The sequence below is a fragment of the Streptomyces sp. NPDC090442 genome, from assembly GCF_044769405.1.
Classification (GTDB): Bacteria; Actinomycetota; Actinomycetes; order Streptomycetales; family Streptomycetaceae; genus Streptomyces.
On the sequence record NZ_JBIVXW010000060.1, the window covers coordinates 1 to 56,385 of the forward strand.

The 56,385-nt window shown below is 72.3% G+C and carries 47 protein-coding genes and 3 pseudogenes (1 of these 50 only partly in view); 29 read left to right on the top strand and 21 right to left on the bottom strand.

Annotated elements, in window-relative coordinates; genetic code table 11:
* Positions 1-504, bottom strand: a pseudogene (locus tag ACIQU6_RS32530) (two-component sensor histidine kinase); the annotation flags it as partial.
* A gap of 201 nt (positions 505-705) precedes the next feature.
* Between ACIQU6_RS32530 and ACIQU6_RS32535 the strand changes: the two are divergent.
* Complete coding sequence (locus tag ACIQU6_RS32535; RefSeq protein ID WP_403485363.1) at positions 706-1,377, top strand: nucleotidyltransferase domain-containing protein; 672 nt, start codon at positions 706-708, stop codon at positions 1,375-1,377.
* Between the two features lie 221 nt (positions 1,378-1,598).
* Entirely contained in the window at positions 1,599-2,957 is a 1,359-nt protein-coding gene (locus ACIQU6_RS32540) for an alkaline phosphatase (protein ID WP_403485319.1), read from the top strand.
* 90 nt (positions 2,958-3,047) lie between these two features.
* Here the strand turns inward: ACIQU6_RS32540 and ACIQU6_RS32545 are convergent, their stop codons facing one another.
* Both ACIQU6_RS32545 and ACIQU6_RS32550 read right to left on the bottom strand, forming a co-directional pair.
* Positions 3,048-3,908: a DUF2127 domain-containing protein gene (locus ACIQU6_RS32545; RefSeq protein ID WP_403485320.1), complete on the bottom strand. Its 861-nt coding sequence runs from the start codon at positions 3,906-3,908 to the stop codon at positions 3,048-3,050.
* Positions 3,909-4,053: 145 nt separating this feature from the next.
* Positions 4,054-4,767 (bottom strand): hypothetical protein, encoded by a 714-nt coding sequence (locus ACIQU6_RS32550; RefSeq protein ID WP_403485321.1) that lies wholly within the window; start codon positions 4,765-4,767, stop codon positions 4,054-4,056.
* A 116-nt stretch (positions 4,768-4,883) separates the two neighbouring features.
* Between ACIQU6_RS32550 and ACIQU6_RS32555 the strand changes: the two are divergent.
* Positions 4,884-5,422, top strand: a pseudogene (locus ACIQU6_RS32555) (AAA family ATPase).
* Positions 5,423-5,479: 57 nt separating this feature from the next.
* On the opposite strand, the gene ACIQU6_RS32560 reads toward ACIQU6_RS32555, so the two are convergent.
* Positions 5,480-5,890 carry a hypothetical protein gene (locus ACIQU6_RS32560; protein WP_403485322.1) on the bottom strand — a complete coding sequence of 137 codons (411 nt, stop codon included), beginning with the start codon at positions 5,888-5,890 and terminating at the stop codon, positions 5,480-5,482.
* Positions 5,891-6,045: 155 nt separating this feature from the next.
* On the opposite strand from ACIQU6_RS32560, the gene ACIQU6_RS32565 reads away from it, so the two are divergent.
* On the top strand, positions 6,046-7,005 hold the full coding sequence (locus ACIQU6_RS32565) for an LAETG motif-containing sortase-dependent surface protein (protein WP_403485323.1): 960 nt from the start codon (positions 6,046-6,048) through the stop codon (positions 7,003-7,005).
* A gap of 73 nt (positions 7,006-7,078) precedes the next feature.
* Here the strand turns inward: ACIQU6_RS32565 and ACIQU6_RS32570 are convergent, their stop codons facing one another.
* The 3 genes from ACIQU6_RS32570 to ACIQU6_RS32580 all read right to left on the bottom strand — a co-directional run bounded on the left by ACIQU6_RS32570 (position 7,079) and on the right by ACIQU6_RS32580 (position 11,996).
* Complete coding sequence (locus tag ACIQU6_RS32570; protein WP_403485364.1) at positions 7,079-9,295, bottom strand: HelD family protein; 2,217 nt, start codon at positions 9,293-9,295, stop codon at positions 7,079-7,081.
* 157 nt (positions 9,296-9,452) lie between these two features.
* Positions 9,453-11,456: a GTP-binding protein gene (locus ACIQU6_RS32575; protein WP_403485324.1), complete on the bottom strand. Its 2,004-nt coding sequence runs from the start codon at positions 11,454-11,456 to the stop codon at positions 9,453-9,455.
* Positions 11,457-11,726: 270 nt separating this feature from the next.
* On the bottom strand, positions 11,727-11,996 hold the full coding sequence (locus ACIQU6_RS32580; RefSeq protein ID WP_274917703.1) for a GlsB/YeaQ/YmgE family stress response membrane protein: 270 nt from the start codon (positions 11,994-11,996) through the stop codon (positions 11,727-11,729).
* Between the two features lie 154 nt (positions 11,997-12,150).
* Here ACIQU6_RS32580 and ACIQU6_RS32585 point away from each other — a divergent pair, with 154 nt between their 5' ends.
* The 3 genes from ACIQU6_RS32585 (at position 12,151) to ACIQU6_RS32595 (ending at position 14,054) form a co-directional block, all read left to right on the top strand.
* Entirely contained in the window at positions 12,151-12,588 is a 438-nt protein-coding gene (locus ACIQU6_RS32585; RefSeq protein ID WP_403485325.1) for a MarR family winged helix-turn-helix transcriptional regulator, read from the top strand.
* A 199-nt stretch (positions 12,589-12,787) separates the two neighbouring features.
* Positions 12,788-13,534, top strand: a complete 747-nt coding sequence (locus ACIQU6_RS32590; RefSeq protein ID WP_403485326.1) for a VC0807 family protein — start codon at positions 12,788-12,790, stop codon at positions 13,532-13,534.
* Between the two features lie 145 nt (positions 13,535-13,679).
* Positions 13,680-14,054 (top strand): hypothetical protein, encoded by a 375-nt coding sequence (locus tag ACIQU6_RS32595; RefSeq protein ID WP_403485327.1) that lies wholly within the window; start codon positions 13,680-13,682, stop codon positions 14,052-14,054.
* Between the two features lie 129 nt (positions 14,055-14,183).
* Here the strand turns inward: ACIQU6_RS32595 and ACIQU6_RS32600 are convergent, their stop codons facing one another.
* Positions 14,184-15,329, bottom strand: a complete 1,146-nt coding sequence (locus ACIQU6_RS32600) for an FAD-dependent oxidoreductase (RefSeq protein WP_403485328.1) — start codon at positions 15,327-15,329, stop codon at positions 14,184-14,186.
* Positions 15,330-15,378: 49 nt separating this feature from the next.
* Complete coding sequence (locus tag ACIQU6_RS32605) at positions 15,379-16,122, bottom strand: TetR/AcrR family transcriptional regulator (protein ID WP_403485329.1); 744 nt, start codon at positions 16,120-16,122, stop codon at positions 15,379-15,381.
* A gap of 204 nt (positions 16,123-16,326) precedes the next feature.
* On the opposite strand from ACIQU6_RS32605, the gene ACIQU6_RS32610 reads away from it, so the two are divergent.
* Both ACIQU6_RS32610 and ACIQU6_RS32615 read left to right on the top strand, forming a co-directional pair.
* Positions 16,327-17,616, top strand: coding sequence for an aminotransferase class I/II-fold pyridoxal phosphate-dependent enzyme (locus tag ACIQU6_RS32610; protein WP_403485330.1), 1,290 nt, complete (start codon positions 16,327-16,329; stop codon positions 17,614-17,616).
* A 271-nt stretch (positions 17,617-17,887) separates the two neighbouring features.
* The gene (locus tag ACIQU6_RS32615) at positions 17,888-18,334 is read left to right on the top strand and encodes a hypothetical protein (RefSeq protein ID WP_403485331.1); all 447 of its coding nucleotides are present in this window, start codon (positions 17,888-17,890) and stop codon (positions 18,332-18,334) included.
* A gap of 71 nt (positions 18,335-18,405) precedes the next feature.
* Here ACIQU6_RS32615 and ACIQU6_RS32620 read toward each other — a convergent pair whose 3' ends face one another.
* On the bottom strand, positions 18,406-20,103 hold the full coding sequence (locus ACIQU6_RS32620) for an ABC transporter substrate-binding protein (protein ID WP_403485332.1): 1,698 nt from the start codon (positions 20,101-20,103) through the stop codon (positions 18,406-18,408).
* Positions 20,104-20,298: 195 nt separating this feature from the next.
* Here ACIQU6_RS32620 and ACIQU6_RS32625 point away from each other — a divergent pair, with 195 nt between their 5' ends.
* The 7 genes from ACIQU6_RS32625 to ACIQU6_RS32655 all read left to right on the top strand — a co-directional run bounded on the left by ACIQU6_RS32625 (position 20,299) and on the right by ACIQU6_RS32655 (position 27,694).
* Positions 20,299-21,282: an ABC transporter permease gene (locus tag ACIQU6_RS32625; protein ID WP_403485333.1), complete on the top strand. Its 984-nt coding sequence runs from the start codon at positions 20,299-20,301 to the stop codon at positions 21,280-21,282.
* A 10-nt stretch (positions 21,283-21,292) separates the two neighbouring features.
* Positions 21,293-22,222, top strand: a complete 930-nt coding sequence (locus tag ACIQU6_RS32630) for an ABC transporter permease (RefSeq protein ID WP_403485334.1) — start codon at positions 21,293-21,295, stop codon at positions 22,220-22,222.
* A complete protein-coding gene (locus tag ACIQU6_RS32635) occupies positions 22,219-24,411 on the top strand; it encodes a dipeptide ABC transporter ATP-binding protein (RefSeq protein ID WP_403485335.1) in 2,193 nt (730 codons plus the stop codon). The genes ACIQU6_RS32630 and ACIQU6_RS32635 overlap by 4 nt, the downstream gene beginning before the upstream one ends.
* A gap of 88 nt (positions 24,412-24,499) precedes the next feature.
* Complete coding sequence (locus tag ACIQU6_RS32640; RefSeq protein ID WP_403485336.1) at positions 24,500-25,423, top strand: MetQ/NlpA family ABC transporter substrate-binding protein; 924 nt, start codon at positions 24,500-24,502, stop codon at positions 25,421-25,423.
* Positions 25,420-26,283, top strand: coding sequence for a methionine ABC transporter ATP-binding protein (locus ACIQU6_RS32645; RefSeq protein ID WP_403485337.1), 864 nt, complete (start codon positions 25,420-25,422; stop codon positions 26,281-26,283). The genes ACIQU6_RS32640 and ACIQU6_RS32645 overlap by 4 nt, the downstream gene beginning before the upstream one ends.
* Entirely contained in the window at positions 26,280-26,945 is a 666-nt protein-coding gene (locus tag ACIQU6_RS32650) for a methionine ABC transporter permease (protein WP_403485338.1), read from the top strand. Before ACIQU6_RS32645 ends, ACIQU6_RS32650 begins: the two co-directional genes overlap by 4 nt.
* Before the next feature lie 224 nt (positions 26,946-27,169).
* Entirely contained in the window at positions 27,170-27,694 is a 525-nt protein-coding gene (locus tag ACIQU6_RS32655; protein ID WP_403485339.1) for a hypothetical protein, read from the top strand.
* Between the two features lie 103 nt (positions 27,695-27,797).
* Here ACIQU6_RS32655 and ACIQU6_RS32660 read toward each other — a convergent pair whose 3' ends face one another.
* From ACIQU6_RS32660 to ACIQU6_RS32675, 4 genes are all read right to left on the bottom strand, one after another.
* Positions 27,798-28,553, bottom strand: a complete 756-nt coding sequence (locus ACIQU6_RS32660; protein WP_403485340.1) for a dienelactone hydrolase family protein — start codon at positions 28,551-28,553, stop codon at positions 27,798-27,800.
* A gap of 178 nt (positions 28,554-28,731) precedes the next feature.
* Positions 28,732-29,478, bottom strand: a complete 747-nt coding sequence (locus tag ACIQU6_RS32665; protein WP_403485341.1) for an NUDIX hydrolase — start codon at positions 29,476-29,478, stop codon at positions 28,732-28,734.
* A 343-nt stretch (positions 29,479-29,821) separates the two neighbouring features.
* Positions 29,822-30,481, bottom strand: coding sequence for a hypothetical protein (locus ACIQU6_RS32670; RefSeq protein ID WP_403485342.1), 660 nt, complete (start codon positions 30,479-30,481; stop codon positions 29,822-29,824).
* Positions 30,482-30,959: 478 nt separating this feature from the next.
* Positions 30,960-31,859, bottom strand: a complete 900-nt coding sequence (locus ACIQU6_RS32675; RefSeq protein ID WP_403485343.1) for a LysR family transcriptional regulator — start codon at positions 31,857-31,859, stop codon at positions 30,960-30,962.
* Positions 31,860-31,953: 94 nt separating this feature from the next.
* Between ACIQU6_RS32675 and ACIQU6_RS32680 the strand changes: the two genes are divergently transcribed.
* On the top strand, positions 31,954-32,685 hold the full coding sequence (locus ACIQU6_RS32680; protein WP_403485344.1) for a hypothetical protein: 732 nt from the start codon (positions 31,954-31,956) through the stop codon (positions 32,683-32,685).
* A gap of 340 nt (positions 32,686-33,025) precedes the next feature.
* Here the strand turns inward: ACIQU6_RS32680 and ACIQU6_RS32685 are convergent, their stop codons facing one another.
* The 3 genes from ACIQU6_RS32685 to ACIQU6_RS32695 all read right to left on the bottom strand — a co-directional run bounded on the left by ACIQU6_RS32685 (position 33,026) and on the right by ACIQU6_RS32695 (position 37,222).
* On the bottom strand, positions 33,026-34,417 hold the full coding sequence (locus ACIQU6_RS32685; RefSeq protein WP_403485345.1) for a glutathionylspermidine synthase family protein: 1,392 nt from the start codon (positions 34,415-34,417) through the stop codon (positions 33,026-33,028).
* Positions 34,414-35,739 (bottom strand): phenylacetate--CoA ligase family protein, encoded by a 1,326-nt coding sequence (locus ACIQU6_RS32690; protein WP_403485346.1) that lies wholly within the window; start codon positions 35,737-35,739, stop codon positions 34,414-34,416. The genes ACIQU6_RS32685 and ACIQU6_RS32690 overlap by 4 nt, the downstream gene beginning before the upstream one ends.
* Positions 35,740-35,968: 229 nt before the next feature.
* Positions 35,969-37,222, bottom strand: coding sequence for an MFS transporter (locus ACIQU6_RS32695; protein ID WP_403485347.1), 1,254 nt, complete (start codon positions 37,220-37,222; stop codon positions 35,969-35,971).
* A 135-nt stretch (positions 37,223-37,357) separates the two neighbouring features.
* Here ACIQU6_RS32695 and ACIQU6_RS32700 point away from each other — a divergent pair, with 135 nt between their 5' ends.
* A complete protein-coding gene (locus tag ACIQU6_RS32700; protein ID WP_403485348.1) occupies positions 37,358-37,945 on the top strand; it encodes a GNAT family N-acetyltransferase in 588 nt (195 codons plus the stop codon).
* Between the two features lie 44 nt (positions 37,946-37,989).
* On the opposite strand, the gene ACIQU6_RS32705 is transcribed toward ACIQU6_RS32700, so the two are convergent.
* Positions 37,990-39,669 carry a class I adenylate-forming enzyme family protein gene (locus ACIQU6_RS32705; protein ID WP_403485349.1) on the bottom strand — a complete coding sequence of 560 codons (1,680 nt, stop codon included), beginning with the start codon at positions 39,667-39,669 and terminating at the stop codon, positions 37,990-37,992.
* A gap of 201 nt (positions 39,670-39,870) precedes the next feature.
* Between ACIQU6_RS32705 and ACIQU6_RS32710 the strand changes: the two genes are divergently transcribed.
* Genes ACIQU6_RS32710 through ACIQU6_RS32735 form a run of 6 tightly spaced genes read left to right on the top strand, consistent with a single transcriptional unit; the run spans position 39,871 to position 48,522 of the window.
* The gene (locus ACIQU6_RS32710; RefSeq protein ID WP_403485350.1) at positions 39,871-40,185 is read left to right on the top strand and encodes a chorismate mutase family protein; all 315 of its coding nucleotides are present in this window, start codon (positions 39,871-39,873) and stop codon (positions 40,183-40,185) included.
* 39 nt (positions 40,186-40,224) lie between these two features.
* Positions 40,225-42,336: an aminodeoxychorismate synthase component I gene (gene pabB, locus ACIQU6_RS32715; RefSeq protein WP_403485351.1), complete on the top strand. Its 2,112-nt coding sequence runs from the start codon at positions 40,225-40,227 to the stop codon at positions 42,334-42,336.
* The gene (locus ACIQU6_RS32720) at positions 42,333-43,229 is read left to right on the top strand and encodes a prephenate dehydrogenase/arogenate dehydrogenase family protein (protein ID WP_403485352.1); all 897 of its coding nucleotides are present in this window, start codon (positions 42,333-42,335) and stop codon (positions 43,227-43,229) included. The genes pabB and ACIQU6_RS32720 overlap by 4 nt, the downstream gene beginning before the upstream one ends.
* The gene (locus tag ACIQU6_RS32725) at positions 43,226-44,473 is read left to right on the top strand and encodes an aminotransferase class I/II-fold pyridoxal phosphate-dependent enzyme (protein WP_403485353.1); all 1,248 of its coding nucleotides are present in this window, start codon (positions 43,226-43,228) and stop codon (positions 44,471-44,473) included. Before ACIQU6_RS32720 ends, ACIQU6_RS32725 begins: the two co-directional genes overlap by 4 nt.
* Complete coding sequence (locus ACIQU6_RS32730; protein ID WP_403485354.1) at positions 44,470-45,342, top strand: N5-glutamine methyltransferase family protein; 873 nt, start codon at positions 44,470-44,472, stop codon at positions 45,340-45,342. The genes ACIQU6_RS32725 and ACIQU6_RS32730 overlap by 4 nt, the downstream gene beginning before the upstream one ends.
* Before the next feature lie 12 nt (positions 45,343-45,354).
* Positions 45,355-48,522 carry an amidohydrolase family protein gene (locus tag ACIQU6_RS32735; protein WP_403485355.1) on the top strand — a complete coding sequence of 1,056 codons (3,168 nt, stop codon included), beginning with the start codon at positions 45,355-45,357 and terminating at the stop codon, positions 48,520-48,522.
* A gap of 103 nt (positions 48,523-48,625) precedes the next feature.
* On the opposite strand, the pseudogene ACIQU6_RS32740 reads toward ACIQU6_RS32735, so the two are convergent.
* Positions 48,626-49,876: pseudogene (locus ACIQU6_RS32740) on the bottom strand (helix-turn-helix domain-containing protein); the annotation flags it as partial.
* 261 nt (positions 49,877-50,137) lie between these two features.
* Complete coding sequence (locus tag ACIQU6_RS32745) at positions 50,138-50,272, bottom strand: hypothetical protein (RefSeq protein WP_403485356.1); 135 nt, start codon at positions 50,270-50,272, stop codon at positions 50,138-50,140.
* Here ACIQU6_RS32745 and ACIQU6_RS32750 point away from each other — a divergent pair, their 5' ends adjacent.
* Positions 50,273-50,845 carry a hypothetical protein gene (locus tag ACIQU6_RS32750; protein ID WP_403485357.1) on the top strand — a complete coding sequence of 191 codons (573 nt, stop codon included), beginning with the start codon at positions 50,273-50,275 and terminating at the stop codon, positions 50,843-50,845.
* A 201-nt stretch (positions 50,846-51,046) separates the two neighbouring features.
* Here ACIQU6_RS32750 and ACIQU6_RS32755 read toward each other — a convergent pair whose 3' ends face one another.
* Positions 51,047-51,850 carry an AraC family transcriptional regulator gene (locus ACIQU6_RS32755; protein WP_403485358.1) on the bottom strand — a complete coding sequence of 268 codons (804 nt, stop codon included), beginning with the start codon at positions 51,848-51,850 and terminating at the stop codon, positions 51,047-51,049.
* On the opposite strand from ACIQU6_RS32755, the gene ACIQU6_RS32760 reads away from it, so the two are divergent.
* From ACIQU6_RS32760 to kdpA, 4 genes are all read left to right on the top strand, one after another.
* A complete protein-coding gene (locus tag ACIQU6_RS32760) occupies positions 51,849-52,334 on the top strand; it encodes a DUF2000 family protein (protein ID WP_403485359.1) in 486 nt (161 codons plus the stop codon). The two genes, ACIQU6_RS32755 and ACIQU6_RS32760, sit on opposite strands and share 2 nt — an antisense overlap.
* Positions 52,335-52,597: 263 nt before the next feature.
* Positions 52,598-55,117, top strand: a complete 2,520-nt coding sequence (locus tag ACIQU6_RS32765; RefSeq protein ID WP_403485360.1) for a DUF4118 domain-containing protein — start codon at positions 52,598-52,600, stop codon at positions 55,115-55,117.
* A gap of 170 nt (positions 55,118-55,287) precedes the next feature.
* Positions 55,288-55,377: a potassium-transporting ATPase subunit F gene (locus ACIQU6_RS32770; RefSeq protein WP_274918452.1), complete on the top strand. Its 90-nt coding sequence runs from the start codon at positions 55,288-55,290 to the stop codon at positions 55,375-55,377.
* Between the two features lie 11 nt (positions 55,378-55,388).
* Positions 55,389-56,385 carry the 5' portion of a potassium-transporting ATPase subunit KdpA gene (kdpA, locus tag ACIQU6_RS32775; protein WP_403485361.1) on the top strand. The gene runs 668 nt beyond the window's last position, so 997 of the gene's 1,665 nt are visible here — the first part of the coding sequence; the start codon lies at positions 55,389-55,391; the stop codon falls past the right edge of the window.

Sequence of the window (56,385 nt, forward strand, 5' to 3'; positions counted from 1 at the left end):
CAAATCCGACCCCGCCACCCGCTGCGCGGTCCGCGTGATCCGCCCCAACGGCGACAACACCCGCCCCGCCATCGCATAACCAAAAGCGAACGCCATGATCGCCAATCCCAGCAGCGTCAACAGTGAACGGTTGAGGAACTGGCCCAGCGCCAGGGCGTGTTGGTCCCGCACGCAACTGCTGATCGCGGCGTTGATCTCGTTGACCGTGCCGGACGTCGGCAGGGCGGGGCAGTTGACGTCGCTGATCTTGAGGTTGCTGCCGACGACCCGGAAGTCCGGGGTGGCCTGCTTGAGGGTGTCGGCCGCCAGCACGCAGATGATCGCGAGCAGGACCACGCCGGCCATCAGGAACATGCCGCCGTACAGCAGCGTGAGCCGCATCCGGATCGTCGGACGCAGCCGGAGCAGTCGTCCGGCGCGCCGCGACGGATCGGGCAGCGGGCCCCGGGTGGAGTGCGGGGAGACGGGCGCCGGCGTCGCGGGTGGCGGGGGAGCGGTCGCCACGGCGGTCAGCCCTGGTGCCCCGACGCGTCGGGCACGGGAGCTGACGTCGGGATGACGAGAGGGCGCACTGCTGTTCCTTTGTTCCTTCCTCAGATGTCCTGAGGCAGAGAGAAGTTGCCGAGAGAAACCCATACTGCTCGAAGACGGCGTAAATCGGCAGTAAGTATGGAACTGGTGAGGATGGTGAGCGTGCGAGGCGACCTGAGGCGTCTTCAGGCGCCGTTCGGCCGTTGGGAACCCGCCCCGCTGAGCGAGGTCCGCGAACGGTTCGGTGGGCTGGGGGTCCGGTGGTGGGTGGCCGGCGGCCTCGCGGTCGAGTTGGCGGTGGGGCGGGAGCTGCGGCCTCATGGGGACGTTGACGTACTGCTGCTGCGACGCGACCAGTTGACGGTGCAACAGGCGCTCGCCGGCTGGGAGTGGTGGGCCGCCGATCCGCCGGGGAGCCTGCGGCCCTGGGCGCGGGGCGAGGAACTGCCGCCGGGGGTGCACGACGTCCGGTGCCGGCCCGGCCCCGACCGCCCCTGGCGGATCCAGGTCATGCTCGACGAGTCGGCGGGAGCGGAATGGGCGTCACGACGCGATTCCCGGGTTCGCAGGCCGATCGACGCGGTGGGCATGATCTCGCCCGAGGGGGTCCCCTTCCTGACCCCCGAGATCCAGCTCTACTACAAGGCCAACGCGCCGCGCCCCAAGGACGAGACGGACTTCGAGGCGGCACTGCCCGTTCTCACGCCGCGGCAACGGCGCTGGCTGGCCGGGGCGATCACACGCTCGTACGGGAAGCCGGCTACGGCCGGGGCGTCACCTGGAACTGGACCCGGGCATCCCTGGGTTGCACGCTTGCGGACGGGGCCGGAGGCGGATCCGGAGTAGGGGCCGGGCTCTGTGGGGCGCTGGTGCCCGGTACCGGTGCAGCGGACGGTCCGCCGGTCCAGCCCGCTCGCCGTGTGTGGGAGCCCTCTTGACCCGCTCCGTAACGTCGCGGATGGAGTGTTGGTGTCGGTGCGTCATCTCCGGTTCACCGTCGGCTGGTGGGCTTACGTCCCGTTGGGCCAATTGCCCACGTTCTCGGGATCGTTCAAGGAGACTCTTCGATGCACAGACCCTCCCGCCGTCGCCTCGCCGCAGCCACCGCCCTGGTTGCCGCCACCGCAGCCGGGGTCGCCGTGACCACCGTGGCCGGTGCCGCGGACACCAGGCAACGAGCACAGCGCGCCATCCAGGGTGGCAAGGCGAAGAACGTCATCCTGCTCATCGGTGACGGCATGGGGGACTCCGAGATCACCCTCGCCCGCGACTACGTGGTGGGCGCCAACGGCCGCCTGAACATGGACAGGTTCCCGCTCACCGGCGCCTACACCACGTACGCGGTGCACGCGGACGGCACCCCGGACTACGTGACCGACTCGGCCGCGAGCGGCTCCGGTTGGGCGACCGGTCGCAAGACCGTCAACGGCCGCATCTCCAAGACCCCGGACACCGACCGGGCCCTGCCGACCATCCTCGAACTGGCGCAGAAGAAGGGCTACGCCACCGGCAGCGTCACCACCGCCGAACTCACCGACGCCACCCCCGCGGTGCTCGCCTCGCACGCCACCGACCGCTCCTGCCAGGGCCCCGGCGACATGGCCAAGTGCCCCAACGACACCATCGCCAAGGGCGGTCCGGGCTCGATCGCCGAGCAGTCCGTCGACCACAAGGTGGATGTGTTGCTCGGGGGCGGCAAGCAGCGCTTCGACCAGAAGGTGACGGAGGGGAAGTACAAGGGGCTGTCCGTCACCCAGCAGGCACAGAAGTTGGGCTACCAGGTCGTCACCGACGCCGCCGGGCTGAAGGGCGCCAAGGCGGGCAAGCCGGTGCTGGGCCTGTTCGCGCCGGGCAATGTGCCGACCGAGTGGACCGGCAAGCCGGCGGCCGTGGGCGGGACCGACCCGCAGCGGTGCGCCACCACCAACTCCGGCCGCCCGTCGGGCACTCCGAGCCTCGCGGACTCGGCGAGCAAGGCCATCCAGCTCCTGGAGTCCAAGCAGAAGCACGCCAAGAAGGGCTTCTTCCTCCAGATCGAGGGCGCGTCGATCGACAAGCAGGACCATGCGGCGGACCCCTGCGGCCAGATCGGTGAGACGGCCGCGTTCGACCGTGCGGTGAAGGTGGCTCGCGACTACGCGGCCAAGCACCCCGACACCCTCGTGGTGACCACCGCCGACCACGGCCACACCAGTCAGATCGTGCCCCTGGAGGCCACCCCGCCCGGTCTGACCTCCACCCTCGTCACCAACGAGGGGCAGAAGCTGAAGGTCAACTACTCCACCAACACCCCGGGCAAGTCGCAGGAACACACCGGCACCCAGGTGCGGATCGCCGCCCAGGGCCCCCAGGCATACCGGGTCCTCGGCGTCACCAACCAGACGGACCTGTTCACCACCATCCGTGCGGCGTTGGGCCTGCGCTGAGGATGCGGTAGGGCACCGGGCGGGGGCTACCCCCTCCCGGTGCCCTACGCGTCGTGCCCGCTGCCCGCTGCCCGCTGCCCGCGGCGCCGTTCAGGGCCGCGGCGGGCCGGGCGGGACCCGCTCCAACGCGTGCCAACTGACGTCCCGTTCGCGCTCGGCGGCCTCCGCGCGGCCGCCGCCGCGGATGCCGAACAGCCGCTTGGCGAAGAGCAGATAGGCCACCACGGCGAGGTTGATGACCAGGGTGAGGACCTTGGTGACGGTCACCCGGGACATCAGCTCGTAGACCTCCGGGACCAGGAGAACGGTGGTGGCGACGAACGTCAGGTACTCCGCCCACCGCTTGGCGAACCACAGTCCGACCGCCTCCACGCCCTCCAGTAGGGCGTACGCGGCGATCACCAGTCCGATCAGCCACAACGTGGAGGAACGCACCGCGAACGCCTTGGCGACCTCGCCCAGCAGCCCGCGTTCGGAGACTCCGCCGGCCCCGCCCAGACCGTTCTGGAGCAGGTCCATGAACCGGTAGAACGGTGCTTGGAGGCTCGCCCGTTCGTCCGCGAAGGCCAGGATGCCGGCGGCCAGTGCGCCGAGCACCACGAAGTGCAGCAGCCGGTCGATCGCGATCAGCCGCAGGACGTAGCGGTCGCGGAGGGGCTTGCCGCGCAGCGGGAGGGTGATCTCGTCGCGGTCGGGCGGGTGGGGGCGGTCGGGGTGCGGCGGGGGAGTCACCGGCAGCCAGGCATCGCAGCGCAGACAGCGGTGCCAACGCAGCCCGTCCCGGTCCTCGCGGACCAACAGGCCGTCGGCGGGCCGCACTTGCTCCGCTCCCACGCCTTCGAGGTGATGGCCGTGCAGCGCACAGCCGAGCAGCTCGTAGCGTAGTCGCCGCTCGTCGCCGCCGGTCCCGGGCGCCGGGGTCGACGCGGTCCGGTCCTCCTCCTCGGCCATGAATACCTCCGGTCGCGAACGGGAAGGGGCGCTCGGGTGCCTGTCCTCGGGTGCCTGCGGTGGGTACCACGGGCGGCCCGAGGCCAGTCTGGAGCACCTCGGGCGACGATTCCGGCAATGCGATCCGGGGCGCGCCCGACCGCGCTCAGCCAGGCAGCACCAGGTGGTACTCGACCGCCCGTCGCGTCGTGGGGGCGAAACCGAGCGAGACGAGCGCCGTCTCGTAGACCTCGTCCTCGGGCGCGACGAAGGTCTCCACCACCCGCACCGCGGCGAGTTCGCCGCTCACCCGGCGCACGGCCATCGACACCAGCGCCGCCAACGCCTCGGAGGTCCCCTCCTCCTGCCGGTCGTGGGCCAGCACCGCCCGGTCGCCCTCCACCTCCACATCGCACCAGGCGTCGCCGACCGCCACCCGGAACGGGGCGCCCTCCGCGGTCGGCCGCTCCGCCGGCCGGCTCACGGGAGCGCCGGGCGCGGTGGCCGCCAACTCCCGCCGCCACCAGCGGTACACCTCGTCGCCGGCGACGGCCCCCAACTCCTCCAGCGCGGCGGCGACGGCCAGGGGCAACTCCCCGCCCTCCTCGACCCAGCGCAACGTCCGTCCGCCGGCCTCCCGGACGACCGGCGCCGCCGCGCGCAGCAACGGCGCCCGAACGTCCAGCGAACCGTCCACCACCCCCACGAACCGGAGCTCGGGATCCGCCGCGCCCAGGTCGACCACCGCGACCGAGCCGACGACCGCCCCCGCCTCCCGCGCCACCACCACGGTGCACGTGCGCTCGTCCGCCCAGTGCTCCTCGATCCGGCGCTCAGCAGTCGTCCCGCGCTCCCGGTGAACCTCGATAGAAACCGACATGGGGCGATTGTCCCATGTCGGGGGCGTGAGTGCGTAAATATGTTCGATTCGCGCGCGCTTCCGTGCGGTCAACTGGCTGCCTGCAACGGCCAGTCGCGGCCGGGTGGCGTGGCGGGATGGCGAGGGTGGGTACTGCGGAGACCCGGCTGGTGGTGCCGCGCGGGAACAGCGCCTCCGGGAAGTCGACGGTGGCGGCCGAGATCCGGCGGAGCTTCGGTCGCGGACTGGCGCTGGTCGGCCAGGACAACCTCCGGCGCGTGGTCCTCCGCGAGCGCGACCGGCCCGACGCGGCCAACGTCGGCCTGATCGAAGCCGTTGCCCGGTACGCCCTCGACGCCGGCTACCACGTCCTCGTCGAAGGCATCCTCCACGCGGCCCACTACGGTGCCATGCTCCGACGACTGTGCGCCGACCACCGCGGCCCGACGCACTGTTACTACCTGCACGTGCCCTTCGAGAAGACGCTGCGCCGGCACGCCACCAAGCCCCAGGCGTTCGAGTGCGGCGAGGCCGAAATGCGCGGCTGGTACCGGGAGTTGGACCTGCTCGGTGAGCCTGTCGAAGGCGTCATCGGCCCCGACACGCGCTCGCCGACAGGGTGCGGCGCATCATGTCGGACACCGGCCTGGCCGCGCTCCCGCCGTTGGAGAGTTGAGTGGGGGAGGGTGAGGGGCTGGTGTGAAGTCGCGCCGTAGGGGGCGGGTCCCGGGCGTCAGTGCACGGTGACCGTGACGGTACGGGAGACCGAGTGGGTGCGGGGGTGCTTGTCGTTGGGGGAGCGGCCCTCGAAGAGGACCGCGCGCAGGTAGAGGTGACCGCGCAGCGCGGCGCGCACGCCGGTGTTGACGGTGCCGCCGGCGTGGCGCACGGGCTTGGAGCACTTCACGGTGCGCCAGGCACCGGTGCCCCAACGCCGTTGCACGCAGACCTTGTTGTACGACGCGTTGTCGTCGGTCGCCTTGCCGGTGGCGTGGACGAGCCCGCCCCGGCCGACCGAGCGCGGACCGGCGGCGAAGGTCAGGGACGACTTGGCCGAGGCCGGTACCGCGGTGATGCCCAGCGAGGTCACCGCGAGGGCGCCGATGAGCGCGGCGTGCAGGGTGCGACGGTTGTGGCGGGTCATCCTTTTCTCCTCCGTGGCCTTTTCGATGGGCTTGGGCATCCGACGTGGTGGAAGCCGCCGCATCAGGTGGCTACCCGGATGATCACACCACCTTACGTCTCCTTTACCCTGCGGGAGACAGTTTTGGGTATTTCTTGGAGAAGTGGGTGCACTGCGTGAAGTTGAGCCGAGTTTCCGCCGTTGTCGCTGCTGCCGCGATGGCGCCGGCCGTGGTGTTCTCGTCGCCGGCGGTCGCTGCCGACCACGCCGCGTCGCCGGCCGCCACCGCGCCGGACCCGGCGTCGTCGGCCACGCCCGATGAGCCGGCAGGGGACGGCGACTCGACGGCCGCCGAGCGCGACCGGGCGGCGATCCGGCGGATCCTGGCGGACGACAAGAGCGGCGTGGGGCTGCGGTCCGCGGCCCAGGAGGCGCTCGACGGTGGGCCCGCGGCCATGCGGCACTTCCTTGAGGTCGGGCAGTACAAGGAGCGGGACGAGGACAACCGGGTGGCGGTCGCGCAGATCATCGCGCGTGACACGTCGGGGCCTTCGGTCCGCGGGGCCGGGCTGCGGGCGTTGCACGGCACGGCCGAGGAGCGGGTGCGCTTCCTGGCGTCCGGCTGGCGTGCGGCGCAGGCGACGGATGACCGGGTGCGGGCCATGCAGGTCATGAGCGTCGGCGGGCCCGAGGTGAAGGCGGCCGGGACGAAGGCGCTGGACGGTACGCCGGCGGACGTCCGCCACTTCCTGGAGGTCGGCCAGTACGAGGCCCGCGCCCAGGACGAGGCGGCCGAGGCCGAGCGTAAGGAGCAGGAGAAGCAGAAGGAGAAGGCAGCGCAGGAGGCGCGGGAAGCGGAGGCGAAGCGGAAGGCCGAGGAGGAGGCCGGCAAGCGGAAGCCCGCCCCGAAGCCCGAGGGGGAGAGCGGTAAGCCGGCGGCCGACGCCCGTGCCGACGGCGTCCGGCCCGCGTCCGCGTCGGATGCCGGCCCGGTCCCCGCGGCCGGCGGGCATGAACTGGCCGCCACCGGCGCCGGATCGGCCACCCCGTGGGCCGTCGGCGGCTCGGCCGTCGCCCTCACCGCCGGCGCGGGGCTCGTGCTGGCGGCCCGTCGCCGCACCGCGCGCCAGGACTGACGCGCCGCGCGGGCCTCGCCGTCCACCCGTACGGCGAGGCCCGCGCGTCGTCGCGCCGTTGGCGCGCCGGGGGTCAGTCCGCCAGTGTGGCCAGGCCCTCGGGCAGCGTGCCGGTGTGGAGCACGCCCAGCCGCTGGGTCGCCCTGGTGAGCGCGACGTAGAGGTCGCTGGTCCCGAACTCCGCCGGCTCGGCGACCAGTACGGTGTCGAACTCCAACCCCTTGGCCTGGCGCGGGTCGAGGAGCACCACCGGGCTGGTCAGGTCGGGCACGGGACCGGCGGACGCGGTCGGCAGGGCGGCCGCCAGTTCGGCGCGGCGCTCGGGCGGGGCGATGACGGCGAGCCGGCCCCGGCCGTCGCGCCGCGTCTCGCGGGCCACCGCCTCCGCCACCGCCGCCGGCAGGTCGTCGGTGCGGTGGGCCCACGGCGGGACCCCGGTGGAGCGGATCGAGGTGGGCGGCACGAACGACGGGTCGGTGGCCCGGGGGACCTCCGCCGCGGCCGTCATGATCTCGGTCGGCGTGCGGTAGTTGACGCCGAGCCGGACGTGCTCCCAGCGGTCCTCCAGGTAGGGCGCGAGGATGGTCTCCCAGGAGCCGCAGCCGCCCGGTTCCGAGGTCTGCGCGGGGTCGCCGACCAGCGTCATCGAGCGGGTCGGGCAGCGACGCATCAGCAACCGCCAGAGCATCGGCGAGAGTTCCTGCGCCTCGTCGACGATGATGTGGCCGAAGGCCCAGGTGCGGTCGGCCGCGGCGCGTTCGGCGGCGCTGCGGTGGTCGGCCTCCTCCTGGCGCTCGGCGAGCCGGTCCGCGTCGATCAGGTCGTGCGCGGCCAGCACCTCCGAGTCCTCGTCGTCCTTGTCCTCGAACTCCTGGGTGCGCGAACCGTAGGAGAGGTCCAGCACGCCCTGGGCGTACGCGATGCGCTCCTGGCGTTCGGCCTCGGCGGCGGCCCGGGCGGCCGAGTCGTCGTCGCCGAGGAGTTCGGCCGCCTCGTCCAGCAGCGGGACGTCCGCCGGGGTCCAGTCGCCGCCGGTGCGGCGGATCGCCTCGGCGTCGGCGTCGGGGAGGTGGACCGGATCGGCCAGGAAGTCGGCCACGAGCCGCTGCGGGGTGAGCGTCGGCCACAACTCCTCGATGGCGTCGTGGACTTCGCGGCTGGTGGCGACGGCCTTGCCGAGCTGGGCGAGGTCGTCCGGGCCGAGGAGGTTCGGGCCGCCGTAGGGGTCGGCGCCGATCCGCTCGGCGAGTTGGGCGGTGAGCGCGTCGATCACCTGGAACGCGAAGTGCGGGCGCGCGAGGTTGTGCGGCAGCCGGGTGGCGCGGGCGCGTTGCCGGGCCGCCGCGGCGATCTCCGCGTCCAGGTGCAGTTCGCCGTCGTCGTGCGCGATGACGAGGGTGGGCTCGGGGAGGCTCTGCCGGTCGGCCACGAACCGTGCGAGGGCCTCTGCTGTCGCGAGGTTGCCCTTGACCTCGGCGGCGCGGGGTGTGTCGACGCCGGTCGCGGTCACGCCGGGGAACAGCTCGCCGGGCGTCGCCAGCAGCACGCCGGTCTCGCCGAGCGAGGGCAGCACCTGACCGATGTAGCCGAGGAACGCCGGGTTGGGGCCGACGATCAACACCGCGCGGCGGGCGAGCTGTTCGCGGTGCGCGTACAGCAGGTACGCGGCCCGGTGCAGTGCCACGACGGTCTTGCCGGTGCCCGGGCCGCCCTCGACGACGAGCACGCCGTGGTGCGAGGCGCGGATGATGCGGTCCTGGTCGGCCTGGATGGTCTGCACGATGTCGTGCATCCGGCCGGTGCGTGCCGCGTCCAGGGAGGCCAGCAGGATGGCGTCCGCGTCCTCGTGGCCGGTGCGTTGGGAGTCGGCGAGGTCCAGGATCTCGTCGTGCAGTGCGGTCACCCGGCGGCCCTCGGTGGTCAGGTGGCGCCGGCGCCGCAGGCCCATCGGGGTGTGTCCGGTGGCGAGGTAGAAGGGGCGGGCGACGTCGGCCCGCCAGTCGATGACCAGCGGAGTGTGGTCGGCGTCGTCCCGGCGGATGCCGATGCGGCCGATGTGGTGGTCGCGGCCGTCCCGGAACGCCAGCCGGCCGAAGCACAGCCCGTGTTCCCCGGCCTCGAAACCGGCCAGCAGCTCGGCCTGTTCGGCGACCATCACGTCCCGCTCCAGCCGCGCCTGGAAGGTGCCCTCCGCTTGCGGCAGGGCCCGTTCCAGTGCGTCCTGTGCCCCGGACCGCAGGGCGTCGAGGCGTTCGTGGAGCAGGTCGATGAATTCCTGCTCCTTACGCAATTCCTCGTTTGACAATTCAGCTCCGCTCGAATATCCTGTGCAGCAGTGAGTTTGAGTGGTTAATTCTTCTTCGCGATATGCAAACGCTCAATATACGCGGAGAATTACCCCACCTGTCAATCCCCGATCGCAGAGAGCTGCGTCGGGGATTTCTTGTTTATTCCGTCGAGCGGGGAGCGGCGGTGTCGCGACCGACCGGCCGGTCGCCGCTGGGTCGGGACCACCACAGGGCCTCACCGTGCGTCAGGCCGGGCAGCCGGAGCTCGGCGGCGCGCACCCGGCCGGCCGGGATGACGCCCTTGACCAGCCATGACGACGTACCGCCGGCGGTCTCCTCGATGTCGGCGCCCAACGCGGCCAGGCAGGAGGTCACGGCCGGGAGGGCGTCCAGCGGGATGTCCACGTCGAAGGCGTGGCACGGCTCGTAGACGTGGGTGCCGGCGCGCGCCAGGGCGCGGGCGAGTACCACCGGGGTCAGGCCCCGGAAATCGCCCGCCGTGCTCAGCGGGCCGACGAATCCGGAGCGGGTGAGGGTGACCGTGCAATCGGTGACCGCCCAGCCGTGCGGGCCGGTGCGGAGCGCGGTGTGCACGGTCTCCTCGATCGCCACGTGGAAGGCGCGGGGGAGCGCGCCCAGTTCGGTTTCGTAGCGGAAGGCGATGCCGGTATTCCGCGGTGTGGGCTCGACGCGCAATCCGACGGTGGCCCAGAAACCGCTCGGGCTCGGGGCCCGGCGCCCGATTTCCTCGTGCGCCTCGGCGGTGCCGGCGGGGCGTTCCAGGCGGACGGTCCGGCTGGGTTCGAAGACCGCCTCGATCCCGAAGTCGTTGACCAGCGTTGCCGCGAGGATCTCCTTCTGGACCTCGCCGTAGAGCAGTACGGAGGTGGCGCCGTCGGGCTCGGCGTTGGCGTGGATGAGCGGGTCCTGTTCGGCGAGGCGCTGCAGCGCCGCGTGCAGCCGGGATGCCGCGCCGGGCGCCGCGTTCCGGGGGCGGACGAGCGTGCGGAGGGTCGGGGCGCGGAAGTGCGGCGGGCGGGGGCCGTCGTCCCGGCCGGTGGGGTCGGACAGCCGGTCGCCGACCCGGGCCTCCGTCAGACCGGTGAGCCTGCCGATCTCGCCAGCAGTCAATTGGCGTGTCGAATCAGGGGAGTTGGCGCCGTTTGTCGGGCGTCCGACGACGTGCAGGGAGGTGATCTGGCCGGTGTGTGTCAGGCGCGTGCCGTCGGGGCGGTGGCGGTGCAGGGTCACGCGTTGGCGCGCGGCCAGGGTTCCGGAGAACAGGCGCAGGTATGCGGTCTTCTTGCCGGACGCCGCGCGCTCGACGGCGAAGACGGTGCCCCGCGGGGGCGTCGCGGCGGCCGGTTCGGGGCCGTTGCCGGTGGGCGCGGGGCGCAGCAACTCCGTGAGGCCGTCGACGAGCGCGCGGACGCCCTGGCCGCTGCGGGCCGAGCCGCAGTAGACGGGGTGGACCCGGCCGGCGCGGACCTGCGCGGCGAGCGCGGTGCGCAACTCGTCGGCAGACGGGAACGGGCCGTCCACGACGCGGGCGAGCAGCGCGTCATCGGTTTCGGCGAGCGCCTCGGCGACCCGGTCGCGGAACGTGGGCTCGGCGTCCAGCGCGTATGGGAGCGCGCGGGCGGACGGCGTGCCGAGGTCCCGGACCGCCGTCATGGGCACGAGGTGCGGGGCCAACTTCCGCCGGACGTCGGCCAGCAGGGCGTCGCCGCGGGCGCCGCGCCGGTCGATCTTGTTGACGAAGAGCACCACCGGCAGCCGCAGTTCGCGCAGCGTCCGCATCAGGACGCGGGCGTGGGCCTGGACCCCCTCGACGGCGGAGAGCACCAGCACGGCGCCGTCCAGGACGCCGAGGACGCGCTCCACCTCGGCCACGAAGTCGGCGTGACCGGGGGTGTCGATGAGGTTGATCTGCGTGCTGCCGACGGCGAAGGAGGCCACCGCCGAGCGCACGGTGATCCCGCGCTGCCGCTCGATGGCTCCGGTGTCGGTCTGGGTGTCGCCGGCATCGACGCTGCCGAGCCGGTCGATCGCTCCGGTCTCGAACAGCAGACGCTCGGTCAGGCTGGTCTTACCCGCGTCGACGTGCGCGAGGATGCCGATGTTCAGGGTGTGCTCGATGTTCGGGGTGTGCTTGATGTGCATGGGGGTCGAAGTCCTCGAAATTCACCGTCCGGTAGGGGCGCTGGGGGTTTTCGAGGAATCGGCGCACGGGGGTTCTCCTGCTCTGTGGGGGAACGACGGGGACCAGCCTGTGGACTTCGGACGGTTCGGGCAACTGGTTTTCGGCGGCGCGCGAAGGGGCCGGAGGGAGCTGCCCCTCCGGCCCCTGCCGCGTTCGTCGGTGTGCCGGTTCGTTCGTCGCTCGTCGCGTCGGTCGGCGCTCGCTGCCCAGGTCGGTGCTGGTGGTGCCGGTCAGTGCTCGCGGTTCCGTCCCAGGGTGAAGCGGTACAGGAGGAGGACGATCAGGGAGCCGACGATGGCGGCGAGCCACGTCGAGAGGTGGAAGAAGCCGTTGATCGAGTGCACCCCGAAGATCACCTTGCCGAGCCAGCCGCCCAGCAGGCCGCCGGCGATGCCGATCAGCATGGTGATCAAACAACCGCCGGGGTCCTTCCCGGGCATCAGGGCCTTTGCGATGGCTCCGGCACAGAGGCCGATCAGGGCCCACGCGATGATTCCCATGTCCGCACCCTCTCCTCAAGGCCAGTCAAGGCCGGTCGATGCGTAAAGACTCGTGGTCGCCCGCGGTTCTTTCACCCGGGCTTACGGCGAACGTGTGACGGGCGACGATCAACGTCGGTTGATTGGCCAGGTTGCTCAACCTAGGCTTATGAACATGACTCATAGCTCGGACGTCGACGATCTGGCCGGTGCGCTCTACGGAAGCATCGGCCTGCTGGCCCGCCGGCTGCGTCAACTCCAGGCGCCCGGCGAGCTCACGTTGCCCGAGCGCGCCGCGTTGTCGCGCCTGGACCGGGGCGGCCCGACCACGGCGGCCGAGCTGGCGCGGGCCGAGCAGATCACGTCCCAGGCGATGGGGACCACGCTCGGCGGGTTGGAGGAGCGCGGCCTGGTCGAGCGGCGGCGCGACCCCCACGACGGCCGGCGGATCATCATGTCCGTGACCGAGGCCGGCTTCGAGGTGCTGCGGCACAAGCGGGACGCCCGGTCCAAGCAGGTGGCGCAGGCCCTGCGGGAGCGGTTCACGGAGGCGGAGTTGGACACGCTGAAGGCGGCGGCCCCCCTCATCGAGCGCCTGGGCGACAGCTTCTGACGCCGAACGCGGCGTTTCCGTAACGGAGTTGGGACGGCGCGCAGGCCGGTCCTCCACCTGGCGGTGGAGGGGGTGGGTGGAGAGCGGGCCCGACGGGTCCGGCCCGGGGGTCGATGCGCCTCCACCCGTGCGGCTTCTAGCGTCGTAGACGGATCACCGTGGTGCCGGAGCGACCGGCGCCGGACCGCTGGAGGCCGCCGTGAAATCCGTTCGGACGCGCGAGGCGCACCCGTTACGCGCCGTGTGCGTATCGCTGACCGTCAACCTTGTGCTGCCGCTGGGCCTGTACTACGTGCTGCGGGCGCAGGACGTCGCGCAGTGGCAGGCGCTGCTGCTGAGCGGTGCGGTGCCCACGGCGCACGCGTTGGGCGCGGCCGTGGTGCGGCGGCGCGTCGAGGTCTTCGATCTGGTCGTGGCCGGGCTGTTGGTGGTTTCCGCGGGCCTGTCGGCGGTCAACGGCAGTCCGCGGATGCTGCTGCTGAAGGACGTGGCCATCCCCGTCGTTCTCGGGCTGTGGCTCCTGGGCACGCTGCTGGCGGCCCGGCCCTTCGCGTTCCACTTCGGCCGCCGGTTGCGGGGGCCGGCCGGGGAGGCGGTTGCGGACCGCGCCTGGCGTGAACTTCCCGCGTTCCGGACCGCGTTGCGGGGGTTGACGCTCCTGTGGGGCGGTTCCCAGATGCTCGATGCCGCGCTGAGCGCGGTGGCGGCCTGCACGCTGCCGGTCGATGTGGTGCCGGTGATCGGGCGGTTCCAGTCCCTCGGCATCCTCGCCGCGGTGGTGGCGCTGACGGTGCGCCGCAGCCGCGTCTTCCGTAGGCGGTACGGCATCCCGCTGTTCGGCGCGGGGGCTCGGGCCGGGGAGGGGACAGCGCCTCCGGGGGCGGGCACGGGGACGGCGGCGGCCGACGGGCAGGCCCGGGCCGCGGAGGGCGCCGTGCGGGCGTGAGGCCATGTGCGGGGCGGGGCGTGCCGGCAAGGTGGCCCCGTCGGCAGGGGTGAGGAGGATAGGAGTTGGGGTGGGCGGCGTCACGGGGTGGCCGGTGCGTCGTTGGACCGGTCGACAATCCGCTCTCCCTCAACTGGAGCCAGTCATGAACTCCGTAGCACGTGGAACCGCCCCGGTCCGTGGTCGTGAACGCGGGCGCGCGTTCGCCCGGGGCCGGGCGGCCGTGGCCGTGGTGCTCGCCGCCGGCGCGGTCCTGGGCACCGCGGCGGCCGCCGACGCCGCCGACCTGGGCATGCTCCTCTACACCACCCCGACCGGGAAGAAGGCCAGCCTGAGCCAGCCCGAGCCCGGCCATTGCTACACGGTCAAGGGCGACGGCCTCGCCGCCAACCTCTCGCTGGTCGGCAAGACCGCCCACTTCTACCCCAAGGCGCACTGCGGCGGGGTGCCGGTCGCCAACCTCGGCTCGGGCAAGCACCAGAAGGTGCGCTTCTCCTCCCTGCGCGTCGACGCCGACTGAGCCGCGGGCGTGGCGGGACGGGGGAGCGCCGGTGGGATGCCGTCCCGCCGGCGCATGCTCAACTCCCTTGTGGTTCGGAGGAGTTGCAACTCCGCCCGGCCCAGGAACCGGGCGGGCGGGGCCGTGCCTCTACGTGCGGGCGGTGAACTGGTCCAGTAGGCGGTCCAGTGCGGCGTCGCCGAACATCAGGGTCAGGTTGGCGTGGGACTCGGCGGCGGAGGCGGCGCTGCGGGGGAAGAGGGCCTTTTCGTAGCTGGCCAGGGCGGTTTCGGCGTCGTGCGGGTGGGCGGCGAGTGCCTGGCCGAGTTCGGCGCCGTCCAGCATGGCGAGGTTGGCGCCCTCGCCGGCGAACGGTGACATCAGGTGCGCGGCGTCGCCCAGCAGCGTCACTCCGGGGGTGCGGGGCCAGCGGTGGTCGACGGGCAGGGCGTGGATGCGGCGCGGGACGAGTGCGCCGTCCGCGTCCGCGACCAGTCGGCGCAGGCTTCCGTCCCAGTCCGTGAAGTGCGCGAGGAGGGTGCGCTTGGCGGTGTCCGGGGCGGTGAAGTCGATGGTGTCGAGCCAGTCCTCGGGGGCCTTGACCGCGGTGTAGACGTGCAGGCTGCCGTCGGTCTCGCGGTGCGCGAGCATCCCCTTTTCCGCGCCCAGGCAGATGAAGAAGCCGTCGCCGATCAGGGCGGCGCTGGCCGGGTGGCGGGCGTCGGCGTCCAGGAGATCGGTCTCGACGAAGGAGATGCCGGTGTAGGCGGGTTGGGCGGGGGAGAGCAGGGGGCGCACGCGGGACCAGGCGCCGTCGGCGCCTATGAGGAGGTCGGTGGTGAGGGCGGTGCCGTCGGCGAAGGCGACCTCGTGGCGGCCGTCGGGCAGTGCGCGGGCGGCGAGGGCCTTCTTGCCCCACTGCACCGTGCCGTGCGGGAGGGAGTTCAGGAGGAGGTCGCGGAGTCGGCCGCGGTCCACTTCGGGGCGGGTGCCGTCGCCGTCGTCCTCCTCGGCCAGGCGGACCGTGCCGTGCGGGTCGAGGATGCGGAGGGCCTCCCCGCCGGCGTGCACCAGGGCGCGGAAGTCGTCGTGGAGGCCGGCCGCCCGCAGCGCTGCCTGGCCGGAGTCCTCGTGGATGTCGAGCATGCCGCCCTGGGTGCGGGCGTCCGGCGACGCCTCCAGGTCGAAGACGGTGGCCTCGATGCCGTGTACCTGGAGGACGCGGGCGAGGGTCAGGCCGCCGAGGCCGCCGCCGATGACGGCGAGGGGGTGGTGGGTGGTCGCGGGGGTGGTCATGGGGTGGGCTCCTTGCGGGTGGCGCGGGCCCCGGGACGCTGCGGGGCGGTCAGGTGGTCTGGGGGCGGTCCGATCGGGCGGTGGCCGGCATTCCGTTGATCAGGGCGTGGAAGCCCCAGGCCAGGCGGGCTTCTCCGGTGCTGGTGAACAGTTCGGGGCCGAGTGCGTTGAGTCGGGGGAACGCCTGGGCGGAGGCGCCGTGCACCGCGGTCATCAGGGCGTTGTGCTCGTCCTGGGCGTGGGGTGCGGCGTCGCGGGTGGACTGCTCGGCGGCCGTCGCGGTGCCGAGCAGGAGGAGCGCGTCCACGCCCCAGGCGGCCCGGTCGTCGGCGACGCCGCCCTCGGCGAGCAGGGTCAGGACGGTCTCGACCAGTCGCAGATAGTGCGGTCCCGAGAGGCGGGTGACCATCGCCGAGCGGGCCAGTTCGGGGTGTGCGAACAGCACCTCTGTGTAGGACGCCAGGATGCGGACCAGTCGCTCGCGCCAGTCGCCCTTGGCGCGGGCCGGCCGGAGGTCGACCTCGCCCAACAGCTCGTCCAGGACGGCCGCGTGTAGTTCGGCGGTGTGGGCCACGTACACGTAGAGCGAGGCCGGGCCGGTGTCCAGTTCCTTGGCCAGGCGTCGCATGGTCACCCGCCCCAGGCCCTCGCTCCGCATCAGTGCGACCGCGGTCGCGATGATCCCCTCGCGGGTCAGGGCGGGCTTGGCGGGGCGCTCGCGGCGGCCGCGGGGTGCCGGGGATTCGGTGCTCCCGGCTGAGCGCGGTGCGGTGGGGCCTGGCGTGGTGGGCATGTCTTCACGGTAACGAACATGTTCGTGGCGAACAAGTTCGTTACGAACGTGTTCGTCGCTGGTGGCGGGGGTGAGGTCGGGGGTGGTGAGACGGGAGGAATTGGGTAGGCGGTCCGGATCCCCGCCCCGCTACCGTTGGCGCTGCTTCCGCGCCCGCCGGCGTCGGCGGGCCGGCACCGACGAGGAACGAGAAGGATGACGGGAATGGACCTGACCGCACTCACGCGCCCCGAGCTGTCCGACCGGCTGGCCGCGCTCCGCGACGAGCACGCCCGGCTCAAGGGGCGCGGCCTGCGCCTGGACCTGACCCGCGGCAAGCCCTCCGCCGAGCAACTGTCCCTGTCCGAGCCGCTGTTCGGCCTGCTGGAGCCCGGTGACCACACTGCGCAGGACGGCACCGACTGCCGCAACTACGGCGGACTGCACGGCCTGCCCGAACTGCGCGCGGCGTTCTCCGCACCGCTCCAGGTGCCCGTGGAGCAACTGGTCGCCTTCGGCAACTCCAGCCTGGAGCTGATGTACGAGTGCGTGGTGGACGCCGTGCTGTTCGGCGTGCCGGGATCGCCCGCGCCCTGGCCGCGGGAGGGACGGACGGCGATGCTGTGCCCGGTGCCCGGCTACGACCGGCACTTCGGACTCTGCGAGAAGCTGGGCATCGAGATGATTCCGGTGCCGATGACCGAGGGCGGCCCGGACCTCGACGAGGTCGAGCGCCTGGTCGCCGACGAGCGGGTCAAGGGCATCTGGTGCGTCCCGAAGTACAGCAACCCCACCGCCGTCACCTACTCGCCCGAGACGGTGCGCCGCCTGGCCGCCATGGAGACCGCGGCGCCGGACTTCCGGGTGTTCTGGGACAACGCCTACGCCGTCCACGGCGTGCAGGGGGCGGACGAGTCGCTCGCCGACATCCTGACGCTGAGCGCCCAACACGGCCACCCCGACCGGGTGTTCGTGTTCGGATCCACCTCGAAGATCACCGCGGCCGGCAGCGGTGTCGCCTTCTTCGGCTCCTCGTCCGCCAACGTCTCCTGGCTGCTCGGCCACCTCTCGAAGCGGACCATCGGTCCCGACAAGCTCAACCAGCTCCGGCACGCCCGCTTCCTGCCCGACGCGCCGGCCGTGGCCGCCCACATGGAGCGCCACGCCGCCGTGCTGGGCCCCAAGTTCGAGCTGGTGGACACGGTGTTGGGGAAGCGGCTCGGCGGGAGCGGGGTCGCCTCGTGGACCCGTCCGCGGGGTGGCTACTTCGTGAGCCTGGACGTGTTGGACGGCTGCGCGGCCCGGGTGGTGGCGCTGGCCGGGGACGCGGGCATCGCGCTCACCCCCGCCGGGGCCACCTTCCCGTACGGCACGGATCCGCGCGACCGCAACATCCGCCTCGCGCCCAGCTTCCCCACCGTGGAGGAACTGCGCGACGCGGTGGAGGGACTGGCGCTGTGCGTCGAACTCGCCGCGGTGGAACGGCTGTCGGCGGACGGTGACGGGTCGCGGTAAGAGGCGTGCGCATCCCGGGGCGGGCGGCTTCCGTACGCGGTGGAGCCCGCCCGCTCCCGGGGGCACGCTCCGTGTTCCGTCGGGCACAGTGGGGCAAATCGGCTGGTCCCGTACGCCTGGGTGGCGGTGCCGGGCGCAGCGGTCGTAGCCTGCTGGCGCAGAGAGGCAGCGACAGCCCCGCGGGGACGTGTGCGGCCCGTGACGAGGTCCGCACCCCGCGTCGCAGCCGGTGTCCGAGGTGTCCACCATGCGAAGCGGCTGAGGAGCGGATATGCGAGTTCACAGGGCCACGGCAGCACTCATGATCTGTGCGGGGGCGGCGCTGGCGACGGCCACCGTGCCGGCCACCGCGACCGCCGCCACGACACCGCCCACCCCCACCCGCCACGTCGCAGTCATCGACTGCATCGGCCACGCCCAGGAGCGCCCCGGCAACTTCATGCTCGCGTGCGGCGACGGCAACAACGTCCTGAAGTCGTTGCACTGGTCGCAGTGGCGCGACCGGTCCGCGGTGGCGAAGGGCACGGACTTCGTCAACGACTGCAAGCCGTACTGCGCGGCGGGCCACTTCCACGGCTATCCGGTCAAGGTGCGCTTCGACACCCCGCAGCCCCGCGCCGGGCACTCCGGACAGCACTACACCCGGGTGACGTTGACGTACACCGGCGCCCGCCCGGCCGGCACCCCGCGGGTGGTCACCACGACGCTCTGGGGCTGACGGCACTCTCGCGGTGGCGGCGGGGCGCTTCCTCGCGGAAGCCCCCCGCCGCCACCCGTCGCGCCGTCCGACTACTTCAACCGGCCTGCCTTGACGAGCTGTTCGCTGCCCAGGCCGGTCGCGCCGTAGTTGGCGAGGTCCTTGCGGACCGCGGAGATCTGCGGGCGCTGGTAGAGGGGCAGGGAGTGGCCGAGCTGCCAGACCTCGGCGTCGGCCTTGTTGTAGAGGGCGATCTGCTGCTTCACGTCGGTGGTCCGGGACGCCTTCAGCAGCAGCCCGTCGACCTCGGGGGAGGAGACCCCGCCGTGGTTGGTGAAGGTGTTGTCGCCCTGCGGCATGCGGTAGCCGCTGTATGCCTGGGAGCGGAAGACCTGGTCGACCTGGCGGAACTGGCTGAGGTCGTAGTTGCCGCGGTGGATGTACTTGTCGAAGTAGTCGTTGGACGGCACCTTGCGCAGCTCGGCGTCGATGCCGAGCTCGGCGAGCATCTGCTGGGTGAGCTTGGCCTGGTCCGTGGCCAGGCCGGCGGAGTCCGACGGCTGGACGTAGTCCAGGGTCAGCTTCCTGCCGTCCTTGGTGCGCGGCTTGCCCGGGCCGTTGTCCCGCCAACCCGCCGCGTCCAGCAGCTTCTTGGCGCGGGCGACGTCCCGCTTGCCGAACGACCCTGAATTGTCCTGGTAGCCCTCCTGGTTGGGCATGAAGAAGTGGTTGCCGAGGACCTTGGGCCGGAAGGGCAGGTCCTTGCCGGCCACCTCCGCCAGCGCCTCCCGGTCGACGCCGAGCATCACCGCCTGTCGGACCCGGACGTCCTTGAGTGGGCCGCGCCGGCCGTTGAGGCTGAGGGTCACCTGGTCCCAGCGGGCGCCGATGCGGATGTCGGTGCCCTTGTCGCCCTTCAGCCGTTGGTACGCCTCGGGGCTGGCGGCGCTGGTGGAGTCGATCTCCTTGTTGAGGTAGGCGTCCACGTAGCTGGAGCCGTCCAGCGCCCAGAAGATGATCTTGTCCAACTTGGGTTTCCGGCCCCACCAGTTGGGGTCGGGCACCGCGGTGATGGTCTGCGCGGTCCGGTCGTAGGCGCCGATCCTGAAGGCGTTGGCGGTCACCGGGATGGTGCCGGCCCACGACGTGGCGAAGCTCTCCGGCGTGGCGTTGAGGGACGCCGGCAGGAGCGGGTCGAACAGCTTCTGCCAGTCGGCGTACGGGGTGCCGAAGGTGACCGTGACCTCGTGGTCGTCGGCGCCGCGGGCGACATCGGAGATCTGGTCGTAGCCGCTGGTGTCCGCGGCGGCGAAGCGCTTGTCCCTGCCGTTCAACGCCTTCCACTGGGCCTCGAAGTCCCGCCAGCCCAGCGGCTTTCCGTCGGACCACTTCGCCTTCGGGTTGAGGCGGTAGCGGACCACCTGCGGGTGGGTCGAGACCACCTCGGCGGAGGCCAGGAAGTCGGGGTTGGTGTGCGGGACGCCCTTGGCGTCGAGGAGGAACAGCTGCGGCTCGACCAGTTCGGTGATGCTGGCGGCGTCGCCCTGGGTGCCGTCGACCTGGTTGGGGTTGTACTGACTGATCCACTGCTCGATCGCCATCTTGAGGGTGCCGCCCTGCCTGAGGTCCGAGGCCGGGTGCGGATTGAGGCCCTGGGCGCCGGCGACCGGCGCCGAACCGCCCCGCGACGCGGTGTCCGACGCACCCCCGGACCCACCACAGGCAGTGAGCGCGGTGGCGGTGGAAAGGGACACGACGGCCAACGCCATGGTTCTGCGGGCCCGGTTCATGCTGCTCTTCCTCTCGGTGGACACCTCGCCGCGCGATCGCGCCGCACCGGCACCGTATGCCGGTCCAGACCATTCCAAAGTCCCAGGTCAGCGCATTTATTGAGGTTGCAATGAGGGGTTCACGCAACTGCCTGGCGGGCGGTGTTCGGTGGGATAGCGTCTGGCCGCACCACCCCCCTCGAAGGAAATCCACCCGTGCTCGCCCACCTCGCCAAACGCCTCGGCTACTACGCTCTGTTGCTGGCCCTGGCCGTCGTCATCTCCTACGTCCTGACCTCCCTCGCGCTCTCCCCACGCGGCTACTTCGAGGGCAGGCAACCGGCCCCACCACCCGACGCGATCGACGCCCAACTCACCGCGCTCGGCATCAACGACCACACGCCCCTGTGGGACCGCTTCGGCAACTGGCTCGGCCACGCGCTCCGCGGCGACCTCGGCCGCACCCTCGACTCCTCCGACGTCGGCACCGAGTTCGGCCGACGGATCGGCGTCAGCCTGCGGCTGCTGCTGACCGGCACGCTGCTGGGCACCGTCGGTGGAGTGCTGCTCGGCACCTGGGGCGCGGTGCGCCAATACCGGTTCTCCGACCGGGCCGTGACGCTCTTCGCGTTCCTGCTGCTCGCCACCCCGACGTTCCTGCTCGCCGTCCTGCTCAAGATCGGCGCCATCCGCACCAACCAGGCGGCCGGCCACGAACTGATCAGCTTCACCGGCGAGAAGACCCCGGGACTCACCGGCGGCCTGGCCACCCTCCTCGGCGACCGCGCGGGACACCTCCTCCTGCCCACCCTGGCCATCGCGCTCGGCACCGCGGCCGCCTACAGTCGCTACCAGCGCGGCACCATGCTCGACGTGCTCGGTTCGGACTTCCTGCGCACCGCCCGCGCCAAGGGCCTGCGCCGCCGCACCGCCGTCCTCACACACGGCCTGCGCACCGCCCTGGTCCCGATGTCCACCTTCTTCGCGTACGGGTTCCTGGGCCTGTTCACCGGCGCCGCGTTCACCGAGAAGGTCTTCGGCTGGCACGGCATGGGTGCCTGGTTCATCGACGCGGTCGGCAAGGGCGACATCAACTCCGTCGTCGCCGTCAACGTGTTCGCCGCGGTGGTGGTGCTGCTCGCCGGATTCCTCGCCGACGTGCTGCACGCCGCGCTCGACCCGCGCGTCCGCACGAGCTGAGGAGCCGCACATGAACCGCGTCGCCCTGCACCGCTTCGTCCGCAACCCCAACGCCGTCCTCGGCGCCGGCCTCCTGTCGCTGCTCTTCCTGCTCGCCTTCGCCGGACCGTACCTGACGCACTGGAGCCACACCGACGTCGACTACACCGCCCTGCGCCAACCACCCTCCGCCACGCACTGGTTCGGCACCAACAGCATCGGCCAGGACGTTTACGCCCAGGTGTTGCGCGGCCTCCAGAAGTCCCTGCTGATCGGTCTGTTGGTCGCCTTCTTCGCCACCGTCCTGGCCTCCCTCGCCGGTGCCTGCGCCGGCTACTTCGGCGGCTGGGCCGACCGGCTGACCACCCTGCTGATCGACCTGCTGCTGGTCTTCCCGGCCTTCCTGGTCATCGCGATCGTCTCGCCCCGGCTCCGCTCGGCGAGTTGGCTGGCCTTCGTCGCCCTGCTGGCCGCGTTCGGCTGGATGCTCACCGCCCGCGTGGTCCGCTCGATGACGCTCTCGCTGAAGGAACGCGACTTCGTCCGCGCGGCCCGCCTGATGGGCGTCCACCCGCTGCGCATCATCGTCCGCCACATCCTCCCCAACGTCGCCTCCTTCCTGATCGTCGACGCCACCATCGCGGTCGGCGGCGCGGTGATGAGCGAAACCGGCCTGTCCTACTTCGGCTTCGGCGTCCAGCCGCCGGACGTCTCCCTGGGCACCCTGATCGCCGACGGCACCGGGGCCGCCGTCACCTACCCCTGGATGTTCTTCTTCGCCGCCGGACTGCTGGTGCTGTTCGTCCTCGCCGTCAACTTCCTCGGCGACGGGCTGCGCGACGCGCTGGACCCGACCTCGGACCGGGCGCGACGGCGACGCACCGACCGGCGGCCCCGTCGCCGAGCCCACCAAGGGCACCAGCAGGGGCGTCCCGCCCCGGAAGGGAGCGTACGAGCATGACCGCACAGCCCACCCGAACCGCATCGCCGGCGGGCCCCCAACCGGCCGGTGACACCGACGCGGTGCTCCGCATCCGTGATCTGCGCGTCGACTTCGACGGCCCCCACGGCCCCGCCCCCGCCGTGCGCGGGGTGGACCTCACCCTGCACCGCGGCGAGGTCCTGGGCCTGGTGGGGGAGTCCGGCTCCGGCAAGTCCACCGTCGCCCTGGCCGCCATGGGCCTGCTGCCGGACACCGCCCGGACCACCGGCTCGGTCACCCTCGGCGACACCGAACTCGTCGGCGCGAGCGACGCCGCCCTCTCCCGCCTCCGCGGCCGCCGCATCGGCATGGTCTTCCAGGACCCGCTCTCCGCGCTCACGCCCGTCCACCGCGTCGGCGACCAGATCGCCGAGGCCATCCGCACCCACCACGACGTCCCCCGCGCGCACGCCCGCCGCCGGGCCGTCGAACTCCTCGACCTGGTCGGCATCCCCGACCCCACCGCCCGCGCCGCGGCCTATCCGCACGAGTTCTCCGGCGGGATGCGCCAACGCGCCCTGATCGCCATGGCCGTCGCCAACGAGCCCGAGGTGCTGCTCGCCGACGAACCCACCACCGCCCTGGACGTCACCGTGCAGGCCCAGGTCCTCGACGTGCTGCGCACCGCACAGCGCGCGACGGGCGCGGCACTGCTGCTGGTCAGCCACGACCTGGGCGTCATCGCCGGGATGGCGGACCGGGTCGCGGTGCTGTACGCGGGCCGGGTGGTGGAAACCGGGCCGGCCGCCGAGCTGTTCGCGACGCCCCGGATGCCCTACACGATGGGCCTGCTGGGCGCGGTTCCGCGACTGGACGCGGAGGAGGAGACCTCGTCGGTACGGACTGAGGTGACGTCAACTCGCCTGCCACGGACGCCACTTATCCCGATACCCGGCTCCCCGCCCGCGCCGTACGAGCTGCCCGCCGGGTGCGCCTTCGCGCCGCGCTGCCCGCTGGCCGACGATGCCTGTCGGACGGCCGAGCCGGCGCTGTTGCCGGTCGGTGCGGGGCGGACGCCGGAATCCCCGCTCGCGGCCTGCGTGCAGGCGGATCGGATCGCCGAGCGCGGGCTGACCGCCACCGACGTCTACCCGCAACCTTCGCCGTCCGCCGCCGGATCCGCGCCGACCCCGGCACCGGACCGGGACGACAACCCCGTCGCCGTCCTCAAGGTCACCGGCCTGGCCAGGACCTTCCCGGTCTTCAAGGGCGGGGTGTTCCGGCGCCGGGTCGGCAGCGTGTACGCCGTCGACGGCGTCGAGTTGGACCTCCGGCGCGGCGAGACGCTGGGGCTGGTCGGCGAGTCGGGCTCGGGGAAGTCGACGGCCCTGATGGAGATCCTCGGCCTGACCGCGCCCGAGGGCGGCACGGTGGAGGTGCTCGGTCAGGACACCAGGAGCCTGGACCGGGCCGCGCGCAAGCGCCTGCGTGGCGAGGTGCAGATCGTCTTCCAGGACCCGCTGTCCAGCCTCGACCCCCGGCTCCCCGTCGGGGAGATCATCGCCGAGCCGCTGCGCGCCCAGGGCGCCGACCGGTCCCATATCGCCGCCCGCGTACCGGAGTTGCTCCGCCTCGTCGGGCTCTCGCCCGAGCACGCGGACCGCCATCCGCACGCGTTCTCCGGCGGCCAGCGCCAGCGCATCGGCATCGCCCGCGCGCTGTCGGTGGAGCCGCGCCTGCTCGTCCTGGACGAACCGGTCTCCGCGCTCGACGTCTCCGTACAGGCAGGCATCCTCAACCTGCTCGCCGAACTCCGTGCCGCGCTCGGCCTGTCGTACCTCTTCGTCTCGCACGACCTGTCGGTGGTCCGGCACATCGCCGACCGGGTGAGCGTCATGTACCTGGGCCGCACCGTCGAACACGGCCCGGTGGAGCGGGTGTTCGGCGCGCCCCGCCACCCCTACACCCGCGCGCTGCTGTCGGCGGTGCCGCTCCCGGACCCGGTGCGCGAGCGCCGCCGCGAACGCATCCTGCTCGCCGGCGACCCGCCGAGCCCCACCCGGCGGCCCACCGGCTGCGGCTTCCGCGGACGCTGCCCGCTGTACGCGGCGCTGTCGCCCAGTCGCGACGCGGACCGCCGCGCCCGCTGCGAACGGGAGGTCCCGGCGCTGACCCCGACCGGCCCCGAACGGGCCGCGGCCGCCTGCCACTTCACCGACCAGCCGTAACCGCTTCGGCCCACCAGACGGGCGCCGCCGCCCCACAAGGGCCCGGCGCCCCACCCCAACCCACCACCCGAGGGAACCACCGACCACCATGCACCATACGACCACCACCGCACCGCGCCCAGGCACCAGACGCCCCACCGCGCCGCGCCGCCGCGCGCTCCTCGCGGGCGCCGCCGCCACCGCCCTCGCCCTCCTCGTCGCCGGCTGCGGTACCTCCGGCTCCCAGGCCCATCGCGTCCGGGTCGGCGTGAGCGGGGACTCCACCGAGTGGGACATCCTGGCCAAGGAGGCGAAGAAGAAGGGGCTGGACGTCGAGGTGGTGCCGTTCGACGACTACTCCCTGCCCAACAAGGCGCTCGCCGCCGGCGACATCGAGCTGAACGCCTTCCAGCACCTGGTGTTCCTGGCCCAGTCCAACGCCGAGAACGGCACCGACATCGTGCCGCTGGCCCCCACCACCGTCGTCCCGATGGGCCTGTACGCCAAGAAGGTCGGCAAGCTGGCCGACCTCCCGGACGGGGCCCGGATCGCCCATCCCAACGACCCCGCCAACGAGGGCCGGGCGCTGCGGCTGCTGGCCCGGGCGAAGCTGATCACGCTGAAGCCCGGTACCGGCCTGTGCGCCACCGCTGACGACATCGCCGCCAACCCCCGCCACCTGCGGTTCACCCCCGTCAACGCGCAACAGACGCCCCGGCTGCTCGCCGACGTGGACGCCGCGGTCATCAACGACGGGGTCGCCAGCCTGTCCGGGATCCACGCCGACACCGCCCTGTTCAAGGACGATCCGCACAGCCCCGACATCCGCCCCTACCTCAACGTCATCGCCGCCCGCGCCGCCGACAAGGACAACCCGGACTACGCCGAGGTCCTCAAGCTCTACGCCAGCAAGCCGGTGCAGGACGAGGCCCGGCGGACCTCCAACGGCACCGCCGTCCACCTCGACCTGTCTGCCACCCAACTGGCCGCCGAGCTCTCCCGTGTCGGGTGCCAGCTCAAGGGGGCGTCGTGACCACCGGCCCGGAGGAGTCCGCCGTGCCCGGCCCCGTCATCCAACTCCGCGGTGTCAGCAAGGAGTTCGCCGGCGGAACGGTCGCCGTCGACCGCGTCGACCTCGACGTCGAGGCCGGCAGCGTCCTCGGCATCGTCGGCCACAGCGGCGCCGGCAAGTCCACCCTCCTGCGGCTGATCAACCTGCTGGAGGCGCCCACCGCGGGCACCGTCACCGTGGACGGCCGGGAACTGACCGCGCTCGGCGCCCGCCCGCTGCGCGCCGCCCGCCGGGACATCGGGATGGTCTTCCAACAGTTCAACCTCTTCCGCTCCCGCACCGTCCTCGGCAACGTCGGCTACCCGCTGCGGCAGGCCGGCGCCTCCCGGGCCCAGGCCCGGGAACGGGCCGAGGAGGCGCTGCACTTCGTCGGGCTGGCCGACCAGGCCCGGCGCTACCCCGAACAGCTCTCCGGCGGCCAACGCCAACGCGTCGGCATCGCCCGCGCGCTCGCCACCCGCCCCCGGGTGCTGCTCTGCGACGAGGCCACCTCGGCGCTGGACCCGCAGACCACCCACGAGGTGCTGGCGCTGCTGCGCCGGGTCAACGACGAACTGGGCGTCACCATCGTGCTGATCACCCACGAGATGGAGGTGGTGCGGGCGGTCTGTGACCGGATGGCGGTGCTGGACGCCGGCCGCATCGTGGAGGACGGACCGGTGCGCGAGGTGTTCGCCGCGCCCCAACACCCCACCACCCGGGCGTTCGTGCGCAGCGCGGTGCAGGCGTCGCCGCTGCTGGACCTGCTCCCCGAGGCGCTGCGCAGACACGGTGTGGACGAGGCGGTCGCCGCCTCGGTGCTGGCGGAGGTGGGCGCATGATCCAGCAGGACTGGAGCCTGCTCTGGCCCAAGATCGTCGACGCCACCGGCGAAACGCTCTACATGGTGCTGGCCACCCTCGCCCTCTCCGGAGTGCTCGGCCTGGCCGTCGGGCTCGCGCTCTACGCCACCCGCAAGGGCAGCGTCCTCCAACAGCGGGCCGTCTTCGTCGTGCTGAGCACGTTCGTCAACATCGTCCGGCCGGTGCCCGCGCTGATCGCGATCGTCGTACTGTCCCCGATGACACGGGAGTTGATCGGGACGGCGGTGGGCACCGACGCGGTGATCTTCCCGATGACGGTGATCGCGACGTTCGGCGTGGCCCGCATCGTGGAGAGCAATCTGCTCGCCGTGGAACCGGGCGTCATCGAGGCGGCCCGTGCGATGGGCACCGGCCCGGTGAGGATCCTGCTGACCGTGTTGGTGCCGGAGGCGCTGGGGCCGTTGATCCTCGGCATGACCTTCATGCTGGTGGCGCTGATCGACTTCTCGGTGATCGCCGGCACGGTGGGCGGCGGTGGCGTCGGCAACCTCGCCATCACCCACGGCTATCTGCGGTTCGACACCCGGGTGATGGTGGTGACCGTCGTCATCCTCATCGCGCTGGTCCAGGCAGCGCAGTTGCTCGGCAACGTGCTGTCGCGCAAGGTCCTCAGGCGCTGAGCCCGGCGGCGGAACCGCCTTCGCGGCGGCGTCGGGGGAGTGCCGGAGGCGCGGAGGGAGTGCCGGGGCGCCGTCTCAACGCCCGCACCACGGACCCGAACACGGGCGGGGGCCGGGTCTCGGATACCCTGACCGCTGCCGTGGCGCGGGTGGCCCCGGCCCCGGCTGCCCGGGCCGGGTGGGGCCGCCCGACGGCCGACCGACCGCCGACCGCAGAGGGAGACATGCGCGACAAGCACCGACTGGTAGGCGCCGGACTGGCGGCGTTCCTCATGGCCGGACTGGTCGCGTGCGGCACCGGCACCGGCACCGGCGGTGGCAATGGCGGTGGCGGTGGCGGGCAGAGCGTCCTGCCGCACCGGGACCCCGTCACGGGGCTGCGGGCCGGCGTCCGCCACGTCACCAGGCAGACCACCATGGCCACCCGGCCGCACCAGGTCACCACCTGCACCCCGGGCACCCGGCGGGTCAAGCACACCAAGCGCAGCGGCAAGAGCACGAAGACCTGGTACAGCACCGAGCACTACCAGGACTGCCACCAGACCGTGCGCGGCACCGAGCGCTACCGCCGGGAGGTCCGGCCGGAGCGCTGGTGCGTGCGGCTGGACGACGTCAACGGCGACCGGCGCAGGAACGGCGTCTGGTTCGCGGTCGACTCCGACACCTATCACCGGGCCGCCAACGCCAGGGACCACGCCCAGCTGCGGTTCACCCCGATCGACGGCGGGAGTGCGACCGGTTGCCGGTAGCCGCGACGGACGGCCGGTGGCCGGACCGTCAGCCCGGCCACCGGCCTCGGCGCCGCCGCGCCTCGACTACGCGGCGGCGCCCCGGTGTTAGCGCATCCCTACCTCAGAGCGTCCGCCCGAAGAGGTCCAGCAGCGCCCTCCAATGGCGCTCGGCCGCCTCGGCGTTGTACATGGCGGTGTCGGTCTGGGTGTACCCGTGCTGGGCACCTTCGTACAGTTCGCTGCGGTAGCGCACCCCCGTCGCGTCCAACGCCCGTTCCAGGGCAGCGATCTGCTCCGGCGGCATGGAGTGGTCGTTGTCGGCGTGGCCGAAGTACAGCTCGGCCGTGACGCGGTCCAAGGCCCGGTGCGGGCTGTCCTCGGCGTCGGTGGCCAGGTTGCTGGCGTGGAACGAACCAGCCGCCGCGATCCGGTCCGGGTAGGCGGCCGCGGTGCGGACCGCCAGCACGCCGCCCATGCAGTAACCGGTGGTGCCCACGGGGCCGTCCGCGACCAGCGGCGAGGCGGCCAGCCAGTCGAGGTACGCGCCGACGTCCCGCATCGCCAGCTCGGGCGTGAAGGACCGGATGAGCGGCATGATCTTCTCGAAGAGCTGCGGGCGCTCGGCGGGGTTGATGTGCTCGGGCAGCTCCACCACCGGGGCCCGGCCGGCGCGGTAGAGGACGTTGGGCACCAGCACCGTGTAGCCCTGCCCGGCCAGTCGCCTGGCCATCTCCTCCAACGCGGGGCGCAGTCCGAAGGCGTCCATGTAGAGCAGGACCCCGGGGTGGGGTGCGCCGTCGTCGGGGTGGGCGAGATAGGCGTCGGCGGTCCCGTCCGGTGTGGGAAGGTCGATCGATTCACCATGCACGTTGGTCATCTCCGCACCTTTCATCAGGCATCCGGGCGGCACGCGAGGAGCGGCCGCCCACCCGCCGACTGCCATGGTCGACGGATCTCCACACGGTAACCCCTCACCCCCGTCCCCCTCGGGTCAGGGCGACCGAACAGGCACGGGACTACCCGGGCGGACGGCCGGACCCGCGCCGCGCGGTTCCTCAGGAACGACCGTAGCGGTGCACGACCGGCGCCAGATAGGTGGCGCACGATCCACCCAAGCCGGCCAACTCAGCCACCGATCCCACCAGTTGGACCCGATCGAACTCCGCGCCGCGCCCCCGCTCGGCCTCCGCCGACACCAGGGCCGCATGGCGTGCGCGCAACCACCGCGCCGGCCGTTCGGGGGCCCCGAACACCACCCCGACGCTGCCGCGCGCACCCCGCAGCACCAGCCACAGGGCCAGGTCGCCGGGCGGCGTGTCGACGCCGGTCTCCTCGGCCAGTTCGCGGGCGGCGTGCCATTGGAGCGCGGCGGTGTCGAGGGGCTGGTGGGGAGCGGGCGGTTCGATGGAGCCGCCCGGCAGCTGCCAACGGCCGGGCGTGGCCGTCCAGGAGGCCATGCGCCCCACCAGCATCCGGCCGTCCTCGGCCGGCTGCACGACGGCGACGAACAGGGCCGGCAGACCAGGCGACGCGCCCGGGCCCCGCCGGCGGGCGTAGCGCCGGTAGGTGGTGCGGGCCCAGGAGACGGTCACGTCGTGCGGGCCGGTCCGCGTCAGTCGTGTGCAGGCCACCACGGGCCCGTCGAAGAGGTCCGGATTGGCCCGGACCGCCGCTTCCCAGGCGCGGTCCACGGCCTGTCGTTCTTCGGGCGTCAGGGGTGGCTCCGGTGCCTCGACCAGGCGGATCCGGTGCACTTCCTGGGTCTCCACGGCGGGGTGCCCCGGTGGCGGCTCGGTGGTCATGGGGTCACCTCCGCACCGCTGTTGGCTGTCCGCGCCCGTCCATGCGTCCAGGATCGCTCACTCGGCCACCGTTCGCCGGAAGGCCGGATGCCGCGGCGTGCCTGTTGCGCCTGGCGTGTCAGCCATGCCAGGGGCAACAGGCGCGCCTGCGGTGCCCGTCGAGACGGTCCGTCACGGCTGTCGGGCCCGACACGCCTGGCGCGACCGTCACGCTCGCCGCGCGGGCGGTCTGCGTCGAGCTCAATTCCCTTGCGTATCAGCCTGATTGGCCACCGTCAGGTGACCGTGCGGGCCCGTCGAGGATCGAGGACGGGCCCGCACCCACAGCGTGTCCGGAGCTGACTCAGGCCGCCGCGTAGGTGCCCCGGCCCGGGCGCGTGACCAGTTCCGTCTTCTTCACGGCCCGGTCCAGGGTGTTGCGCACGGACTCGATCTGGCCCGGCGTGGCTTCCCGGCCCAGTGCCGCGTTGATGTCGCGCGGACGCATCGGAGTGCCGGCGTTCTTGAGGATCTCCAGTGCGGAGTCCAACAGGCTGTTGCCGGTGTCCTTGGCCGCCGCCTGCGGGTCGGCCGCGGCCTGCTTGGTGGCGGCCTGCTTCGCCTTGGGCTTCGCCGCCGCGGCCTTCTTGCCGGCCGTCTTCTTCGCCGTGCGACGCTTGGGACGCGTCGAGGTGGCGGTCCGCGGCTGCGGGACGGAGGCCGCGGCGTCCGCCTCAACGGCTGCTTCCGGCGCGGCTTCCGGCGTCGGCTCGGTCTGGCCCTTGCCGGACGCCTCCGCCGCGGCGGACGGCACTTCGCCGGCCGATGCGGCGACGGCGGCCGGCTGCCTGTCGGGGACCGCGTCGCCGGTCAGCACGCGCAGGCCCTCCAGGGCGTTGCGGGTGGAGGTCACCCGGTGCGCCAGGGCGTCGAGTTGGTCGCGAAGGGCGCGCTCCTGCTCTTCGAGCTGCGGCAGTGCGCCTTCGAGATTCTGGATCGTCTGGTGGAGAACGGAGTCAGTCATGTGCTTCCTAACCTCACGGGGGAATGAGATTCCAGTCACCATACGCCCAACGACCGCAACACGGGAGAGGGGACGGCCTTGTAGTGAAGAACTACATGCACGTAAGGACCTGCTGTTTTGCCCGAACGAGCCGATCCTGACTGCCGGAAGTGCTCAGGGCATAGGTCCGGCGCACGCCTGGGAAAGACCGTGCCGAGTCCGATTTCCGCTGGTCGGAGGGGTGTTGGGTGCCTGGATCGGCCGCCTGGCGTGGCCGGTGTTGCGAGGTGGAGCCGCCCGCGTGCCAGTTGGCCTGGTCCGTGAGGGGCTCAGGCGTGCGAGGTGTACGTCCAGGGTGTGCGATTGCCCCAGCTCAGGTGCCGACTGTGGTCCGCGGCCCGCTGACGCGCTGCGTCGAGGCGCGACGCGGGGGCAACCGGCGCTGCCCGTCGCCGCGTTGGGCGACACGGACTCGTGCGAACGGCCGCGCCACGACCGGTCAGGCGCCGTCCGCTGCCTGACCGGTGAACAGGTCGACCAACTGCCTGGCGGGGGCGGAGGGATGGACGGGGTGGACGAGTTCGGTGCGGTGCACCAGGCGCGGTTCGGCGACCGGTACGGCAGTGACGTCGGGGAGCGCGGCCCCCATCGACCAGGGCAGCGCGGCGAGGCCGTGGCCGGCGGCAACCAGTGCGGCGAGGCCGTGCGGATCGGTCCCGCGGTGGCGGAGCCTGGGACGAAAACCCTCGGTGCGACAGACGGCGCGCAGCCGGTCGAGCGGAACGGCGGTGTCCGGGGCGTCGATCCAGTGTGCCTGGGCCAGGTCGGTCAGCCGTACCGAACGGCGCGGGGCCAGCGGATGGCCGTGCGGAAGGAGCACGGACAGGCGTTCCTCGGCCGCCGCGAGGGTGGTGGTGGGGCCGAGGTCGGGCATCGGGAGCGGATCGCTGGGGGCGGCGGCGCCGTCGACGAGGCCGAGGTCGGCGCGTCCGGTGACCACCTCCGCCAACACCGCGTCCCGGCCGAGGACTCGAACCTCCAGGTCCAGTGCGGCCGAGTCGGCGCGCAGCGCGGCGAGCGCCCGGGCCACGACCGGGCCGAGCGCGGCCGGCGAACAGGCCAGGGTCAGTTGGCTGGGCCGTGCCTGATGTAGGCGGGCGAGGTCGGCGCGGGCGGCGTCCAGGCGCAGGAGCAGCGCGGGGGCGTGTTCCAACAACCGCACGCCGGCCGGCGTGGGCGCCACCGGCCGTCGCTCGACCAGCCGGGCGCCCAGGTCGGCCTCCAGGGCGGCGATGTGTTGGGAGACCGCGGACTGGGTGTAGCCGAGCGCGGCGGCGGCGCCGGAGAAGGAGCGGTGGTCGAGGACCGCGACGAAGGTGCGCAACAGGTGCGGGTCCATGCGTCGCAGTATCCCATGCGCATCAGCAACGCTTATCCGCCGTGCAGGAATCATCGTTGGACCTGATCCTGCCGCGCACACCAGGATGACCTGCATGAACGCCACCGCACCGAGCGCACCCGGCGCGCGCCTCGCCCTCGTCGGCGACCGCTCCGAGGCCGTCCGCTCGCACGCCCGTATCCCCGCCCTCCTCGAAGCGCTGCGCACCCGCGACGGGTTGGACCTGGACGCCTACTGGATACCCACCGAGGACGCCGAGGAGGACCTGACCGGCTTCGACGCGATCTGGGTCCTGCCCGGCAGCCCCTACCGCAGCGAGGCCGGCGTGCTGGCCGCGATCCGCTCGGCCCGCGAGCACGGCACCCCCTTCCTGGGCACCTGCGGCGGTTTCCAACACGCCCTGTTGGAGTTCGCCCGCAACGTGTGCGGCCTGGCCCGCGCCGGCCACGCCGAGAACACCCCCGGCCTCGCCGACGAGGACGCGCTGGTCATCCCGTTGGCCTGCTCACTGGTCGGCCACGAGGGCACCGTGCACGTCACCGCCGGCTCCCGGGCCGCCCAACTCCTGGGTGCCGACCGCACCCAGGCCCGCTACCACTGCAACTACGCACCCAACCCCCGCCACTTGGACCTGCTGCGCCGCCACGGCCTGACCTTCACCGGCACCGACGACTCCGGCGAGGTCCGCATCGCCGAACTGCCCGACCACCCCTTCTTCCTCGCCACCCTCTTCCAACCCGAACTCCACGGCGACGGCACCCGCCCCCACCCACTGATCACCGGCCTGGCCAGGGCGGCCGTCGCGCATGCACGGGTCCGGGCCTGATGACCCGGGTGGCCACCGGGGCGACTGCGCCAGGCATGTCCGCCCCGCCGGCCCCGCCGCGCGGCAGGCAACGTGCACCCTGCCCAGCAGAAGGTCACCCGCTCATCAAGTGAGATCGCTGTGTGCCCGGTGGGAGATGCCCCCGAGCCCGGCCGCCGCTACGCCCACCTCGCCGGTCCGGACGGACTGCCCGGTGCACGGCGTCGCGTACGTCAGAAGCCGTCGCTCTTCTGCGGTGAGCGACGGGAGCTGGGCATGGCCACGTCGCGAGGAGTTGCTGAGCGGGGCTCGGCGTCGGTGACGAGTGGCAGGTGCGCAGGCGTTGGCGTTGGCGGTGCCGTCACGGTGGTGTGACCGCCGGCCGGGCGTTGTCGGGGTAGTCGAATACGCCGGTCGCCCGGCGGGGGCCGTCCCAGGTGATGACCGTGCTGTCGGCGCCTGCGGGGAGGGCGCGGATGTAGGTGCCTGCGTAGCCCTCGTCGGTGAGGAAGACGCCCCAGGTGGCGAGCCAGTCCTCGATCGCTCCGGTGTCCGGGTCGCAGACGGGTTCGGGGTGGGGCGGGACCTTGCGTTGGATCACGAAGTTGCCGCCGATGGCGTCGTGTACGGCGCGGGTCCAGTCGCGGTCGGTGGTCTCCCAGCCGGCGAGGATGCCCTCTCCCCTGAGGGCGTCGTTCGGTTTGAGGATGAGGTCGGTGCGGTGGGCGCGGCTGTAGTCGGTCAGGTCCACGGTGTCGCCGTCGACGTCGATGCGCGCTTCCGTGGTGGTACGGGTCCACGGCAGCAGGTCGTCGATCAGGGCGCGTTCCGCTTCGGTGAGGGCGGGGCGCAGGTGGGGGGCGGAGAGCACGGCGAGGATGCCCTTGCTCTCGTACAGGCAGCTGGACAGGGGGGTGACCAGTGCCGTCCTGCCGTTCTCGCGGGCGCGGAGCACGGGTTCCAGGAGTTCCTCGCCGGACGGGTGTGCGCAGATCTGGTCGACGGTCACATAGCGGAGCAGGACATCGACGGGTGCGTCGCCGAGGTGGATCTTGCCGTGCTTCTCGGTGAGTTGGCCCAGTTCGGCCAGGCGTAGGTCGACGCCTCTGGCGCGCATGCTCTCCTGGAAGGGGCGGATGTAGGTCCCGTACGTGGTGATGCGGCCGTCCGTTTCCAGTAGCGCGACGATGGGGGTGTCCGTGCCGGAGACGGTGGCGGCGGCCTTGGTCAGCATGCGGGCGACCGCGTCGCAGGTGTCCACGTGGCGGAGGTCGTGGTGGTGTGCGAACTCCCGGAAACGGTCGGCTTGCAGGAGTGCCTGCGGGATCTCGCTCGCGCGCTCCATCCCGCCGAGTTCGCTGCCCACGTTGAATTCCAGCAGCTTCCAGTCGGTGCCGACCTGGTGGAGGTCGGCGCGGCCGTAGAGCGGTGCGGGGGTGTTGTGGGTCCGGCGCAGGAGTCGGGCCTGTGGGGCGGGGATGCCCAGTTGTGCGCAGTACCTTGCCGTGTCGCCGTTGAAGAGGCGCTCAGGGACCGAGGTGAGGAGGGCGTGGAAGTCGGTGAGCCGGTCGGCGAGTCGGCGGATCGCGGTGCGCTCGACGAACAGCGGGCGTGCGAGCAGGGTCGTGGAGTGCGCTGCGGTGAAGTGTGGCCGGAAGCGCAGCCGGCGGGTGACGGTGCGCAGGCCGGCCGCCCCTTCCCGTACGCATGCGTCGAGGTAGGAGGCGGTGACGGGGTGGTGGTTGCGGTTCATGTGCGGGCGAACCGTTCGTAGAGGGTGGGGACCTTGCCGCGGTCGGTGCGGGCGAAGCGGGACAGGTCGGTCCGCTCCACGGTGAACCCCGCGCAGCGCGGGCCGGTGACGACCTGGTGGATCTCCAGTCCGCCGGCGAACGCCGCCGCCACGGTGCTGGTGGTGAGGCCGGGCGGGGTGTGCGGCGCCAACAGGAGCCGTACGTGGTACCTGTTGCCCTCCCAGAGCACTTGCAGCTGGCAGTCGGCGGGGTCGGTGATACCGAGTTCGGCGAGCCTGGCCATCATGTGGTCGGTGGAGAAGGTCTCGGAGTCGACGGTGAGCGATTGTGCGGCCCGGCCGAGCAGGGTGAGGACGCGTGCCTGGCTGCCGCAGGCGCAGGGCTGCGAGGTCAGTCGGCCGCGGTCGCCTATCCGGTAGCGGAACAGGGCCATGCCGGTGTCGCTGAGGGGGGTGACCAGGACTTCGCCGGCCTCGCCTTCGGGGAGGGGGGCGCCGGTCTCCTCGTCGACCACTTCCACGACGACGGCGTCTTCGTGCACGTGGTGTGCGGTGCCGTGCTGGTGGGCGCACTGGTAGCCGATGCAGCCGGTCTCGGTGGTGGAGTAGGCCAGTGAGCGCACGTCGAGGTCGGGAAGGGCGGTGGCGACGGCCTTCTCGCGTTCGGTGCCGAGGCCCTCCCCGATGTAGCGGAAGGTGCGGAGCGCGGCGAGTTGCGGCGCGGGGACGCCGGTCAGGACGTCAACTCCGAAGCCGGGGGAGGCGATCAGGGTGTCCACCTCGTGCTCGGCGAGTACCTGGGCGGTGTTCTCGGTGCCCATGGTGCTGCCGATCGGGAAGGCGCGCGCCGAGGAGAGACGGATGACCTCCTGGGCGAAGAGGAAGGCGCCGTTCAGCTCGGCCGCGAGGAGGCAGTTGGCGACCCGGCGCATCGGTGTGCGGGAGCCGGCCCGCACACCGCGTGCGCCGAGCGCCGACACCTGCTCGTTGAACTCCCAGGAGTGGTACAGCACTTTGGGTGTGCGGGAGGTGCCGCTGGAGCGGATCACCATGCCGGGTCCGTCGCCGCCGAGCAGGAATTCCAGCGAGTGCGGAGGCCGGCCCTCGGCCAGTTCGGCCGAGGTGAGCGGCGGCAGCTCGGGGAGCCGGTCGAGGTCCTGCAGCGACGTGAGCCGGGGCCAGCGCCGGAGCACGGCGGGGGTGCGTCGGGCGGCGTCCAGCATCCGGGCGAAGTTGTGCTGCCGCAGCCGCTCGATCTCCTCGCGGCTCAGTACGTCCAGGTCTTCCGCGAGCCGAATGCCGGTGCCGGCGGGGGTGTTCATCGTGGACCTCCGAGGGGTGAGCCGGCTTCGGGCGGCGGGTGGGGACGGACCGCCCGCCGTTCGCACGGTAGGCACCGCGGCGCGGCTGCACGGAATGGGAATCCGGTCTTCGCCCGCGACTTTATGCGGGCCGGGCCGGTTGCCGGGCCGGGTTTGTTGTGGACGGATGCGGTGATTCTTGCGCGGTACGGCACTTGTTGCCGGGGAAGGAGGGGACGCTGCGCGGCGGTTACGGTGCTTCGGGGAGCGGTGCGCCGCCGGCCGTGCCCGTCACCGTGTCGGGGGCGTCCATGTCGTGCCAGACGCGGAAGAGGAACGGGCAGGCGGTGATGGCCAGGCAGGCCCCGCCGAGGACGTAGGCCGCCGTGGTCGGTCCCACGCCGTCGAGCAGTACGCCGGCGAAGAGCAGGCCGAGCGGCATCGCCGCGTTGGCCGAGGCGTGGAAGGCGGCGAAGACACGGCCGCGCAGGGCGTGCGGGACGCGGGCGTACTTGACCGCGGCGATCACGGGGTTCACCGGGCCGTTGGCGATCATGAACAGGGAGACCAGCGGTACCAGCAGGAGGGGGTGCGGGTTGAGGGCGACGACCACGTAGACCGGGGCGCCGGAGAGCAGGAAGCAGACCGAGAAGGTCCGCCATCGGTGCGCCCCGCGGCTCAGCCAGCCGTACAGGACGGTTCCCAGGATGCTGCCGCCGCTCGCGGTGCCGATGAGGACGCCCACCAGTGTGCTGTTGTGCCACACCGACACTCCGTAGGCCGGCAGCAGTACCGACAGCAGGCCGCTGGTCAGGGCGTTGACCGCGGCGCAGGCTCCGCCGATGGCCAGCAGCAGCCGGTCCCGCCGGAACTGCGTGACGGTCTCGCCGAGTTCGCGCAGATACCCGCGCACCCCGGCGGTGTCGCCGCCGCCGGCGGTGGCTGGGCCGCCGGTGACCAGCAGCCCGACCAGCAGCGCCGACACGACGAGGGCGGCGCCGTCGGCGATCAGTACGGAGGTGGGCCCGACCAGCGCGATCAGCGCGCCGCCGAGCGGGGCGCCGAACAGGTCTCCGGTACGCAGTGCGGTCTCCTCTGCGCTGGTCGCGCGCTGGACCGGCACGCCGGTCACGGTGATGACGGCGGGCAGCAGGACCTGCTTCGCGCTGCGCGCCGGGGCCCGGCTGGCGCCGACCGCGAAGACCAGCGCGACGAGCAACGGCAGTGAGAGCCCGCCGAGGGCGTCCGCGAGGGGGATCGCCAGCACCGCCAGGCAGGTGCACAGGTCGGCGATGACGCTGCCGCGCCGTGCGCCGTAGCGGTCCACCAGGGGGCCGGCGAACAGCAGCGACAGCACCAGGCCGAGCGTCTCCGCGGCGGCGACCAGGCCGGTCTGGGTGCCGCTGCCTGTTCTGACCAGGACGAACCAGGGCACCGCGATCAGCGTCATGGTCGCCCCGAGCGACGACGCGCCGCTCGCGAGAACCAGTGCGGCCAGCGGCATTCTGCGGAACACAGGTGAACCCCCGTAAGAGACCCTCTGCGCAGATCCCCCCGGAGGGAGATCGCGGGACTGCTAGCATCCTCGAACTGCTTGTCGTGCCTTCGTCGGAACACGTCACCGTGGAGCCGTTGCGTCATGGACCGGATCGTCACCGAACGGCTCGTACTGCGTGCGTTCACGCCGCAGGACCTGGACGACCTGCACGACCTCCACCGCCGTCCCGATGTGACGCGCTATCTGCTGTGGGACACGCGCAGCAGGGAGGAGGCGGCAACGGCGCTCGCCACCCGGTGCCGGGAGGTCGGTCTGACCGCCGAGGGTGACAATCTGGCGATCGCCGTCCAGCTGCGCGACACCGGCCGCCTCATCGGCGAGTTCAACCTGCACTGGTTGAGCGCGGAGTTGGGCCGGGCCGAGATCGGCTTTGTGCTGCACCCCGATCACTCCGGCCGCGGTTACGCCACGGAGGCGGGCCGGCAGGTGCTGCGGGTGGCGTTCGCGAGGTACGGCTTCCACCGTGTGATCGGGATGTGCAACGGCAACAACACCGCTTCGATGCGGCTGATGGAGCGGCTGGGCATGCGTCGCGAGGCGTTCTTCGTCCAGGGGGAGATGCTCAAGGGCGAGCGTGCCGACCTGGCCGTGTACGCGATGCTGGGCGAGGAGTGGGGGCCGGCTCCGGAGGGGGTGCCGGCGCCCGACGTGCCGGTGGCACGCGGCTGACGCGTGGTGCACCGGGCCGTCGCCGGCCCGGTGCCTGCCGGTGTTCAGCCGACGTCCAGGGTCCAGGCGACCGAGCCGGTGCGGCAGTCGCGCAGGTAGCTCTCCAACTCCGCGTATTTGTCGCGGAGTTGTCGCTTGAGGACCTTGCCGGTCACGCCCTGCGGGAAGTCGGCCTCGGTGTGTGCCAGTTCCAGGACGGACAGCTCCGGGTGGCCGGCCTCGCGCAGGACCTTGTTGGCCGAGGCCAGCACCGTTTCGGGGCGGGTGTGCGCCTCGCCGGTAGTGGCCACCGCCACCAGCACCGTCGAGCCGCCGATGCGGCCCCCGACCACGGCGCAGTCCGTGAGCACCGGGAGTTCGCTGAGCAGGAACTCCTCCATGTGCACCGAGTGCGCGATGCCCTCGACGGTCTCGACCGCGTCCACCGCGCGGTCCAGTTGGAAGAAGTCGCCGGCCGCGTCCTGGTAGGCGAGGTCGCCGGAGAGCCAGTAGCCGGAGAGCCTGCTGCGGTAGGTGGTATCGGAGTCGTTCCAGTAACCGGCGGTGACGGTGGGGCCCTTGACGCCCAGCAGGCCCACCTCGCCGGTGGCCGCCTTCGTGCCGTCCCGGCGCAGCACCGCGGCCTCGGACAGCGCGTCGGGGCGGCCGATGCAGCGGTCGTTGCGCTGTGAGGTGAGCGAGCGGGGATGCACCATGACGCCCCAGCCCAGTTCGGTGGCGCCGAAGCGGTCGTAGAAGACGGCCGAGGGCAGTTCGGGGTCGCGCCGAGCCAGGATCGCCTTGAGGTGGGCCTCGTGAATGGCGTCGCCCATCGTCACCCAGCTGTCCACCGAGTCCAACGCGCCGTCGGGGGCCTGGATTTCGGCCAGTTCCGCGAAGGCGTGGGCGAAGGCCATCACGGTGGTGGGGCGGTGCTCACGAATGGCCGCCACGAGCTCGGCGCCGCTCGGGTCGTAGCCGGCCACCATCGGGGTGCCCGCCAACAGCGCGTAGTTGACGTACACCACGGAGCCGAGGTGTGACTGCGGCTGCGCCGCCATCATCAGCTCGCCGGGCCCGTCGGTGGCGTGGGTGAGCCGGAAGCGGGGCCCGGCGACGCTGGAGGCGTGGGTCTGGACGACGGGCTTGGGCAGGCCCGTGGTGCCGGAGGAGTGCAGGATCGAGACGGGATCCTCCGGAGCATGCCGGAACCGCGCGCGCTCGGGCAGTTCGGCGGCTTCCGGGGCCGGCACCTCCTCGGCGAGCTCCGTCCACGGCGCCTCCGGCAGCCGTGCCAGGTCCTCGCCCAGGGACGCGAGCCGTTCGCGGGTGGTGTAGAGGCCGACCGGTGTGGTCCGGCGGATCAGTTCGCGTGCCGTCTCGCGCGTGGCCTTGCTGTTGATCAGTACCGCGATCGCGCCGATGCGTGCGAGCGCGTGCAGGTGCACCGAGTAGGCGAAGGAGTCCGGGAGGTAGACCGCCACCCGGTCGCGGGGTCCCACGCCCTTGTCGAGGTACCACACCGACCAGCTCTGCACGAGCCGGTGGAGGTCGCGGAGGCTGAACTCGTGCTGCCGGGTGCCCTCGCACGTCGCCAGCGGGCGGACGGAGGCGATGAACGGAAGATCGGGGGCCGGGCTGTGGGCCAGCGCCGACTCCAGCACGTTACCGCCGCCCAGGCCGGGATCGGCGGCCAGCTGCGCGCGGGATCCGGCGGGCAGGAGAGTACGCGCGGACAGGGTCATCGGTTTGCCTTCCCGTCGTCAGGGCCGGCAATGACGGTACGACGGGGGGTGGTTGGCGCACCACGACTCTCTTGCGCAGGCGTGCGGCGGTTGTTGCGCGATGCCACGTTTCTTGCCTGGCCGTCCGCCGCGGGCCCGTCGGTGGCGGACCGGCGTGTACACCTGTGGTGGCCCTGACGACCGAGCACGAGGAGATCTCCGGTGGCGACGAGGGAGCCCAGCCCGCAGGAACGGCAACTTGAGGATCTGCGCGGCGAGTTGGACGCGCTCGACGAGCGGCTGCTCGAAGTGGTGCGCGAGCGTATCGAGGTGTGTGTGCGGATCGCGCGGCACAAGTCCGCGCATGGCGTGCCGATGATGCAGCCGCACCGCATCGGCATCGTCCACGAACGTGCCGCGCGCTACGGCGAACGCCACGGGGTCGACCAGGAGTTCCTGCGCCGGCTCTACGACGTGATCATCGAGGAGACCTGCCGGGTCGAGGACCTGGTCATGGGCAATACGCCCGCTCATTAGGCACAGCGGTTCCGGCGGTATCTGGAGGTTTGCCCTGCCATGCGGACCCTTCTTGTCGACAATTATGACTCGTTCACCTACAACCTCTTCCAACTGCTCGGCGAGGTGACCGGTCGCGCACCCGTGGTGGTCAGGAACGACACCCGGTTGCCGGACCGGCTGACCGAACACTTCGACGCCGTCGTCATCTCACCGGGGCCCGGCAACCCGGCGCGCACCCGCGACTTCGGGGTGAGCGCACGGGCCATCACGGAGAGCGGACTGCCGGTGCTCGGGGTGTGCCTGGGGCACCAGGGGATGGCGCAGTTGTTCGGGGGCGAGGTCGGGCCCGCCCCGGAGCCGGTGCACGGTCGCAGCTCCCTTGTGCACCACACCGGCGTGGACCTCTTCGCGGGGCTGCCCTCGCCGTTTTCCGCGGTGCGCTACCACTCGCTCGTCGTCACCGCGCTCCCGGAGGCCCTGGAGCGCGTCGCCTGGACCGAGGACGCATTGCTGATGGGCCTCCGGCATCGGCGGGCGCCGCTGTGGGGAGTGCAGTTCCACCCCGAGTCCATCAGCAGCGAACACGGCCGCCAACTGCTGGGCAACTTCCGCGACCTGGCCGTCGGCGCCTCCGCCGGGGCGCCACCGGCCCCGCCCGCGCCCGCGGCACGGGCCACCGTGAGGCCGCCGGCCGACTCCCCCCTACGGCTGCACGTCCGGGAACTCTCCCACGAACCGGACGCGGCGGCGGCCCACCGGGAGCTGTTCGCCCACGCCACCCGCTCCTTCTGGCTCGACAGCAGCGAAACCGGCTCCCGGCGTGCGCGGTTCTCCGTGCTGGGCGACGACAGCGGACCGCTGGCGGAATACCTCAGCTACGACGTCGCGACGACGACCGTCACCGTGCAGCGCTCCGACGGCACGGTCGAGCACAGAGCGCAGGACTTCTTCGGCTACCTCGGCGGCCAACTGGCGCGGCGGGCGCTTCCGGTGCCCGAGGGGCTGCCGTTCGAGTTCAACCTCGGCTATGTGGGATACCTCGGCTACGAGCTGAAGGCCGAGACCTCGGGCGCCCCCACCCACCGGGCCGAAACGCCCGACGCGGCCCTGCTGTTCGCCGACCGCGCCCTGGTCATCGACCACGCCGAGGGCCGCTGCCACCTGCTGGCGCTGAGCCCGGCCGGGGACCCCGCCCCGGCGGTGGACTGGCTGGACGCCACGGAGCGGCGGCTGCTCGCGCTCGGCGGACCGGCCGCGGCGGACCCCGCCACCGGACCGCTGACCAAGGTCGCTTCCACGGATATGCGGCAGCTGCCGAGCGCGCGGCCGCGGCACGACCGCGGGGCCTATCTGAAGCGCATCGCCGAGTGCCTGGACGAAATCCGCGCGGGCGAGTCGTACGAGATATGTCTGACCAACACGGTCACGGTGCGCGAGGAGATCGACCCGCTGCGCACCTACACGGGGTTGCGCCGGGTCAGCCCGGTACCCTTCGGCGCCTACCTGGGTTTCGCCGATGTCGCGGTGCTCAGCAGCTCGCCGGAACGGTTCCTGAGCGTGAGTGCCGCGGGGACCGTGGAGTCCAAGCCCATCAAGGGCACCCGCCCACGCGGCCGTTCACCGGAGGAGGACGGGCGGCTGCGGCGCTCTCTGGCGACCAGTGAGAAGGACCGCGCCGAGAACCTGATGATCGTCGACCTGGTGCGCAACGACCTCAACGTCGTGTGCGAGATCGGCTCGGTGCACGTCCCGGTGCTGTTCGACGTGGAGAGCTACGCGTCGGTGCACCAGCTCGTCTCCACCGTCCGCGGCACGCTGCGCCCCGGGGAGACCGCGGTCAGTTGCGTGCGCGCCGCCTTCCCCGGCGGCTCGATGACCGGGGCGCCGAAGGTCCGCACCATGGAGATCATCGACCGGCTGGAACAGGGCGCTCGCGGCGTCTACTCCGGGGCGCTCGGCTGGTTCGCCCTCTCCGGGGCCGCCGATCTGAGCATCGTCATCCGGACGTTGGTCCTTGCGGACGGACGGGCCAGTCTGGGGGTGGGTGGCGCGATCGTGGCGCTCTCGGACCCCGAGGAGGAGTACGAGGAGACCGTGGTCAAGTCTCGGGCCGTACTGACCGCCGTGGCGGCAACCGCGCTGCGGCCCGGCGCCGGGGGAGGATCGTGAACACGACGGACGTCCGGCTGCTGCGGCAGTGCGTGGTGATCGGCGGCGCGGGTGCGGTGGGCGGCATGTTCGTGCGGCTCCTGACGGGGTCGGGCGCGCGCGTGGTGGTGGCCGACCCCGCGGGCGGCGAGGTCACCGACGACGCCGGCGCCCCGGGTCCCGCGCTCGTGGCGGAGCTGCGCCGCGCGGACCTGGTGGTGCTGGCGCTGCCCGAGCGGGCGGCGCTCACCGCGCTCCCCCGCGTCGCCGCGCACCTGCGGCCCGGTGCGCTGGTCGTGGACACGCTCTCGGTCAAGCGGCAGGTGGTCGCCGCGCTGAGCGCCACGCCGGGCATCGAGGCCGTGAGCCTCAACCCGATGTTCGCGCCCTCGCTGGGCATGCCCGGAAATCCCGTGGCTGCCGTCGTGGTCCACGACGGCGAGGCGGCCTCGGAGCTGCTGCGGCTGCTGGCCGGGTGGGGTGGCAGGGAGGTGCGGGTCGACGCGGACGAGCACGACCGGCTCACCGCCGCGGCCCAGGTCCTCACCCACGCGTCCGTACTCGGCTTCGGACTCGGTCTCGCCGAACTCGGCGTGAACGCCGGGGAGTTGGCGGCGATCGCGCCACCTCCGCACACCACCCTGCTGGCCCTGCTGTCCCGGATCGCATCCGGCTCGCCCGAGGTGTACTGGGACGTGCAGGCCGCTCATCCGCATGCCGCCGGCGCCCGTACGGCGCTGGCGTCGGGCCTTCGGCGGCTCGCGGATCTCGTCGAACGCGGCGACGAGGCCGGATTCGGTGCGGCACTCGACGACGTCCGGGACTTCCTGGGCGGCGAGCTCGCGCCGCACGCGGAGATCTGCGCCCAGCTGTTCGCCGGCCTCCCCCAACGCTCCCGAAACGAGGCGACATGACCGAGCCACAGACACCCGCCCGTCCGGCCAACTGGGTCGACTCCCGTATCAGCAGGACCTCCGACGCCCTGGACCGGGCCTTCGAGGAGGGGCTGACCGGGCATGTCGTCACCAGCCACCGGGGCAAGCGGGTGCGCCTGGAGGACGGCAGCGAGGCACTGGAGTTCGTCTCCTGCTCCTACCTCGGGCTGGAGGAGCATCCGGCGCTGATCTCCGCGGCAGAGGAGGCGCTGCGTCACTTCGGAGTGCATCTGTCGACCTCGCGCAACCGGATGCGCCCGCACTACCTCGGCGAGTTGGAGGAGCTGCTCTCCACCGTTTACCGGGGCAACCGGGCGGTTGCCTTCACCTCGGTGGGCACCGTGCACCTGGGGCTGCTGCCGCTGCTGGGCGCGGGTGCGCTGCCCAGCTACCCGGTCGCGCCCGCCGGGTCGGTGTTCCTGCTGGAGAAGACCGCGCACTCCTCGATGCAGGTGCTGCGCGGCGTACTGGGACAGATCGGGCCGACGCTGCGGTTCGATCTGGGGACCCCCGGCTCCTTGGAGGCGGCCCTGCGCGAGGGTGCGCAGGGCGGACGCACTCCCGTCGTGCTGATCGACGGCGTCGGTTCGATGGGCGGCCTGGTCGATGTCACCGGCGTGCTGGCCGCGGTGGCGCCCTACGGCGGGCATCTGTACATCGACGACGCGCACGGGATCTCCCTCGCGGGCCGGCACGGCGCGGGGTATGCGTTCGACGCGTTCGGCGACCGGTTGCCGCCGCATGTGGTGATCGCGGGGTCGATGTCCAAGGCGTTCGGCGGCTCCGGCGGGTTCGCGCTGGTGCCCACCGAGGCGGATGTGCGGGTGCTGCGGAAGTTCGCCAACCCACTGGTGTTCGGCCACTCGGTCATGCTCCCGCTGCTGGCCGCGAACGTGGCGTCCGCGCGGCTGCACTTGGACGGCGAGGTCGCCGCCCTCCAGGAGCGGCTGTGGCGCAACGCGGATGCCTTCGACGCCCTGACCGGCGGCCGGCTGATCAACGCGGGCCTGCGCTCACCGGTCCGCGGGGCCGGGTTCGCCACCGAGGAGGCGGCGTTCCGCACGGCGGCCGAGCTGAAGGAGGCGGGGGTGCTGATCCTTCCCGCGTTCTTCCCCACCGTCGCCAAGGGCACCGGCCTCGTCCGCTTCGCGCTCTCCTCGCTCCACGAACCCGAGCACCTGGAGACCGCGGCGAAGATCCTCGAAGGGACGGCGATCGGATGAGCACCCACGGACGCTCGCTGGCCGCCGTCGTGGAGGACGCGGCGAAGACGCTCGCCGACGCCGGGATGTGGGCGCCGCGCGAGGACGCCGAGAGACTCGTCGCCCATGCCGTGGCGGGCCGGGCCGGCGCGCGGCTGCCCGGCGATCTGCCCGTCTCCGACGAGGCGTTCGCGCGGCTCGGGGAACTCCTCGCCCGCCGGGCGGCCCACGAGCCGGTGGAATACCTCACCGGACGCGCGGTCCTCGGCGGCGTCGAAGTGGCCGTGGGGCCGGGCGTCTTCATTCCCCGCAAGCACACCGAGCCGCTGCTCGCCTGGGGACTGGAGGTGCTGCGGGAGGTGGCGGAACCGACAGCGGTCGACCTGTGCACCGGCTCGGCGGCGATCGCGCTCGCCGTCGCGCACGCCCGGCCGACCGCGTCGGTGCACGCGGTGGAGCTGGACCCGACGGCGCTGAGGTGGGCCCGCCGCAACGCCGATCGGCAGGCCACGCAGGGCGACACCCCGATCGTCCTGCACACCGCCGATGTCACCGACCCGGCTCTGCTGCGCGACCTCGACGGCTCCGTCGATCTGCTGCTGGCCAATCCGCCCTTCGTGGTCGAGGGCACCGTGCTGCCCCCGGAGTGGCAGGAGCACCAGCCGTGGCCCGCGTTGTTCTCGGGGGCGGACGGGCTGGTGGTCATCCGGGCGGTCGTCGCGGCGGCGGCCCGGCTGCTGCGCCCCGGCGGCGGTGTCGCCATCGAGCACGACGACGAGCAGGCCGAGCCCGTGATGGCGCTCCTGCGCGCGCAGGGCGTCTTCACCGGGATCGGCTACGGCGTGGACCACTGGGACACGCCTCGCTATACGACCGCACGCAGGAAGTGACGAGGAGCGCGCATGGAGCAGGAGTCGGTGGGGGACCGGTCACGCCGTCGTGTCTTGCAGGAGGGCGGTGGCATCCTCGCCGCCGCGGGACTGCTGCGGCTGGTGCCCGGTGCCCCGCAGGCAGTGGCGGCGACCGTCCCGGCCGGCCGGGACGCCGTTGAAGGGACCGCCGCGGAGGGGTCCGTCACCGTACGGGAGAGCGCCAATCTCGGCGTCACCGCCGCGCCCGACGGTCGCTCGCTGGCGATGGACGTGGCAGGCGGCATCTGGGTGCTGCCCGCCGCCGGCGGGCAGGCCCGCCGCATCACGCCCCTGAGCCACGACGCCACCCGGCCCCACTGGTCGCCCGACGGCGCCCGGATCGCGTTCCAGTCCTTCCGGGACGGCGTCTACCAGGTGTGGTCGCTGCGGCCCGACGGCACCGACCTCACGCAGCACACCAGCGGCCCCGGTTACGACCTGGAGCCGCGGTGGTCCCCGGACGGGCGGCGCATCGCCTTCGCCTCCGACCGGGGCAACCGCAGCCGGATCTGGGTGCTGGACCTGGACGGCGGTGCGCTGCACGCGGTCACCGAGGACGACACCGTGCATGCGGCCCCGGCCTGGTCACCCGACGGCACCCGGCTCGCCTACGTGGTCGACGGCACCGTGATCGAAGCCGTGGACCTGCGCACGATGAAGCGCAGCCGGCTCGCCGCCGCATCGGGCGAGGCGCAGCTGTACTCGCCCGTCTACACCCCCGGCGGCGAAACGGTCAGCTATGTCCAAGTGGACGGCGGCGAGGCCGTGTTGAAGGTGGGCGAGCGCACCGTGGTCAGCGGCGAGGACCTGCCACCGCTGCCGGTGTCGTTCACCTCCGCGACGACGTTCTTCTACAGCGCGGGCGGCCGACTTCACCGGGGTACGCCGGGCGGGCCCTCCCACGAGGTCCCCTTCACCGCCGAACTGCCGATCGCCGCCCGCGCATACCGCCGCACGCCCCGCGACCTGACCTCGGACGCGCCGCGCCGGGCCAAGGGCATCGCGAGTCCGGTGCTCTCCCGCGACGGCCGGCAGATCGCCTTCCGCGCGCTCAACGCCCTGTGGGTGCTGCCCACCGGAGGGCGCCCGCGCAAGGTGCTCGACGACGGCTACTTCAGCACCGATCCGGACTTCATGCCGGACGGCCGCTCACTGGTCTATGTGAGCGACCGCGCGGGCAGCGCGAACCTGTGGCGGCTGGACCTGGCGTCCGGGCACACCCAGCGGCTGACGGACCTGCCCGACGGGCAGTTGACACCGCGGGTGTCGCCGGACGGGACACGCATCGCCTACCAGGACGAGTCGGGTGCCCTCTGGGTGCTGGACGTGGCGAAGGGCGCCGCACGCAAGGTGCTGCCGTCGCTGTACCAGCCCGGACGGCCGGCCTGGTCACCGGACGGGACCAAGCTCGCCCTGTCCGCGCTGCGCCCCTACTCCCGGCGCACGGAGACCGGTCACAACCAGGTGCTCACCGTGGACCTGGCCACCGGCACCTTGCGGTACCAGGCGATCGCCCCGGACCGCTCGCTGTCCACCCGCGGCGACGACGGCCCGCTGTGGACGCCGGACGGTAAGCACCTCGTCTTCGGGGCGGAGAGCCTCGCCTGGCGGGCCCCGGTGGACCCCGACGGCACCCTCACCGGTCCCCCGGTTCCGCTCACCTCGGAGGTGACGGATTCGCTGTCGCTCGGCGGCGACGGCCGGCTCCTCCTCTACTTGTCGAACGGGGTGCTGCGCACGGTCGGCATCGGCGGCGGCGCCGCGCGCACCGTACCCGTCGACCTCACGTACCGCCCGGCCCGGGTCAGCGAGCCCGTCGTGGTGCGGGCGGGCGCGCTGTGGGACGGCAGCTCCGAGAAGCTGCGCGCCGCCATGGACATCGTCGTACGGGACGGGCGCATCGCTGCCGTCACCCCGCGCTCGACCGGCGCGGCCCGGGGCGCGCGCCTGGTGGACGTCTCGCATCTCACCGTCATGCCCGGTCTGATCGACACCCACAACCACTGGAACATGCGGGGCAAACAGTGGGGTGACAGACAGGGGCGGCTCTGGCTGGCCTACGGCGTCACCACCAGCCGTTCCCCCGGTGACCCCGCTTACCAGATGGCGGAGAACCGGGAGGCGATGGAGGCGGGCACCCGGATCGGCCCCCGGTACCTGGGTTCCGGAGAAGCGCTCGACGGCACCCGGGCCTCGTACAACTGCATGCGCACCACGATGTCCGCGGAGCAGTTGGAGCGGGAGCTGGACCGTGCGGCCGGGCTGGACTACGACCTGCTCAAGTCCTATATGCGGCTGTCGCCTTCGCACGAGCAGCGCGTGGTGCGCCGGGCGCACTCCCTGGGCGTCCCGGTCACCTCCCACTACCTGTATCCGGCTGCCCACACCGGGCTGGACGGGATGGAGCACCCCGGTGGCGGGCACCGCCTCGGCTACTCGCGCACCCTGAGTTTCGTGGGTGTCCACATGTCGCAGGACGCGGTCGACCTGCTCGTGGCGAGCGGTATGTGGGTCTCCTCCACAACGATCTTCGCCGCCGAACTCTTCGTCGGCGACCGGTCCCTGATCGACGACGAGCGGACGAAGGTGCTGTATCCCGACTGGGAGTACCGGCGCCTGGTGGAGAAGGCCGACGGCGCGGGGCACCCCGGGCCGGAGACCGACCTCAACCGCAGGCTCACCAAGGGCATGGTGGATGCGCTGCTGCGGGTGCAGCGGGCCGGCGGGCTGGTGGTCTGCGGCACGGACGCGCCGCTCGACGACATCGGCATCAGCATCCACCAGAACCTGCGGGCGCTGGTGAAGTACGGGTTCACCCCGCGCCAGGCACTGCTGACCGCGACCGGCAACGCGGCCCGCGCGCTGGGCTACGGGGACCTGCTGGGGGCGGTGGCGCCGGGCCGGATCGCCGACCTGGTCGCCGTCGAGGGCGACCCGCTGACCGACATCGGTGCCGCCGCCGCGGTCCGCACGGTCATGGTCGGCGGAGTGACGCATACCGTGCCGGAGATCCTCGCCCCCTTCCGGCAGAGCGCCCTGCGGGCCGCCGGGCGGTCCGATGCCGTCTCGGTACGGCCGGCCGCGCCGTCGGCCGCCCATGATCCGCGCCACTACTGGCACCAGCCGGAGTGGAGCCGCAAGGGCTGCTGCCGGCCGTGACCCCGGCCCTGTCGTACGGCGGCGGAGGGCGGTTGCGGCTTCCGCCGCCGTGCGACGGGGCGCGGGTGTGCGCCGAGCGCGCCTGGTGCATGGTGCGGTACGCCGAGGCCGACATCCCGAACTGCTTCTTGAACATCCGCTGGAAGTGGCTCAGTTCGCGGTAGCCGACCTGCCGTGCGATATCGGTGATCGATGTACCGGTCTCCCGCAACCGGCGCTGCGCCTCCCGCAGCCGCAGCGCGGTGACGAAGTCGATGAACCGCCAGCCGGTCTGCTCCTTGAAGCTGCGGGAGAAGTGCCACTGACTCATGTACACGGTGCGCGCGACCCGGCCGAGGGTGACATCGCTGTCCGCGTAGTTCTCCCGCAGGAAGGCGATGGCGCCGCGGATGCTCGCGGAGAGTTCGAGCCGGTCCGGGTCGGGCAGGCGTTCCGGCAGCTCCGGATCCGGCAGCTCCACGTGACCGTCGTGCGGAGCGGTCGGCACCGCGGGCCGGGTGGCCAGGTGGACGCGCTGGCCGGCGTGCCGGTAGCCGGGCAGGGTGCGGATCAGCTGGGACGGTGGGCAGATCTCGATCCCCGTAGGCCCGACGGTCACCTGGCAGTCGTGCAGCCAGGGCTGCACGCGGGGCCAGACGAAGCGCGCGTCCTCGCTGTGCAGTTCGGCGGTCAGCAGCAGCGCGGCGCGGCTGGAGATCTCACGCCACACCGGGCCCGGCAGCCGTACGGGCAGGACGGCCACGTCCGGCCCGGCCTGCCACATGTGCGCGACGTCGGACTGGTCGGGATCCCACGCCAGGACGAGTGCGCACAGGCCGTCGTAGACCCGTTGGTGCACTCTGCGGTCCAGGCGGAGGGTGAACAGGCTGCCGATGAGGTCCGAGGCCGAGTGCCGGCTGTCGAACACCACGACATCGGCGGGTTCCAGCGCGGTGCCGGCGCTGAAGTACGTGGGAAAATCGGCGATTCCGAGCAGCTGCGCGTTGTAGTACGCCACCAGCTCGCTGAGGGAGTTCCGGCGGTTGTTGCGGAAGACCGCCGCCCTCAGGCCGGGTAACTCCCCGCTCCGCGCGAGGACTTGATCCGCGTCGTCGGTCAGGTACACCACACTGCGCCCGTTGGTGAGCGCATGCGCCGCGATGCGCAGTGCGGTCAGTGTGCGGTCGCTCCCCGGTGGTACGTCGAGCACGACATCCGCCTCGCCGGCCTGCGCATCGTACCGATCGAGAACGGTCTGTTCCGCTATGGACCCTCTCGTCCCGTGCGGCGGCGGGAACTGTGCGATGTCCCGGGTCGTCCCAGGGGAACTGGCCACTTCGTGTCCTCCACGCACTTGCCTCGGAAGCCACACCATTCCGGTGCGGCCAACGGATATGCGCTACTCCGAAGGCGGTGCGTGCCACGTGGTTGAGGCGGCCCTCTCGCTCCCCCCTGCGCGGCCTGCCGCGGCGGGCGCCCGGAACGGCCAAGGCGCGATGCGGCACAATCCCCCGAATCCCCCTGGCGGTTATCCGGCCCGCCGGCCGATTCCCCCTTCAAGATTGGATGACACCATCTGGTCTGCTGCGGCGTCAACCCTGTTCCACACCACGGCCCGCCCACCGCGAACTGCGGCTTACGGCGACCGGAAGCCGGCCCCGTCCAGGCCGAACACCCGGGTGCGGTCCGCGCCGGCGCAACCAAGCGCGCGCACCCGGACCTCCGCGGACAGCCGGCCGGCGGCCCGGACGGATGCGCGTATCCGCACCACGTGATCACGGTCGTTCGATTCGTTCAAGACCCGGTACCCGCCGCCACTCAACTGTCCCTGGGCCTGCTGACCGCGTGCGGCTCCGGGTCCTCGGGCGCCGACGCGTCGAGCGCCAGTGCGTCCCAGAAGGCCGAGTCGGGTGCCCACGCGTCCGACAACGGCGCGCAGGGCCACGCGAATCTGTCCTCCGCGGCCGGGGGTGGGAAGTTGAACCTCCAGGAGGGCGACGCCCTCGGCGCCCACACGTTCCAGTTGAGCGTCAACGGCGGCACCGAGGCCCTCGGCGAGGTCTCCGCACCGAATGTGGACCAGCCCACGGAGCAGTTCCCCTCCGGCAAGCGCGTCCCCGGCGGGCAGAAGTCGGGCACGGTGACCGTGATCCGCGGCGCCGAACGGTCCCGGCAGCTCACCGACCTGATCGAAGGCAGAACCCAGCCCGCGAGAGCGTCCCTCAGTCAGTTGGACGCCACGGGCAACCCGACGAAGCAGTACGCCCCGCAAGAGCCCAGGGCCATCAAGGTCCCCCCCCGAGCGGCTACGCCCAGAGCGTCACGATCAAGTTCGCGAACCTGACGGTCGGCTAGGGCGCTTCTGACGGATCTCCGCGGCGTCGCGGCGTCTGGCACGCACTCCCCCACGCCTTAAGGGCGCGGGGGGACCCCCTGCGGCGTTGCCGAAATGTCCCCATAGCTCCGCTATGAAGACATCCCGGCGCCTTGCGATCGCACGCACCAGACGCCGCTCCTTCCTCCGCGGAGATCCGTCAGAAGCGCCCTAGGCCCTACGACCGGTCCGCGCGTAACGACCCGGCGTGACGCCGACCATGCGCTTGAAGTGGCGCGTCAGGTGTGACTGGTCGTAGAAGCCGGCGTCGGCCGCCACGGCGGTCGGCGGTCGGCCGTCGAGCAGTAGCCGGCGCGCCCGCTCGACCCTACGGGCCATCAGGTACTGGTGCGGGGCGATGCCGAAGGCCGCGCTGAACGCCCGTACGAGGTGGGTGGGGTGGGCGTGCAGCAGTTGCGCGGCCTCGTCGAGGGTCACGCCTTGGTGCACGCGGTCGTCGAGGAGTTCGCGCAGGGTGGCCGCCACGCCGGGGGCGGCCCGGCGGGGGCGGGCGACGAGCCGGGGGCGTAGGTGGTTGCGCAACTGTTCGCCGATCAGGGCGAGTCGGCTCTCGGCCGCCAACTCGTCGCCGGGGTGGGCCAGTGCCGCGTGCAGTTGTCCGACGCGTCGGCGCAGCAGCGGGTCGGCGAGGTCGGGGCCGTCCACCGCCGGGCCGATGTAGCTCTCGTCCAACTGGGAGAGGTCGAGGTAGAGCACGCGCTTGCGGAATCCGTGTGCGGTGCTGGGCGAGCCGTTGTGTGGTACCTGGGGCGGGAGGAGGGACACCGTGTCGTTCGGGGTGCCGCGCGCCTGGCGTCCGAGGTCGTACTGGACGGCGCCGTCGTCCACGATCAGCAGCGTCCATACGTCGTGGACGTGCATCGGGTAGGCGTGCTCCGTGAAGTGGGCGTGGAAGACCTCCACGACGCCCGGGACCTGCGGGCGCCATGCGGATACTTCCTGCCGTGCTGCCATGCAAAGAACGTACAAGACGGCGCGGCGGGCGGGTCGGCAGCCTGGGGGCATGACAGCAGCCGACGACGCCCCCGTGCGTTTCGAGACCAAGATCGCCGTGCTTCTGCGGGAGGACCTGGAGCCCTGGCAGCGCCTGAACGTGACCGCCTTCCTGGTCAGCGGGCTGGGCACGGAGCTTCCCGAGGTGATCGGCGAACCGTACGCGGACGCCGACGACACCGCGTATCTGCCGATGTTCCGCCAGCCGGTCCTCGTCTTCGAGGGCACCAAGGAGACGCTGGTCGCGGCGCACGGCCGGGCGCTGACCCGGGCCCTTCCCCGGTCGGTGTTCACCTCCGACCTGTTCGCCACCGGCAACGACCGGGACAACCGCGCTGCGGTACGGGCCGTCCCGAGGAACCAGCTGGACCTGGTGGGCCTGGCCGTGTACGGCCCGCGCAACGCGGTGGACAAGGTGATCAAGGGGGCACGGATGCATCCGTGACCGGGTTCCGGTTCGGGGCCGCCCGGAGGTGATGCGGCCGGCCGAACCGCTGCCCGGGACGGCCCAGTTAGATCCGGAGCGCGGCCCGCCGCCCCTCCCTCCCCCACCCGCCACTCCCGCAATCCCGCTGATCCGCGCTCCCCGGGCGCACCATGGAAGGGCGAACGCCCGTCGGCGAACGACCGCGAGAACACCACGGCGGAAGGCGACGGGCCGCGGGAGAAGAAGACGGTCTGGGGGGCCGGACTGGTAGGAGCCCACCGGTGGCACGTGGACGGTTGCGGATCTTTCTCGGGGCCGCTCCCGGGGTCGGTAAGACGTACGCAATGCTCGCGGACGGGCAACGGCTGCGGGCGCTGGGCACGGACGTGGTGGTGGGCTTCGTCGAGCCGCACGGACGGCGGCCGACGGCGGCCATGGCCAAGGGCCTGGAGGCGGTGCCGCGGCGCACGCTGTGGCACCGCGGGGCGCGCTTCACCGAGATGGATCTGGACGCGGTGCTGGCCCGTAACCCGCAGGTGGCGCTGGTCGACGAGCTGGCCCATTCCAACGTCCCCGGGGCGCGCAACGCCAAGCGGTGGCAGGACGTGACGGAGCTGTTGGACGCCGGTGTCGACGTCGTCACCACGCTCAACGTGCAGCATCTGGAGTCGTTGAACGACGTGGTCCGGCAGATCACCGGGGTGCGGCAACAGGAGACCCTGCCCGACGAGGTGGCGCGCGGGGCGGACCAGATCGAGCTGGTGGATCTGCCGCCGGAGGCGTTGCGGCGGCGGATGGTGCATGGCGACATCTATCCGCCGGACCGCATCGAGTCCGCCCTCACCCACTACTTCCGGGTCGGCAATCTCACGGCGCTGCGGGAGATCGCGCTGCTGTGGTTGGCCGACCGGGTCGAGGAGGGGTTGCAGCGTTATCGGGCCGAGCACGGGATCGTCGCGCCGTGGGAGACGCGGGAACGCATTCTGGTCGGGCTGAGTGGCGGTCCGGAGGGCGAGACGCTGATCCGGCGGGCCGCGCGGATCAGCGCCCGTACGCCGGGGACGGAGCTGTTGGCGCTGCATGTGGTGCCCGAGGACGGGTTGGCCCGGGTCGCGCCGGCGGCGTTGGACGAGCAGCGCGCGTTGTTGGAGTCGCTCGGTGGGAGCTTCCATCAGATCACCGGTGAGGACGTGGTGGCGGCGCTGTTGCGGTTCGCGGAGGCGGAGAACGTCACGCAGATCGTGTTGGGTGCGAGTCGGCACGGCCGGGTGCGTTCGCTGTTGAGGGCGGGGGTGGGCGAGCGGACGATCAAGGGGTCCGGGCCGATCGACGTGCACATCGTGACGCACGAGGAGGCGGCCGGGCCCACCGCGTTGCGGTTGCCGCGGCCGGGGCGGGGGTTGGGGGTGCGGCGGTTCGTCGCCGCGTTGGGCGGGGCGGCGGTGCTGCTGCCGGTGTTGACGGCGCTGCTGGTCATGGAGCGCGGTCCGGTGGGTCTGGCCGGGGTGTTGGCGATCTATCTGCTGGTGGTCGTGGTGGTGGCGCTGGTCGGTGGGGCCTATCCGGCGCTGGTGGCGGCGGTGGCCGCGGCGGTGTTGGCGGACTACTACTTCGCCATGCCGCTGCACTCCCTGGTGGTCGAGCGTCCCGAGGCGATCATCGCGTTGGTCGTCTTCGTCGCCACGGCCGTGTTGGTCGGCACTGCGGCGGGGACGGCGGCGCGGGACACCCTGCGGGCGGCGCGGGCCACGTCGGAGGCGCGGACGTTGAGCCGGCTGGCGGCGGGGGTGCTGCGCGGTCAGGACCTGCCGGCGCTGGTGGAGATGATCCGGGAGAACTTCGGGCTGCGTTCGGTGAGTCTGCTCGAACGCGATCCGCAGGCGTCGCCGGTTCCGCACTGGTACGTGGTGGCGAGCGCCGGCGACCATCCGCCGGAGCGGCCGTACGACGCGGACGTGGAGAGTCCGGTCGATGACTGTCTGACGTTGGCGGCGCGGGGACCGGGGCTCAGTGTGGAGGATCGGCGGCTGCTCGACGCGTGCGCGGCCGAGTTGGGGTTGGCGCACGCCCGGGGTCGGATCGCGGGGCCCGGTGGGCCTGGGGATCCGTTCGCGGACGCCGAACGCACCCGGGCCGCGCTGCTGCTGGCCGCCGGCCGCGATCTGCGGGCCCCGTTGCGCACCGCGGAGGACGCGTTGGTGCGGCTGCGGCGGCGTCCCGCGCCCGAGCGGGATCCGGCGGAGCGCCGGCTGTTGGACAGCGCGCGCACGGCCGTGCACCGGGCGGCGCAACTCGTCGCCGATCTGGAGGACTTGAGCCGGCTGCACGCCGGGGCGCTGGACCTCTATCTGCGACCGGTGGATCTCAATGAGGCGCTGGGCGCGGCGCTGGACGACCTGGGTCCCGGTGGTCATTCGATCGTGCTGCGGCTTCCTGAGTACCTGCCGGACGTGATCGCCGACGCCGCGCTGCTGACCCGCGCGCTGACGGCGTTGGGAGCGGAGGCGTTGCGCCACAGTCCACCGGACCGGCCGCCGGTGGTGACGGCGGAGAAGCGGAACGGTCGGGTGGCGATCCGGGTGGCGGACGGGCCCGTTGGCGAGGCGGCGACGACGCCGGTGCGGGCGCCTGGTTCCCGTGCCGACAGTCTGGCGCTGCGGCTGTCGCGGGATCTGGCCGAGGCGATGGACGGTTCGCTGCGGACGTCCAGGAAGGGAGGCACGTTCGCGGTGACGTTGACGCTGCCCAGCTCGGCGCCCGGTGGGCCTCGGCGCGGCAGGCGGCCCACATCCTCGACCTGATATAGCGTCAGAAAAGTTGAGAAGCTCGCATACACCCGGATTCCGGGCGGACGGGTTCCGCCCCTTGAGGACCTGCGGGGTGCCGCACGCATGTCGGACGTCGTCTACGTCGCCCTGACGCTGGTGGTGTTCGCCCTCATCGGCCTGGCCGCCAAGGGGGTCGGACGCCTGTGAGCCTGGAGAACACCGTCGGGCTGGTCGTCGCCGGCGTGCTGGTGGTCTACCTGATCCTGTGCCTGATCTTTCCGGAGAAGTTCTAGGGAGGGCCCGCATGGGCGACACCGCGGCCGGTTGGCTCCAAGTGGCCGCACTGGTGGCGGCGCTGGCGCTCTCGTACCGCCCGCTGGGCGGCTATCTCGCGCACACCCTGACCACCGAGCGGCACGCGCGGGTGGAGCGGCTGGTCTACCGGCTGGGTGGGGTGCACCCGGACGCCGACCAGCGGTGGCCGGTCTATCTGCGCAGCGTGCTGGCGTTCTCCCTGGTCTCGACGCTGTTCCTGTACGCGTTCCTGCGCCTGCAGGACCGTCTGCCGCTCTCCTTGGGGCGGAAGGCGGTGCCGGCGGACCTGGCGTTCAACACCGCGGCGTCGTTCGTCACCAACACCAACTGGCAGGCGTACTCCGGCGAGTCGACGATGGGTCATCTGGTGCAGATGGCGGGGCTGGCGGTGCAGAACTTCGCCTCCGCGGCCGTGGGCATCGCGGTGGTGGCCGCGCTGATCCGCGGCTTCACCCGGAGGAAGACGGACCGGGTGGGGAACTTCTGGGTGGATCTGACCCGGCTGGTGTTGCGGGTGTTGCTCCCGATCGCGTTCGTCTTCGCGATCGTCCTGGTGGCTTCCGGGGTGATCCAGAACCTGCACGGTCCGCAGGACCTCGGCGCGCTCGCGGGCGGTCATCAGAGCCTGCCGGGCGGGCCGGTCGCCTCGCAGGAGACGATCAAGGAGCTGGGGACCAACGGTGGTGGCTTCTTCAACGCCAACTCCGCGCATCCCTTCGAGAATCCCAACGGGCTGACCAATCTGATCGAGATCTATCTGATGCTGGTGATCCCGTTCGCGATGCCACGGGCGTTCGGCACGATGGTCGGCGACCAGCGCCAGGGGTATGCGATCGTCGCCGTGATGGTGCTGCTGTGGGCCGCGTCGGTCGCGCTGATCACGGCAAACGAGCTGTACCGGGTCAGCAGTCCGTCCGGGCACGCGGCCGGGGCGATGCTGGAGGGCAAGGAGACCCGGTTCGGCATCTGGGCCTCGACGCTGTTCG

Coding starts and splice junctions, on each gene's coding strand:
- ACIQU6_RS32540 (WP_403485319.1), top strand. CDS start 1,599: ATGCACAGACCCTCCCGCCGTCGCCTCGCCGCAGCCACCGCCCTGGTT.
- ACIQU6_RS32545 (WP_403485320.1), bottom strand. CDS start 3,908: ATGGCCGAGGAGGAGGACCGGACCGCGTCGACCCCGGCGCCCGGGACC.
- ACIQU6_RS32550 (WP_403485321.1), bottom strand. CDS start 4,767: ATGTCGGTTTCTATCGAGGTTCACCGGGAGCGCGGGACGACTGCTGAG.
- ACIQU6_RS32560 (WP_403485322.1), bottom strand. CDS start 5,890: ATGACCCGCCACAACCGTCGCACCCTGCACGCCGCGCTCATCGGCGCC.
- ACIQU6_RS32575 (WP_403485324.1), bottom strand. CDS start 11,456: ATGCACATCAAGCACACCCCGAACATCGAGCACACCCTGAACATCGGC.
- ACIQU6_RS32580 (WP_274917703.1), bottom strand. CDS start 11,996: ATGGGAATCATCGCGTGGGCCCTGATCGGCCTCTGTGCCGGAGCCATC.
- ACIQU6_RS32585 (WP_403485325.1), top strand. CDS start 12,151: ATGACTCATAGCTCGGACGTCGACGATCTGGCCGGTGCGCTCTACGGA.
- ACIQU6_RS32595 (WP_403485327.1), top strand. CDS start 13,680: ATGAACTCCGTAGCACGTGGAACCGCCCCGGTCCGTGGTCGTGAACGC.
- ACIQU6_RS32600 (WP_403485328.1), bottom strand. CDS start 15,329: ATGACCACCCCCGCGACCACCCACCACCCCCTCGCCGTCATCGGCGGC.
- ACIQU6_RS32605 (WP_403485329.1), bottom strand. CDS start 16,122: ATGCCCACCACGCCAGGCCCCACCGCACCGCGCTCAGCCGGGAGCACC.
- ACIQU6_RS32610 (WP_403485330.1), top strand. CDS start 16,327: ATGGACCTGACCGCACTCACGCGCCCCGAGCTGTCCGACCGGCTGGCC.
- ACIQU6_RS32615 (WP_403485331.1), top strand. CDS start 17,888: ATGCGAGTTCACAGGGCCACGGCAGCACTCATGATCTGTGCGGGGGCG.
- ACIQU6_RS32620 (WP_403485332.1), bottom strand. CDS start 20,103: ATGAACCGGGCCCGCAGAACCATGGCGTTGGCCGTCGTGTCCCTTTCC.
- ACIQU6_RS32630 (WP_403485334.1), top strand. CDS start 21,293: ATGAACCGCGTCGCCCTGCACCGCTTCGTCCGCAACCCCAACGCCGTC.
- ACIQU6_RS32635 (WP_403485335.1), top strand. CDS start 22,219: ATGACCGCACAGCCCACCCGAACCGCATCGCCGGCGGGCCCCCAACCG.
- ACIQU6_RS32640 (WP_403485336.1), top strand. CDS start 24,500: ATGCACCATACGACCACCACCGCACCGCGCCCAGGCACCAGACGCCCC.
- ACIQU6_RS32650 (WP_403485338.1), top strand. CDS start 26,280: ATGATCCAGCAGGACTGGAGCCTGCTCTGGCCCAAGATCGTCGACGCC.
- ACIQU6_RS32655 (WP_403485339.1), top strand. CDS start 27,170: ATGCGCGACAAGCACCGACTGGTAGGCGCCGGACTGGCGGCGTTCCTC.
- ACIQU6_RS32660 (WP_403485340.1), bottom strand. CDS start 28,553: ATGACCAACGTGCATGGTGAATCGATCGACCTTCCCACACCGGACGGG.
- ACIQU6_RS32665 (WP_403485341.1), bottom strand. CDS start 29,478: ATGACCACCGAGCCGCCACCGGGGCACCCCGCCGTGGAGACCCAGGAA.
- ACIQU6_RS32670 (WP_403485342.1), bottom strand. CDS start 30,481: ATGACTGACTCCGTTCTCCACCAGACGATCCAGAATCTCGAAGGCGCA.
- ACIQU6_RS32675 (WP_403485343.1), bottom strand. CDS start 31,859: ATGGACCCGCACCTGTTGCGCACCTTCGTCGCGGTCCTCGACCACCGC.
- ACIQU6_RS32680 (WP_403485344.1), top strand. CDS start 31,954: ATGAACGCCACCGCACCGAGCGCACCCGGCGCGCGCCTCGCCCTCGTC.
- ACIQU6_RS32685 (WP_403485345.1), bottom strand. CDS start 34,417: ATGAACCGCAACCACCACCCCGTCACCGCCTCCTACCTCGACGCATGC.
- ACIQU6_RS32690 (WP_403485346.1), bottom strand. CDS start 35,739: ATGAACACCCCCGCCGGCACCGGCATTCGGCTCGCGGAAGACCTGGAC.
- ACIQU6_RS32695 (WP_403485347.1), bottom strand. CDS start 37,222: ATGCCGCTGGCCGCACTGGTTCTCGCGAGCGGCGCGTCGTCGCTCGGG.
- ACIQU6_RS32700 (WP_403485348.1), top strand. CDS start 37,358: ATGGACCGGATCGTCACCGAACGGCTCGTACTGCGTGCGTTCACGCCG.
- ACIQU6_RS32705 (WP_403485349.1), bottom strand. CDS start 39,669: ATGACCCTGTCCGCGCGTACTCTCCTGCCCGCCGGATCCCGCGCGCAG.
- pabB (WP_403485351.1), top strand. CDS start 40,225: ATGCGGACCCTTCTTGTCGACAATTATGACTCGTTCACCTACAACCTC.
- ACIQU6_RS32725 (WP_403485353.1), top strand. CDS start 43,226: ATGACCGAGCCACAGACACCCGCCCGTCCGGCCAACTGGGTCGACTCC.
- ACIQU6_RS32730 (WP_403485354.1), top strand. CDS start 44,470: ATGAGCACCCACGGACGCTCGCTGGCCGCCGTCGTGGAGGACGCGGCG.
- ACIQU6_RS32735 (WP_403485355.1), top strand. CDS start 45,355: ATGGAGCAGGAGTCGGTGGGGGACCGGTCACGCCGTCGTGTCTTGCAG.
- ACIQU6_RS32760 (WP_403485359.1), top strand. CDS start 51,849: ATGCAAAGAACGTACAAGACGGCGCGGCGGGCGGGTCGGCAGCCTGGG.
- ACIQU6_RS32755 (WP_403485358.1), bottom strand. CDS start 51,850: ATGGCAGCACGGCAGGAAGTATCCGCATGGCGCCCGCAGGTCCCGGGC.